Source organism: Rhodococcus gordoniae (assembly GCF_001646655.1).
Classification (GTDB): Bacteria; Actinomycetota; Actinomycetes; order Mycobacteriales; family Mycobacteriaceae; genus Rhodococcus; species Rhodococcus gordoniae.
The window spans coordinates 1-57,671 of the sequence record NZ_LPZN01000014.1 but is presented as its reverse complement, the minus strand read 5'-3'; the positions used below and the strand labels follow the sequence as shown (position 1 = coordinate 57,671).

Here is a 57,671-nt window from a genome sequence, read left to right as displayed (position 1 = left end):
GCTCGTGCGGTCGCGGGGGTCTTCGGGACGGCTCAGGACATACGACAGTGCCCGTCCCACGTAGTTGACGAAGGTGGCGCCGTAGCGGTGGATGTCGTCGGAGAACCGGCTTGCGGAGAACTTCCGGATGAGGCAGACGGTCGCGCCGGCCCGCATGGCCGTGCCGAGGTTGAGCATGACCGCGTTGCCGTGGAAGAGCGGCATGCACAGATAGGCGACCGAATCCTCGCGCATGCGCACACGCTCGGTGAGCGGCCCGAGAAGGCGGGCCAATCGTCCCTGCCCGACGATGACGGCCTTCGGCGCACCGGTGGACCCGGAACTGAACAGCAGCAGCGCGATGTCGTCGGCGGACGGGATCGCCTCCGGCAGGTCTGCACCGCGGAACGGCTCGAGGAACTGCCCGTACCGCGCGTCGTCGATGTCGTAGATCCTGTCGTCGGCGAGACCGTGATCGACGCCTTCGAGCAGGTGCGCGAGCCGGGATTCGGTGATCACCAGGTCGATATCCGCGTGCCGGATGTCCCGGGCGATCTCCGGGCCGCTACGGCTGGCGTTGATGCCCACGACTGCCGCCCCGGCCATCGCGCCGGCGCCGATCCAGAAGACGAAGTCGGGGACGTTCTCGAGCAGCACCCCGATGTGGCGCTGCCGATCTGCGGGAGCAGGCACGGTCGCGATGAGCGCGGCGGCACGATCCGAGCTCTCCTGCACCACCTCGTCCCAGGTCCACTGCCGGTCCTCGAAACGCAACCCCACCTTCGGGTCACCGTGACGAGCGCGCACTACTTCTGCGAACGTGTCCAAGTCTTTCCTCCAGACGGTTGTGGCAATCAAGCGAATACGGCGCGACCGCCGGACAGGACGGAACCGGTCTCCGTGACGACGTCGAACCGGGCGTCCGCGGCGTCACCCCAGGCGCGCACCTGCGCGGTGTCGCCGGGGAAGACGGGGGCCGCGAACCGGCCGAACAACGTCGTGAGGTCGGCGGGGTGGACCCCGAGCATGCGTGCGAGCGGCAACGTCGCGGCGGCCAGCGTGCACAGTCCGTGCAGGATGGGGCGGGGCTGCCCGATCCGCGCCGCGGCGTCGGGATCGATGTGGATGTGGTGCCGGTCACCGGTCAGCCGATAGAGAACGGCCTGATCCGGGCTGGTCACGAGGGTGCCGACGAGGTCGGCGTCACCCTCCGGCGCCGCCGGTGCCGACGGCCCGCGTTCGCCGCCGAAGCCGCCCGCTCCGGGCGCGAACAACGACCACGTCGCGACGAAGAAGTCGCTCTCCACGACGACCTCGAAGACGGCCGCCCGGCCCTTGTCCCAGACCTCCCCCACGCGCGCGGACATCGTGATCTGCCCTGATCGCGGCAACGGCGCGCGAACCTCGAGACTCTGGGAACCGTGGAGCGCGGTGCTCGTGTCGAATGCGCCGAGCGCACCGAGCGCATCCGGCGCCCACTGGGCGAGGGTCAGCGCGAAGGTCGGCAGTACCCGCAACCGGTCCTCGAACACGAGGTCGAGGTCGGTCGCGCCGGCCCCCACGGCAAGCGCGTACAGGATCGCGTCCCGTTCGTCGTAACCGATCGTGCGGGTGCCCAGATCGTGGCCGCCCCACTGCGCGGGCGACGACGCGGTCGTTGCGGTCATGCGGATGGAAGTCCTTTCTCACAGAGGGCGCCGGGCGGCGGCCCGACCGAGACAGGACCTCGCTTCCCACAGACGCCCAGGTCACAGGCTAAAGAGACAGGTGGTGCCCGTCACCGCCCGTCCCACTCACCGGTACATTCGAAGCCGGGGTGACCGGCCGTGAGATTCTGGCGGTACGCACTGGATGGAGGAGGGGACGTTCGTGAAGCGTGCAGGGGAACAGATGGGATTCGAGCGATGACCATCCCCTCCGATCCCTCCCACTACGTCGATCAGCTCGTGTCGCGACTGACCGGTCCGGGCGGCGAGTTCGAAATCGCGGTACAGGACGTCCTGGGTACCGAGATGCCCGTCATGCGCAAGCGCGATCTCGCCGTCGCGGATCTGCTCTCCCAGTCCCTCGTCTGGGACGACCGCGAGTACCTGGTCACGTCCGATCGGCGCATCACGTTCGCCGAGAATGCGCGCATGTCCTACGCCCTCGCGGCTGCACTGCACGAGCGATACGGGGTGCGGACGGGCGACCGCGTGGCGATCCTGTCGGCGAACCGGATCGAATGGATCACCGCGTTCTGGGCGACGCAGGCTCTCGGCGCGATCTCGGTGGGCCTGAACGCCTGGTGGGTGCAGCCGGAACTCGAGTTCGGTATCCACCACTCCCGGCCCCGGGTGCTCTTCGTCGACGGTCCCCGCGCTGCCGCCGTGGCCGGCATCGACCGCGCACGGACCGTGGTGCTGTCGATCGAGGAGGACCTGCCGCGCCTCATCGCCGAATTCGACGGCGCGCAACCGCCTCCCCCGCGGGTCGCCGAGGACGATCCGGCCGTCCTCCTGTACACCTCCGGCACGAGTGGTGATCCGAAGGGTGCGCTGCACTCCCAGCGCAATCTGCTGGCGGTGGTCGACTACCACCGGTACCTCGACGCGATCACGACGATCTGGACCGGCGGCACCTACACCCGGGCCACGCCGTCGGATGCCCGGTATCTGCTGACATCCTCGCTGTTCCACATCACGAGCCTGCACAACACGATCGTGCCCCGCCTGGCCACCGGCAGCACCGTGGTGATGAACCAGGGGTGGTTCGGAGTACGCCCCGTCCTCGAACTCATCGAGTCCGAGCAGGTCACCCACTGGATGGCCGTGCCGTCGATGGCGGCACGAATGCTCGAGGACGAGGACCTCGACGGATACGACCTCACCTCCCTCACGCGGTTCACCCTGTCGTCGGAGCCGCTGACCCCCGAGTTCAAACAGCAGCTGCGCGAACGGCTTCCGTTCGGCCGGCAAGCGATGGTCGACAGCTACACCATCACCGAATGCAGTACCTCGATCGCGGTGGCCTCCGCCGCGGAACTCGAGCAGTATCCGGGCACGGTGGGCGCACCGATCATCACCGTGAGCCTCGAGATCCGGGATCAGACGGGCGCGTGGCTGCCCGACGGGCATGTGGGCGAGGTGTGTGTCCGCAGCCCCTTCGTGATGTTGGGCTACTGGGACGACGAAGCAGCGACGGCGGAGGCCATCACCCCCGACCGCTGGTTGCGCACAGGGGATTTCGGTTTCGTGGAGGACGGCCGGTTGCGCCTGGTGGGCCGCCGTGCGGATCTGATCCATCAGAACGGCGAAAACGTCTACCCCTCGGAGGTCGAACGCGTGCTGGCCCAGCACCCGGCCGTCCGCGAGTGCCTGGTGACCGGCGTGCCCCATCCCGAATGGGGGCAGGAGGTCGCCGCGGTGGTGGCGCTCGTCGAGGGCTCCTCGGTCACCTCCGAGGAACTGACGACCTTCGCTTCCGAGCATCTCGCCTACTTCAAGGTCCCGACGCAGTGGACACTGACCCGCAGTCTGCTGCCGCGCAACGCCACCGGAAAGATCATCCGCAAGCGCTGGCGGGACACCCACGGACCCTGGTGACCCTCTACGAATCCTGACTGCCGCTGCGGGTGGGCCGAGACCGGACCCGGCCCACCCGCGAGGCGTTTCCGTCAGCTCAGGCGCTCGAGCACCATCGCCATGCCCTGACCGCCGCCGACACACATCGTCTCGACACCGAACTGCTTGTCGTGAGTGCGCAGATTGTTGATGAGCGTCGTGGTGATGCGGGCACCGGTCATACCGAAGGGATGACCCAGTGCGATCGCCCCACCGGCGACATTGAGCTTGTCCTCGTCGATACCCAGCTCACGCGCCGAACCGAGCACCTGCACGGCGAAGGCCTCGTTGATCTCGAACAGGTCGATGTCGCCGATGCCCATGTTCGCATTCGCGAGGGCCTTGCGGGTGGCGTCGATCGGCCCGAGACCCATGATCTCCGGCGACAGGCCCGAGACACCCGTGGAGACGATCCGGGCGAGCGGGGTCAGCCCGAGTTCCTTCGCCTTGACGTCGGACATGATCACCAGGGCGGCCGCACCGTCGTTGAGCGGGCACGCGTTGCCGGCGGTCACGGTGCCGTCCGGGCGGAAGACCGGCTTGAGCTGGCTGACCGCCTCGTAGGTGGTGCCCGGACGCGGGCCGTCGTCGGTGGACACGACCGTGCCGTCGGCGAGGGTCACCGGGGTGATCTCCCGCTCGAAGAAGCCGCTCGCGATCGCTTCCTCGGCACGGTTGTGCGAGCGCACGCCCCAGCGGTCCTGGTCCTCACGGGAGATCCCGGTGAACGACGCGACGTTCTCCGCGGTCTGCCCCATGCCGAGGTAGACATCCGGCAAAAGTCCCTCACTGCGCGGGTCGGTCCACTTCACGCCGCCTTCGGCGAGCGTCGCGCTGCGTGCCTGTGCATCGTCGAACAACGGGTTCTTCGTGTTCGGCAGACCGTCGGCGTTGCCGGTGACGAAGCTCGACACCGACTCGACGCCGGCCGAGACGAACACGTCGCCCTCGCCGGCCTTGATGGCGTGCAGCGCCATGCGGGTGGTCTGCAGTGACGACGAACAGTAGCGGTTGACCGTGACACCGGGCAGGAAGTCGTAGCCGAGCTGGACGGCGACGACGCGGGCGATGTTGAAGCCGGACTGGCCTGCGGGCTGACCGCAGCCGAGCATGAGGTCGTCGATCTCGGCGGGGTCGAGGTCGGGAACCTTCGCCAGCGCCGCCGCGACCATCTGCGTCGCCAGGTCGTCCGGACGGATCGACGCAAGCGAGCCCTTGCGTGCTCGTCCGATCGGCGACCGTACTGCGGACACGATTACTGCTTCGGGCATGTTCTCTCCTCGGTGTTCCGGTCGTACTGCGACCTTACGACCCTCTGGGTCAAGCGGCTATCCTGTGCTAACTTACCAAGCAATCGCTTGGTTCGGTACAGACGTTAGGAACATGCCATGGGCATCACCTCGACCTCCGACAGCGCCGGTATCACCACGGTCACCGTCGACTTCCCGCCCGTGAACGCTCTCCCCTCACAGGCCTGGTTCGACCTGGCCGAGGCCGTCACCACGGCCGGGCGCAGTCTCGACACCCATGTGGTGATCCTCCGTGCCGAGGGCAGGGGCTTCAACGCAGGTGTGGACATCAAGGAAATGCAGGCCACCGAAGGGTTCGACGCCCTGATCGCCGCCAACCACGGATGTGCTGCCGCATTCGCCGCCGTCTACGACTGCGAAGTACCGGTGATCGTCGCCGTCAACGGATTCTGCGTCGGAGGCGGCATCGGCCTCGTCGGCAACGCGGACGTCATCGTCGCCTCCGACGATGCGATCTTCGGTCTGCCCGAAGTCGACCGTGGTGCGCTCGGAGCCGCGACGCATCTCGCGCGCCTCGTCCCCCAGCACATGATGCGAACCCTGTACTACACGGCACAGAACGTGACCGCGCAGCAACTCGAGCACTTCGGCTCGGTGTACAAGGTCGTGCCGCGCAGCGAACTCGACGCTGCCGCACGCGAGGTCGCCGAGATGATCGCCGCGAAGGACACCCGCGTCATCCGCCGCGCGAAGGAAGCCATCAACCGCATCGACCCCGTCGACGTCAAGACGAGCTACCGCCTCGAGCAGGGTTTCACCTTCGAGCTGAATCTCGCCGGCGTCGCCGACGAGCACCGCGACGAGTTCGTCGCAACCGGAAAGCCGCGCAGCAACAGCTGACGCCCATACCACCAGGAGTTCGGAACACCATGCGTGACAAGAGAATGTCGCTCGACGACGTGGTCGGCGAGCTGCGCAGCGGAATGACCATCGGCCTCGGCGGCTGGGGATCGCGCCGCAAGCCCATGGCCCTCGTCCGGGCCATCCTCCGTTCGGACGTGAAGGATCTGACCGTCGTCACCTACGGCGGTCCCGATCTGGGTCTGCTGTGTTCGGCGGGCAAGGTGAAGAAGGCGTACTACGGATTCGTGTCGCTCGACTCGGCACCGTTCTACGACCCGTGGTTCTCCAAGGCCCGCACGGGCGGCGAGATCATCGCCCGTGAGATGGACGAGGGCATGGTCAAGTGCGGCCTGGAAGCCGCCGCCGCGCGCCTGCCGTTCCTGCCCCTCCGCGCAGGCCTGGGTTCGGCCGTGGTCGACTTCTGGGAGGGCGAACTGAAGACCGTCACCTCGCCGTATCCCGGACCGGACGGCACCGAGACCCTCATCGCCATGCCGGCGCTGAACCTCGACGCGTCGTTCGTGCACCTCAACATCGGCGACAAGCACGGCAACGCCGGTTACCAGGGCGTGGACCCCTACTTCGACGACCTCTACTGCATGGCCGCAGAACGTCGCTACGTCTCCGTCGAGAAGATCGTCGAGACCGAGCAGCTCGTGAAAGAGGTTCCGCTGCAGCAGCTCCTGCTCAACCGCATGATGGTCGACGGGATCGTCGAAGCACCGAACGGGGCGCACTTCACCCTCGCCGGCGACAGCTACGGTCGCGACGAGAAGTTCCAGCGCCACTACGCCGAGTCCGCCAAGGACCCCGAGTCGTGGAAGGCATTCGTCGACCGCTTCCTTTCGGGCAGCGAGGACGACTATCAGGCCGCAGTTCAGAAGTTCGCACAGGAGCAGTCATGACCACCACCGAGACCGTGACCCGCGCCGAGTACTGCGCGATCGCCTGCGCCGACATCTTCTCCGGTGCCGGCGAGATCATGGCGAGCCCGATGGCGACGCTGCCCCAGATCGGGGCGCGGCTGGCCAAGCTCACCACCGAGCCCGACCTGCTCATCACCGACGGTGAAGCACTCATCCTCGCCGACGTCCCGGCTCTCGGAGCGAAGGCACCGGTCGAAGGATGGATGCCGTTCCGCAAGGTGTTCGACGTCGTCGCGTCGGGTCGCCGTCACGTGGTGATGGGCGCCAACCAGATCGACCGCTACGGCAACCAGAATCTGTCGGCCTTCGGCCCGCTCCAGCAGCCGACGCGTCAGATGTTCGGTGTGCGTGGTGCTCCCGGCAACACCATCAACCACGCGACCAGCTACTGGGTCGGCAAGCACTCCTCGCGCGTGTTCGTCGACACCGTCGACATCGTGTCCGGTGTCGGATACGACAAGGTCGATCCCGAGAACCCGGCGTTCCGCTTCCTGGACATCCCGCGGGTCGTCACCAACCTCGGTGTCTTCGACTTCGGCGGCCCCGGCCACACCTTCCGGGCATTGACCCTGCACCCGGGTGTCGAGGCCGCGACCGTCGCCGAGAACACCTCCTTCGAGGTCGCCGGTCTCGACGAGGCCGGTGTGACCCGTGAACCCACCGCCGAGGAACTGCGCATCATCCGAGAGGTGATCGACCCCAAGGGATTCCGCGATCGTGAGGTCGCGCTGTGAGCACCCTGCGCACAGCCCTGACGGAGCTCGTGGGCATCGAGCATCCCATCGTCCAGACGGGCATGGGCTGGGTGTCCGGCCCGCGCCTGACCGCCGCGACCTCGAACGCCGGTGGTCTCGGCATCCTCGCGTCGGCGACGATGACCTATCCCGAACTCGAAGCGGCGGTCGCGAAGACCAAGTCGCTCACCGACAAGCCGTTCGGCGTCAACATGCGCGCCGACGCTTCGGACGCCGGCGAGCGCATCGACCTGCTGATCCGCGAGAAGGTCAAGGTCGCGTCGTTCGCGCTCGCCCCGAAGAAGGAGCTGATCGCCAAGCTCAAGGACCACGGCATCGTCGTGGTGCCGTCGATCGGTGCGGCGAAGCACGCCGTGAAGGTCGCATCCTGGGGCGCGGATGCTGTGATCGTGCAGGGCGGCGAGGGTGGTGGTCACACCGGACCGGTCGCGACGACGCTGCTGCTGCCGAGCGTGCTCGACGCCGTCGACATCCCGGTGATCGCCGCCGGTGGTTTCTTCGACGGTCGGGGACTCGCAGCTGCGCTGTCGTACGGTGCCGCGGGCGTCGCGATGGGCACGCGCTTCCTGCTCACGAGCGACAGCGCGGTGCCCGATTCGGTGAAGCAGCAGTACCTCGCGCGGGGTCTGCAGGACACCACCGTCTCGCTCAAGGTCGACGGCATGCCGCACCGCGTGCTCAACACCGAACTGGTGAACAGCCTCGAGAAGTCGAGCTACGCCAAGGGACTGGTCGCAGCCGCACGGAACGCGACGAAGTTCAAGGCCATGACGGGTATGAAGTGGTCGACCCTCGTCAAGGACGGCCTCGCCATGAAGAAGGCGAGCGACCGCACCTGGCAGCAGATCATCATGGCCGCGAACACCCCGATGCTCCTCAAGGCCGGCCTGGTGGAAGGCAACACCGAAGCCGGTGTACTGGCTTCCGGTCAGGTCGTGGGCATGCTCGACGACCTGCCGAGCTGCCAGGAACTGATCGACCGCATCGTCGCCGAGGCCGTCGAGCGCATCGACGCCCTTGCCGGCCTGCGCGATCAGGGACGTCCCGTCGCCTGATTCCGATCCCGAGCACGTCGAGACCGGCGTCGTTGTCGAATAACAACGACGACGGTCTCGATCGACGCCAGCGTCCGCTACTCGGCGGCGAGCGCGCTCAGGTTGCCACGATCCCAGCCGCCGAGCTCGGCGGCAGCGTCGTAGGTGCTGCGCAGGAACTGCAACAGTTCCGCGTCGGGGTCGGCCGCGGTCCGCACCGCCTCGTAGGGCAGCACGAACTCCCCCAGTTCGGCAGCGTAGTGAGCGGCGTCGGGGCGCACCGGGTACTGGGCGAAGCCCTCCAGTGCAGGGTAGACGTACGAATAGAACGCGCCTTCGTCCCCACCGCCGGGCCAGAATCCACAGCTGCTGAGCTCGTGGGAGTAGGCCTCCCTCATCACTGCGTCGGGACAGTTCGGGATTCCCCCGGGATGGGGCGGAGCAGGGCGCCCGGAGAATCGGGTGCATGCGAGGTCCATCGCACCCCAGAAGAAGTGCACCGGACTGACCTTGCCGAGGAATTCTGCTCGGAACCGGAGCAGGACACGATGCGCCTGCACGAGTTGCCGCCAGAAGAGATGGGCCGCCTCGGCATCGTACGAATCGTGCTCACGGTCCTGGGTGAACGGGATCGCCGGGTCCACCTCGTTGGGCGTAGCCTGGATCCGGGTCGCGATACCCAGCTCGTCCAGAGCCGTGAAGGTGCGGCTGTAGAAGTCCGCGACCGGTTGCGCGACCAGAGGGACGGAACGACTGCGGCCGTCGCTCGCCCGGATGTGCAGGCGGTGTTCGAAGAAATCGAACTCCATGTCGAAGACGGAGTGCTCGTACGGAATCGACGAGGTGCCCAGCCCTCGTGGCGTGACGTACAGCGTCGTCTGCCACCAGTGGTTGACCATCGGTGAATGGGCCATGCGGATCTTGCCGACGATCTGCAACCACATGTGAAGCGTGTCCCGGGTGTCGGTCCATTCCGCCGTGCGCAGGCTCGGCCACGCCTCGCCGGAAACAGGTGCTGGGTCGTTCACGATGCCTCCCGCGGTCCGGGAATCGACCCTACTCCGCCGAAGCCCGGCCCAGGGCCCGGTCAGGAGGATTCCCGAGACCGCGTCACAGTAGTTCCCCACGGATTCAGGGAACTGTGTTCGGAAGCGGACCGGATCTGCCGCACCGATCATGCCTGTCACGACGACAGCGAGAAACGAAACGGTGGTGATGGAGATCGCCAGTGGGAACGGACTGTGACGCAATCGCTTCCAGCCCGATGGCAGTCAGGTTTCCCGGTCCGGATCCGAGTACTAGCACGATCGCGCTCCGACCGAGTGCATCCCGGAGCAGGTAACGAGCGAAAGCCCCGACAGCGCCGAGGTCGTCGAGGTGAATCGGCCTTCGGCGCAACGGAGATCTCGGGGACCGAGGAACATGCATCCAGCGTCGCCGAAGGGGTATCCCGGGCGCCGCGCATGGGTCGAGTGCGCTCATCCATCGAAAGTCGGAGACCCAGGATCGGTACGGCACGGTGGCGGACGGCGGGACTAGAGTGGCGAGATGCGGAGTTCCGATGTGTCCCACGCGGGCGGGGCCCTGCCGGTGCTGCGCGCCATGCAGCTCGGCGCCCATCTCCTGTTCTTCCTGCTTCTCGCGGTGGGTGTCGTACGCACGGTTGCCGACAGTGCTCATCCCGTTCCGATCATCGTGCTCGCTGTCGTGGTGGCGGGATGGTACGTCTTCGGAATCTTGTTCGCGCGACGTAAGGGCTTCGAGAACGGGGAGCCGGTACAGCGCCGATGGGGACAGATCTGGTTCGCGGCGCTTGCACTGGGATGGCTGGCACTCGTGGTGGCGGAGGTCAACTTCGTCTGGCTGGCGTTCGCGTTGTTCTTCTTGTGCTTCCCCTTGTTCTCCACTCCGGTCGCGTTGACGGTGACGAGCGTACTGACCGCGGCGGCGATCGCGGCGACCCTGTGGCACGGCACCACGAACACGGTTGCCTCGATTCTCGGTCCGGTGTTCGGAGCGGCAGCCGCTGCCGGCATGGCCGTCGTCTATCAGCAGCTGGTGCGGCAGTCCGCGCAGCGACAACAGTTGGTGGACGAGCTCACCGAGGCGCACCGCGAACTGCTCGGCGCGCAGGACGAATTGGTGGCGCTGCAACGGGAAGCGGGCGCACTGACCGAACGTTCCCGCCTCGCGCGCGACATCCACGACACACTGGCGCAGGGATTCTCGTCCATCCTGCTGCTCTCTCGTGCCGGGCAGCGCGCGTCCGACGACCCCGCCGCGATCTTCGTGCAGATAGCGGACACCGCGCAGCAGAATCTGGTCGAGGCCCGCCGAGTGGTCGACGCGCTCGCACCGGTTGCACTCGAGTCCGCGCCGCTCGAATCCGCACTGCGGCGCCTGCTCGAGCAACTCGAGCAGCAGACCGGGATCAGCGGTGAGCTGCTCACCGACGGCGAGCCGGTCTCGCTCGTGATGGACTTCGACGTCGCCTTGCTGCGTGTCGCCCAGAGCGCCCTCGCGAACGTGCGGCTGCATTCGCGGGCCCGTCGGGTGCGGGTGACATTGAGCTACGCCACCGACGAAGTGCGGCTCGATATCGTCGACGACGGTATCGGATTCGATCAACGTCAGGATGGTGGATTCGGCTTGCGGTCGATGCGGGAACGACTGGCCGAACTGGGCGGCACACTCGTCGTGGAATCGGCGCCCGGAGACGGAACTGCGGTTGCCGCAACCCTTCCGGTCGGTCGGGTCGCATGAGCGCGGTGCGTGTACTGCTCGTCGACGATCACCCGGTGGTGCGGGCGGGACTGCGCGCGTTGCTGGCGTCGCACGACGACGTCGTGGTGGTGGCGGAGGCATCGTCGGGTGAGGAGGCCGTGGCGTCGGCGGCTGCCGCGAAACCGGATGTGGTGTTGATGGATCTGCGTCTGGGATCGGGGATCGACGGGGCGCAGGCGACCGCCCGGATCGTGGCGGCGGCCGATCCGCCGAGGGTCGTCGTGCTCACCACCTACGACACCGACGCGGATATTCTGCGTGCGGTGGAGGCCGGTGCGGCAGGTTATCTCCTCAAGGACACCGACCCGAAAGTGCTGATCGAATCGGTGTTCGCGGCGGCCCGTGGGGAGACGGTCCTGGATCCGGACGTGGCCCGGCGCCTCTACCGCCGCATGCAGCAGCCCCGCGCCGACCTCAGCGCCCGTGAGATCGAGGTGCTCTCGCTCGTGGCCGAAGGGTTGTCGAATCGCGCAATCGCGAAACAGCTCTTCGTCAGCGAGGCGACCGTGAAATCTCATCTGGTGCATGCCTTCACCAAACTGGATGTGGACAACCGCACCGCCGCGGTGGTGGCCGCACGCGAACGGGGCCTGATCGCCTGATCCGTGGCCGGGACCGGATCAGGAGAACGAACCGTGGCGGCCCTCGCCGGAGGCGAACCGCGCGGCCCCAGCGACGGTGTCGCTTCCGACGGACTCCATCCCGATGGCGAATTCGAATCCGAGCGCCTCGGATTCGGAGCGGCCGAACTGTTCGTGGACCGACCGACGGTCGTTGCGCATGCAGGTCTGCGGGAATCCGGCGATCTCCCGCGCCAGGTGTTCGCCGGCGTCGCGTGTGGTTCCGGGTTCGACCACACGGTTGGCCAGACCGAATTCGCGCGCTTCCGCCGCACCGACGGGTCGACCCGTCAGGATCATGTCCATGGCCCGGCTCGTGCCGATCAGGCGGGGCAGCCGAACGGTGCCGCCGTCGATCAACGGCACTCCCCACCGGCGGCAGAAGACACCGAACACCGCGTCGGCGGAGACGACGCGCAGATCGCACCAGATCGCCAGTTCGAGTCCACCGGCAACCGCGTAGCCTTCCACCGCCGCGATCACCGGCTTGGAGAGCACCAGACGCGTCGGTCCCATCGGACCGTCGCCGTCCGCGCCGAGAACGTTCTGCCGGTCGGTACCGATCGCTTCGAGATCCGCTCCTGCACAGAAGTTTCCGCCGTCCCCGTAGAGGACCGCCACATCGGCGGCAGCGTCTGCGTCGAATGTCCTGAACGCGTGGGCCAGCTCGGCGGCCATCGGACCGTCGACCGCGTTCCGGCGCTCGGGGCGGTCCATGATCACGGTCGTCACCCGATCGCGCGTCTCGACGCCGATCGATTCGTACGGCGTCATACCCGTCCTCCCCCGCTCAACAGCATCGACTTGCCGGGTTCGCATCCGCTGCGGCATGCCGCTCACGCCAGTAGTCGCGTTCGCTCGGCGGCGGCCGATCGGGATGCAGGCGGCGGTGCAGTTCGACGTACCTCGCGTAGTCGTGGTCGCCCATGACCGCCCCGACCCACCACCACGCGCGACGCAGTGCCGTGATCACGACCCACCTCCGTCCCCGTCGCGATGCCGCGAGGCGTGGGTGTGTGCGGCGCCCGGGGCGCGGACCCTGCCGGATGCGATCAGCTCGTCCCACTCCTTCTGCAGTTCCCGCTCGGCCGCGGTCGGCACGAAACCCGCGGGCGCGAATATCTTCGACGGTACGTCGGGTGTCTCGGTGGTGGGCATACCTCCGGCCCGCACCGATCTGATGCACACCACCACACCGGCTGTGACGACGATCAGTACGAGACCCGCGAACACGATCGACAGGGTGCCCTGGATGAACGTGTTGCGGATGACGGCGTCGATCTCGTCGGCCGTCTTCGCCGAACCGAAAGTGGTCGCGCCGGAGTTCTTTGCGTCGACGAAGGCCCGGTGCTGCGCCCAGTAACCGACCGCGCGGTCGCCGGAGAAGATCTTCTGCCACGACGCCGTCATGGTCACGATCAGATCCCACACCAGCGGCACACCGGGGATCCACGCCCACTTCACCAGCCCCCTCTTCACGACGATGGTGAGCACGACCGTCAGGGCGATGGCGGCGAGCAACTGGTTGGCGATGCCGAACAGCGGGAACAGAGTGTTGATACCGCCCAGGGGGTCGGTGACGCCCATCAGCAGGATCGCACCCCACAGGCCGACGACCACCGCGGAGCACAGCCACGCACCGGGGCGCCAGGACGGATCCTTGAAGCGGCGGGCCGGACCGCCGAAGTTGCCGAGCGAGTCCGACAGCATGAACCGCGCGACACGCGTTCCCGCGTCGACGGTGGTGAGGATGAACAGCGCCTCGAACATGATCGCGAAGTGGTACCAGAACGATTTGAGGCTGTCGCCTCCGAACAGGTCGCTGAGCACCTGCGACATGCCGAAGGCGAGCGTCGGTGCGCCGCCGGTGCGGGAGATGATCGATTCCTCGCCGACCGATTCGGCAGCGGCGGAGATCTGTTCGGGCGTGATGTCGGGCGCACCCAGCCCGAGACCGTTGACGTAGGCCGCTGCGGTTTCGGGGGTGCCGCCGGTCAGGGCCGCAGGGGCGTTGAGCGTGAAGTACAGGTGCTGGTCGATGATGCAGGCGGTGACCAGTGCCATGATCGCGACGAACGACTCGGTGAGCATGCCGCCGTAGCCGATGAGCCGGATCTGCTTCTCCTTCTCGATCAGCTTCGGTGTGGTGCCCGACGAGATCAGGGCGTGGAAGCCCGAGAGTGCACCGCAGGCGATGGTGATGAACAGGAACGGGAACAACGATCCCGCGAACGCCGGACCATCACCGTCGATCGCGAACGACGTGACGTCGGGCATCTCCAGGTTCGGTCGTGCGACGAGGATCCCGATCGCGAGCAGGACGATCGTGCCCACCTTCATGAAGGTCGAGAGGTAGTCGCGCGGGGCGAGCAGCAGCCAGACCGGCAACACCGACGCCGCGAATCCGTAGGCGATCATCAACCACGAGATCGTCACCGGGGACAGGGTGAACCAGTTCGTCCCCCAGTCGGTCTCGGCGACCCAGCCGCCCGCGATGATCGCGACGAGCAACAGGACGACGCCGATCAGCGACACTTCCGCGACCTTGCCGGGTCGCAGGTACCGGAGATAGACCCCCATGAACAACGCGATGGGGATGGTCATCGCGATCGAGAACAGTCCCCACGGGCTGTCGGCGAGCGCATTCACGACCACCAGCGCGAGCACCGCGATGAGGATGATCATGATGACGAAGACCGCGATCAGGGCCGCGACGCCACCGATCGGTCCGAGTTCCTCGCGGGCCATCTGACCGAGGCTGCGGCCGCGGCGGCGCGACGAGATCCACAGGACGAGGAAGTCCTGGACCGCACCGGCGAAGACGACACCGACGATGATCCAGATCGTGCCGGGCAGATAGCCCATCTGGGCGGCGAGAACCGGGCCGACGAGCGGGCCGGCGCCGGCGATGGCGGCGAAGTGGTGGCCGAACAACACCCGACGGTCCGTCGGCATGTAGTCCTTGCCGTTCTCCAGTTCTTCTGCGGGTGTCGCACGATCGTCGCGTGGCTGCACGATCCTGCGTTCGATGAACTTCGCGTAGAAGCGGTAGGCGACGAGATAGGTGCACACGGCGGCGATGACGAACCAGACCGCGTTGATCTCCTCACCGCGCACCAGCGCGATGATCGACCACGCGACCGCACCGAGAATCGCGAGCACGAGGAAGACGATGCGCGCGGTGGGCGAGATCGGTGTCCGGTCGACGACACCGACCGGTGGAAGATCGGGATCGGTCCGGAGGTACTCGACTTCGCTCGTTCTCGACGCCGGATCGACGGCCATATCGGCTCCTCACCAGGACCGTCGCGACTCCGTATACCGCCCGTTACGGTCCTCGACAACGTGCACGCTGCTGACCAACGTGACGCTACCCGACCCGGCCGGTTCGCCGACGGGACTTGCATGTCTCGATACGCCGTCTCCGAGCGCAGCACATGCGCCGGTCGCGGGTATGCGAGGTGATCACCGCCGAGCGGGCCGACGTTCGAGTTCCGTACCGTTCCGGACCGGCGCCACCCGCTGTACCACGACTCGACGACCCGGTCGCGGGTCAGCCGCGTGCGGCGATCCTCGCGCGTACCTCGGGTCGCCGAAGCGGCGGAACCGTCGGCGGCGGTTGCCGCCGCGCGGGAAGCGCCCCGAGCAGCCGAGTGGTCGTCGCGGTGACCTCGGCGACGGCCTGTTCGAAGGGTTCACGCGTGGCATCGGAGAGTGTGGTGATTCCGCTGACCTTACGGACGTACTGCCGTGCGGCCGCTTCGATCTCCTCGGCGGTCGCAGCCGGCTCGAGCCCGCGCAGCCCCGTGATGTTCCGGCACATGCTTCGAGGGTAGACGCCACCCGAGTGCCGGACCATACATCCGCGCGCCCGCTGTCCATCCGCTACAGCAATCGCTGTAGCGGATGACGAACGGGCGCGCGGAGGTGAAGGAGCAGATCAGACGCGTTCGATGATGGTCACATTGGCGGTGCCGCCACCCTCGCAGATGGTGAGCAGGCCGTAGCGGCCACCGGTGCGCTCGAGTTCGTTGAGCAGCGTCCCCATGAGCTTGGTGCCGGTCGCGCCGAGCGGGTGGCCGAGGGCGATCGCACCACCGTTGACGTTGACCTTCGACGGGTCGGCGCCGATCTCCTTGATCCACGCCAGGACGACGGGCGCGAAGGCCTCGTTGATCTCGATCAGATCGATGTCGTCGATCGTCAGACCCGTCTTCTCGAGCGCGTACTGCGTCGCCGGGATCGGAGCGGTGAGCATGAAGATCGGGTCGTCGCCGCGGGCGCTGAGATGGTGGATGCGGGCGCGCGGCTTCAGGCCGTACTTCTTCACGGCCTCGTCCGAGGCGAGCAGCACCGCGGACGCACCGTCGGAGATCTGGCTCGCGACCGCCGCGGTCAGACGGCCCCCTTCGACGAGGGTCTGCAGCGAGGCCATCTTCTCGAGGCTGGTCTCGCGCGGTCCTTCGTCGACGGCGGCGTCGCCGAGCGGCACGATCTCGTTCTCGAAGCGACCCTCGGCGATGGCCGCCTTGGCGCGCTCGTGGCTCTGCAACGCCCACTTCTCGAGTTCCTCACGGCTGAGGTCCCACTTCTCGGCGATCATCTCGGCGCCCTTGAACTGGGAGACCTCGTCGCTGCCGTAACGCTCGGTCCAGCCGGTCGACCCGCCGAAGGGGGTGTCGAAACCGTACTGCTGGCCGACGATCATGGCCGCGGAGATCGGGATCTGCGACATGTTCTGCACGCCGCCGGCGATGATGAGGTCGGCGGTGTTGCTGAGGATCGCCTGGGCTCCGAAGTGCAGCGCCTGCTGGCTCGACCCGCACTGACGGTCGACGGTCACGCCCGGCACGTGCTGCGGGTAACCGGCGGCGAGCCACGAGGTACGGGCGATATTGCCGGCCTGCCCACCGATGGCGTCGACGCAGCCGAAGACCACGTCGTCGACGTCGGCCGGGTCGATACCCGTGCGCTCGACGACGGCCTTGATGACGTGCGCGCCGAGATCGGCCGGATGCACGCCGGACAGACCGCCGTTCTTCTTGCCGATCGGGGTGCGTACCGCGTCGACGATGTAGACCTCGGTCATTGCTGCTCCTTAACTGGAATTCTGGTTCGACAGTCCGTCGAGAACGATGGAGAGATACTGCTGGGCAACCTGTTCGATACTGAGCGGCCCCCCCGGCCGGTACCAGCGGACCGCGACCCAGACCGTGTCGCGCAGGAACCGGAAGACGAGTTCGACGTCGACGTCCGGCCGGAACGAGCCGTCTGCGACACCGCGTTCGATCACCCCCACCCACAGCTCTCGGAACTCGATGTGGAGTTCGGCGATGTACGCGAAACGCTCCCCTTCGAGATGCTTGGCCTCGCCCTGATAGATGGCCACTGCCGGATGCGACTTGTCGATCGCGTCGTAGGAGGTCGTCACGAGTGCCGCGAGGGTGTCGCGGGAAGAAAGACCGGACGCGACGATCTTGCGGTACCGGTCGAACAGGTCGTCGAGGAACGCGCGCAGGATCTCGTCCACCATGGACTCCTTGGAGTCGAAGTGGTGGTAGAGGCTGCCGGAGAGGATTCCCGCCGCGTCGGCGATGTCGCGCACGGTGGTTGCTCTGACACCGCGGGAGGCGAACAGATCGGCGGCGATGTCGAGCAGTTCGGCACGGCGTCCGGACTTGCCGTTGGTGTCGTCGCGGGATGGAGTCATGGAGACATCCTTTCAAGCTGCCGTGCGCGGTTCCCGAGCGCAGGCGTGACGGGAACCGCGCACGGACGCGGTCACGCGCGCTGCGAGGAGATCGACACGACCTCGCCGGTCAGATAGGTCGTGTAGTCGCTGGCGAGCATCGCGATCGTCGCCGCGACCTCCCAGACCTCCGCAGCCCGTCCGAACGCCTCACCGGCGGCCAGATTGTCGAGCAGTTCCTCGCTGGTGACCTTCGCGAGGAAGGGATGCCGGGCGATGGACGGGGCGACGGCGTTGATGCGCACACCGTATTCGGCGGCCTCGATCGCGGAGCACCTGGTGAGTGCCATGACGCCGGCCTTCGCCGCCGCGTAGTGCGCCTGCGAGTGCTGCGCGCGCCAGCCGAGCACCGACGCGTTGTTGACCAGCACACCGCCGTGATCGACCGAGCGGAAGTACCGCAGTGCCGCGCGGGTCGCGCGGAAGGTGCTGGTGAGGGTGATGTCGAGGACGCGATCCCATTGCTCGTCGGTCATGTCCACGACCGGGGTCTCACCGCCGAGACCGGCATTGTTGATCAGCACATCGATACGCCCGAGAGTCTCGGCCGCACCGCTGATCAGGGCGTCGACCTGTTCGGTGGACGAGACGTCGCACACGATCGACGCGACCTGCTGTTCCGGGAATTCCGCGGCCAGCTTGTCCGCGGCCTCCCCGAGACGACGCTCGTGGAAGTCGGAGATCAGCACATCGGCACCCTCGAGCAGCGCCCGCCGTGCGGACGAGAATCCGATCCCGGTGCCGGCCGCGGCGGTGACGACGACCTTCTTACCGGCGAGGAGGCCGTGACCGGGGGTCTCGGCGGGCGGGGTCGCGAGGGGCGAGGTGGTGTGGGGTGAAACGGTCACGGACGTGCCTCCCGGGGAAGGCCGAGCACACGCTCGGCGATGATGTTGCGCTGGACCTCGTTGGATCCGCCGTAGATGGTGTCGGCGCGGGTGAACAGGAACAGGCGCTGCCACTCCGCGAGTTCGAGATGCTCGGGATCGGTGAGGTCGGAAGGAGTCCCGGCATGGTCGTGGTCCGGTCCGACGAGCGACGACGCGCCCTGCACGTCCATCGCCAGCTCCCCGAGGTCACGGTGCCAGCCGGCCCACAGCAACTTCGCGACCGAGGCTTGTCCGGGGTCGGCGTCGCCGAGTGTACGTAGCGCGTGAGCGCGCATGACACGCAACCCGATTCGCGCGCGTGCGATCCGTTCGCGGATGTGCGGATCGTCGAACGCCCCGTTACCGCGGGCGATCTCGACGACGCCGTCGAGCTCGCGGGCGAAGCCGATCTGCTGACCGAGCGTCGAGACGCCGCGTTCGAAGGTCAGCAGACCCATCGCGACCTTCCACCCGTCGCCGGGGGCACCGACGACGAGGTCGGCGTCGGTGACGGCGTCGTCGAAGAAGACCTCGTTGAACTCGGAGGTACCGGTGAGCTGCTGGATGGGCCGCACCGTCACGCCGGGCTGATCGAGCGGGACGAGCAGGAAGCTCAGACCGTGGTGGCGGGTCGAGCCGGGTTCGGTCCGGGCGACGACGAACGCCCATTGCGCGACGTGGGCGAGCGACGTCCAGACCTTCTGGCCGTTGATCACCCACTTGTCGCCTTCGAGGCGCGCGGTGGTGGAGACGTTGGCGAGGTCGGAGCCGGCGCCCGGCTCGGAGTATCCCTGCGCCCACAGTTCGGTGACGTTGCGGATCCCGGGCAGGAAGCGCTTCTTCTGCTCCTCGGTCCCGAAGGCGATGAGGGTGGGGCCGAGCAGTTCCTCACCGAGGTGGTTGACGCGTGCGGGCGCGTTCGCCTTCGCGTACTCCTCGTGGAAGATCACCCGTTGATCCATGCTCGCACCGCGACCGCCGTACTCGGTGGGCCACCCGATGCAGGTCCATCCGGCGGCCGCCAGGTGGCGGTCCCACGCGAGTCGCTGATCGAAGAATTCGTGTTCGCTTCCGGGCCCACCCTTCCCCCTGAGCTCGGCGAACTCGCCGGTCAGGTTGTCTTCGAGCCACTGTCGTACGGTGGCTGCGAACTCCGCATTGTCCTGGCTCTCGCTCTCGTGCACGTCTGTACGATAACCTACCAAGCAATTGCTAGGTAGGGAGCTACGTGAACACAACACCCGGAACCACGCCGGCCGCCCTCAACCGTGCCGTCCGCGACCACGCCGACCGGTGCGCCCTCGTCGACGGCGACATCCGATTGAGTTTCGCTCGACTGCACGAACACGTCCGGGCTTTCGCTGCCGCGCTCGTGGCACGGGGTCTGCAACCCGGTGAGCGCGTCGCGATCTGGTCCCCGAACACCTTCCACTGGGAGGTCGCCGCACTGGGCGTGCACTGGGCGGGTGGGGTCGTCGTCCCCGTCAACACCCGGTACACCGGCAGCGAGGCAGCCGACATCGTCGAACGCGTGCGGGCCGCCGCCCTCGTCGTCGCGGGCGACTTCCTCGGCTCCGACCGATTCGCTGCCCTGTGTGAGGCCGCGCCCGACCTCACCGTTCCCACGGTGATACGAATCCCACTGGGTGGCAACGACACCCCGCGCGGCGATGTCTTCGAGTGGGAGGACTTCCTCGGTCTTGCCACGGAGCGATTGCTCGAGCAGGCGGACGAGCGCGCGCGATCGGTACGGCCCGACGACGTGTGCGACATCCTCTTCACATCCGGCACGACAGGCCGCAGCAAAGGCGTCCTGAGCGCACACCGTCAGTTGATCGGTGTCGCACAGGCCTGGGCCGAATGCGCCGCGCTGACCCCCGACGACAACTACCTGATCATCAACCCGTTCTTCCACAGCTTCGGCTACAAGGCGGGTTTCGTCGCCGCGCTGCTCGCCGGCTCCACCGTCGTGCCGATGGCGGTCTTCGACACCGAGAAGGTCATGGCCATCGTCGCGCAGGAGAACATCAGTGTGCTGCCCGGCGCACCGACGATCTACCAGAGCATCCTCGACCACCCGCGTCGCGACGACTACGACCTGAGCAACCTGCGCATCGCCGTCACCGGCGCCGCACCCGTGCCCGTCTCCCTCGTCGAACGTATGCAGACCGAGCTGAGCTTCGACGCGGTGCTCACCGCCTACGGGCAGACCGAAGCCGTGGTGGCCACGATGTGCCGTATCGACGACGATCCCGTGACCGTGTCGACCTCGTCGGGTCGCGCCACCGCCGACTTCGAGGTACGCATCGGCGACAAGGGCGAGATCCTCCTGCGCGGCCCCAATGTGATGTTGGGCTATCTCGACGACCCCGAAGCCACCGCGAAGACGATCGACGAGGACGGCTGGCTCCACACCGGTGATGTGGGTGTCCTCGACGACCGCGGTTATCTCGACATCACCGACCGGCTCAAGGACATGTACATCAGCGGCGGATTCAACGTGTATCCCGCCGAGGTCGAGGCGGCCCTCCTGCGCCTGCCGGGTGTACACGAGGTCGCCGTGATCGGTGTTCCCGACGGGCGCATGGGCGAGGTGGGACGCGCCTTCGTCGTCCCGCTGGACGGGCATCCCCTCACCGAGGACGACGTGATCGCGTATGCCAGAGAGAAACTCGCCAACTTCAAGGCACCGCGCTCGGTACGGTTCGTCGATGCGCTGCCCCGAAACCCGTCCGGCAAGGTATTGAAGAACGTTCTGCGTGAGGAGAAGTCATGACCGTCCCGTACGAACCCGATGTCGTCACCTACGAGGTGCGCGACGGCATCGCGATCGTCACTCTCAACCGACCCGACTATCGCAACGCCCAGAACTCGGTCATGACCTACGCCCTCGACGCGGCCTTCGAGAAGGCCGTCGAGGACGACGAGGTGAAGGTGATCGTGCTGGCCGGCAACGGCAAGCACTTCTCCGCCGGTCACGATCTGGGCACCCCGGGCCGCGACCATCACGTCCACTACGAGAACAAGGCCGTCATGTGGTGGGACCACGTCGACAAGGAGGGCGGCGACCAGCGCTACGCGCGTGAGATGGAGGTGTACCTGGGGATGTGCCGCCGCTGGCGTGAGATCCCCAAGCCCACCATCGCCTCGGTGCAGGGTGCGTGCATCGCCGGCGGCCTGATGCTGGCCTGGGTGTGCGATCTCATCGTCGCGTCCGACGACGCCTTCTTCTCCGACCCGGTCGTGCGCATGGGTATCCCGGGTGTCGAGTACTTCGCCCACCCGTGGGTCCTCGGGACGCGTTTCGCGAAGGAGATCCTCTACACCGGCGATCGTTTCTCGGCGCAGCGCGCGTACGAGGTCGGCATGGTCAACCGTGTCGTCCCGCGTGAGCAGCTCGAGTCCGAGACCCTCGCCCTCGCCGCCCGCATCGCGGAGATGCCCCGTTTCGGTCTCGCGCTCACCAAGCGTGCCGTCAACCAGTGCGAGGACCAGATGGGCATGCGCAACGGCATGGACTCGGTCTTCGGGCTGCACCACTTCGCCCATTCGTACAACGCCGAGGTCGGCACCGACTCTCTCGGCGGCATGAACGCCAAGTCGATGGCCGCGAGCGCGCGCCCGGTCCAGGAAGGGTCCAAGTAGTGAATCTCGAACTCGACGATGCCACCGTCGCGTTCCGCGACGAGGTGCGCGCCTTCCTCGAGGCGAACGTTCCCAGCACACCGCTGAAGTCGATGGACACCGCGGAAGGCTTCGAACAGCACCGTGAGTGGGAACGACAGCTCGCCGACGCACGGCTGGCGGTCGTCTCGTGGCCCGAGGAACTCGGTGGCCGCGATGCGACGCTCGAACAGTGGGTGGTCTTCGAGGAGGAGTACTACCGTTCGGGCGCACCCGGACGTGTGAGCCAGAACGGCATCTTCCTGCTCGCCCCCACTCTGTTCGAGCACGCGCACCCCGAGCAGCTCGCACGCATCATGCCCCGCATGGCCCGCGCCGACGACATCTGGGCGCAGGCCTGGTCGGAGCCGGAATCGGGTTCGGACCTCGCGTCGCTGCGTTCGACGGCCACGAAGGTCGACGGCGGCTGGCTGCTCAACGGCCAGAAGACGTGGAGCTCGCGCGCCTCCTACGCCGACATGGGCTTCGGCCTGTTCCGGTCCGATCCGGAAGCTCAGCGCCACAAGGGAATCACCTACTTCATGTTCGACCTTCGGGCCGAAGGGGTCACGGTCCGGCCCATCCCGCAGCTCGACGGCGAACCCGGTTTCGCGGAGATCTTCCTCGAGGACGTCTTCGTGCCCGACGACCCCGAGAAGCCCGGTGAGTCCGGCGTCATCGGTGGGGTGAACGAGGGCTGGCGTGTCGCGATGAGCACGGCGTCCAACGAACGCGGGCTGTCGCTGCGTTCGCCGGGTCGCTTCCTCGCCGCCACCGACCGGTTGCTGCGCTCCTACCGCGACTCCGCCCTGCACGGCGATCCCGCCCTCCGTAACCGCGTCGCCGACGCCTGGATCGGCGCTCGTGCCTACGAGCTGTCGACCTGGGCCACCGTGACCCGGCTGCAGGCCGGTGGGCAGCTCGGCGCCGAATCGTCGATCAACAAGGTGTTCTGGTCCGACTGGGACATCGCCACTCACGAGACCGCGCTCGACCTGCAGGGTCCCGACGCGGAACTTGCCGATGGCTGGACCGACGGTTACCTGTTCTCCCTGTCGGGACCGATCTACGCCGGCACCAACGAAATCCAGAAGAACGTCATCGCCGAGCGACTGCTCGGCCTCCCGAGGGGTGACCGATGAGATTCGCACTCGACGAGTCCCATGAGGACTTCGCGTCCAGTATCGATGCCCTGCTCACCAAATCGGACATGCCCGCCGTGATCCGCGCCTGGAACGACGGCGACACGGCTCCCGGTCTGCAGGTGTGGCAGCGACTCGCCGAGACGGGCATCAACGGCCTGCTCGTGGCCGAGGAACACGACGGACTCGGCGCCGACGCGGTCGATCTCGTCGTCGCCGTCGAACAACTCGGCCGCCACGCCGTGCCGGGCCCGGTGGTGGAGACCGTCGCGGTGGCCCCGGCCCTGCTCGCATCCGTGGCACCGGAACGGCTCGCGCTGCTCGCGGCGGGTTCCCTCGCCACGGTCGCGATGCTCCCGCACGTTCCCTATGCGGTGGACGCGCACGTCACCGATCTCGCGCTGCACGTCGCCGACGGCACCGTCTCGGTGGGCACCGCCGGAGAATCACGCAGGTCGGTCGACCGGTCCCGGACGCTCGCCTCGCTCACCCCGACCGAGTCCCTCGGATCCTGCGACACCGCCGCAGCCTTCGACATCGGTGTGCTCGCCGCGGCCGCCCAATTGCAGGGCCTCGGCCGGACGCTGCTCGACACCACGGTCGAATACGCTCAGCAGCGCAAGCAGTTCGGGCGGGCCATCGGTTCCTTCCAGGCGGTCAAGCACCACCTCGCCGAGGTGGCGGTCGCACTCGAGATGGCGCGTCCGTTGCTGCACGGCGCCGCGCTCGCCGTCCGCGACGGTCTGCCCACCGCGGCCCGCGACGTCTCGGCCGCCAAGGTCGCGTGCGGCGACGCCGCGTACCTCGCGGCGCGCACGGCCCTGCAGGTGCACGGCGCCATCGGTTACACCCAGGAATACGATCTGTCGCTGTGGATCACGAAGGTCCGCGCGCTCGTCACCGCGTGGGGCACCCCCGACGAGCACCGGGCACGCGTGGTCGCGGCACTCGAGAGCGAGGCGTCGTGACGTTCGAAACGGAAGAGCGTGCCGCACTGAGGGAATCGGTGCGTACCCTGCTCTCCAAGCATTCCGATTCGGCTGCCGTCCGGCGCGCGATCACCACCGCCGACGGTTACGACGGCGACCTGTGGACGATGCTCGTCGAGCAGATCGGTGTCGCAGCCCTCGCCGTCCCGGAGGAATACGACGGTGTGGGTGCGTCGTGGGTCGAAACCCACGTGGTGCTCGAGGAACTCGGCCGCACGCTCACGCCCTCCCCCTTCCTGGGTTCGGCGGTCCTCGCGGCGCAGGCCGTGCTGTCGTCCGGTGATACCGACGCGGCGGCGCGCCTGCTTCCCGGCATCGCGGCCGGCGAGGTCGTGGCGGTGTGCTGGGCGTCGGCCGCCGGATGGCAGTGTCCCGGAGTGAGCACCGACGGGGACGTGCTGACCGGTACCGCGCACTACGTGCTCGGAGGTGACACCGCGTCCGTCCTGCTCGTTCTCGCGGCCGACGGCGACTCGGTAGCCCTCTTCGAGGTCGATCCGGATGCCGACGGGGTGATGCGACGCCGCGTGCCCACGATGGATCCCACGCGTGCCCTCGCGGAGGTGTCGTTCTCCGCGGTGACCGGTCGTCGCCTGTCGTCGTCCGACGATCTCGTCGACCGGCTGCGGGTGGCCGCCGCGATCGCCCTGTCCGCCGAGCAGGTCGGCGCCGCGCAGGCGGTACTCGACCTGACCGTCGAGTATACGAAGAACCGCAAGCAGTTCGGACGCGTCATCGGCTCCTTCCAGGCGCTCAAGCACCGCATGGCCGACATGTACGCACTGGTGGAGACCGCACGTTCGATGTCCTACGCGGCGGCACTGTCGCAGGATCCGCAGGACGCGTACGCCGCGAAGATCTACTGCTCGGAAGCTCTCCAGCAGGTCGCCGCCGAGGCCGTGCAGCTTCACGGCGGGATCGCGATCACCTGGGAGCACGACGCACAGTTGTTCTTCAAACGGGCGCACGGCAGCGCCCAGCTGTTCGGGCAACCTCGCGAATACCTGGGCGCAATCTCGGCCTGAGCAATATCGTCGGCGGCGATCCCTGCGGAAGGAGATACATGAGAGTCCGATACGCGAGTGCCGCCGCCGTCCTGTCCGCCGCTGCGATCACCCTGGCCACGCCGGGCGTGGCCGGGGCCGCAGCGACCGCGGAGGTCGTCCCGGGACGCACCCGGATCATGGTGACCGTGCACGGTGTGCCGGTCCATCCGGAGAGTTGCCGGGTCGACCCCGACGCGAACGGGAACACCCGGAGCCTGCCGGTGGAACCGTCGGGGACGATGATCGCGCACTTCGTCGACCCCGGTCCCCGGCGGGTCCTGGTGTGGTGTCCCGACGGAGGCATCGTCTACGACCGCATCGTCGACGTCCGGCCCGCCGATCCGCTCGCCGATGCCGCCGACACGGTCTTCCGCACCGCCGGGAGCGGCGACCGCGTCACCGACCCGACCCTTCGGTGACGAGCCTCCTCGATTCCCCGGTATCCGCGGTCCGGAACCCCTGATCATCCGGGATTGCTCGCGCCCGCCGCGGTGGCTCGCTAACGTCGGAGAGATGACACCTCCCACGATCACGCTGAATTCCGGAACGACGATCCCGCAGCTGGGCCTGGGTGTCTGGCAGGCCACAAACGACGAGACCGAACGCGCGGTCCGATACGCGATCGACGAGGCCGGCTACCGGCACATCGATACGGCCGCGGCCTACGGCAACGAGGAGGGCGTCGGTCGCGCGCTCGCCGCATCGCCGGTGCCGCGCGAGGACATCTTCGTCACCACGAAGCTGTGGAATTCGGATCAGGGTTACGAACCGGCGCTGAAGGCCTTCGACACGAGCCTGAAGAAGCTGGGCACCGAGTACGTCGACCTGTACCTCATCCATTGGCCGCTGCAGGACCGTGAGCGGATCCTGCGTACCTGGGACGCGCTCGAGAAGATCGCCGAGTCGGGTCGCGCGAAGGCGGTCGGGGTGTGCAATTTCGAACCGCACCATCTGCAGGTGCTGGTCGATCGCGGCGGACTGTTGCCGGCGGTGGATCAGGTGGAGTTGCATCCGCATCTGCCGCAGCAGGGGATCCGCAGGTTCGCGTCCGAACACGGCATCGCCGTGGAGTCGTGGAGCCCGCTCGGGGGCACGAGCAACTCGGGGTGGGGTCCGAACTCGAAGCCGAACACCTTGCTCGTCGATCCGATCGTCACCCGTATCGCCGATCGTCACAGCAAGTCGGCCGCGCAGGTGCTCATCCGCTGGCACCTGCAGAACGGTCTGATCGTCATCCCGAAGTCGGTACACGAGCAGCGCATCTCCCAGAACATCGACGTCTTCGACTTCGAACTCGACGAACTCGACCTCAGCGAACTCGACACCCTCGACGACGGCACCCGGGTGGGCGCGCATCCCGACGAGATGAACATCGGCGCACCGGCCTGATCCCTTCCCTCCATAATTGGAACGTGTTCTCATTACTGGAGTGCGCACGTCCGACTTCCGGAAGGCAGCGATGAGCGAGACGACGACGCATCTCGTGTTGGGCAGACCGGTCACGATGCCCGTGCAAGTCCGGACCGCCACGGCGTTCATGGGGATGTTCTCCGTTCCCGTGCACCCCGCGCAGGAACTCGTCGCCCACACCGGGCTCGAGATCCTGCAGTACCGGCCGGGTCACGGGATCTGCACTCTCGTCTTCGTGGACTACGTCGACGGGGATCTCGGTCCGTACAACGAGTTCGGGGTGTGCTTCCTCGTCCGCGATCATCCCGACCGCGGAGACGGCATCATCGGAGACTGGCGGAGCCTCCTCGGCGGGCGCGCCGGTGCACTCATCCACCACCTGCCCGTCGACGGGGACTTCACCCTCGCGGCCGGACGCGGCATCTGGGGCTTCCCCAAGACCCTCGCCGACTTCGACGTCGACCACGACAGCAGTACCGGACGCGGTTCGGTCTCCGCGGACGGAGCGCTGATCGCCGAATTGACGGTAGTGCCAGGAATTCCCGTCCCCGGCAAAGGTCTCGCCGCGTCGCTCGCCGCGTATTCGCACATCGACGGCATCACCCGGCGCACGGTCTGGGAGATGAACCCGAGCGGGGTGCGCACCCGGTTCGGCGGCGCGACCCTGCGGTTGGGTACTCATCCGATCGCCGACGAACTGCGTTCGCTGGGCCTGCCCCGCCGCGCACTCGCCTCGTCGTCGATACCCGACCTGCGGATGACCTTCGGCGACGCGACCGTCGTCCGACGACGACCACCGCGCTCAGGAGAGCGCGCCCGTCACGGCGAGAACGATCACCGCGACACCCAGGAGGGTGTCGAGTACGCCGCAGAACTCCGCCAGCGAGCGAGCGACCACGGTGTTCCGCCGGAAGTGAAGACAGTCCCACGCAGCGTGGCCGAGCAGTCCGAGTCCGACGACCACTCCGGCCGGGACGGGAGCGAGCATCAGCGCAGCCACCGCGACGGCCCCGAATCCGAGCATGGCCACGGCCGACGGCCCGACGAGCATCGTCCGGCCGGCCGGGGTGCGCGCGAGCCCGTAGACGGCGCCGGCGGCACCGAGAGCGACCATCACCCCGGTGACCGGCACCGGTATGCCGAAGGCGACGACGGCGACCTTGCCGATCCCGATCAGCACGACGGCGCCGAGGAACAACGGCCAGGCCGTACTGCGGCGGCCCAGTACGGCCGCACCGAGATAGACGAGCGCCGCGCCGGTCAGGATCGCCGGGAAGTCGGTTCCCCCGTCCGCGAGGACGAAGGCGGCGAGGGCGACCGCGACGAGGCTCGGCCACCGACGCAACACCCCTCGTAGCAGCACCTTCGGGCCGGCGCCCGCCGCAGGTCGATCCACGGGGACGGTGGTGATGCCGGAACTCGTCATGGCGATCCGCCTAAGTTGAACAGTGATGTTCGATTTGTCGTCCAGCGTAACCTGAACACCGGTGTTCGACAAGAGGAGGATCCGTGACCACCGGTAAGACATCCCCCCGATCCGAAGCCGTCCGACCGGGCTCCCCCCGCGTCAGGAAACGCGCGGACGCCGAACGGAACATCGAATCGATTCTCGAGGCCGCACGGATCTCTCTGAGCCGCAACCCCGACGCGAGCATCGGGGAGATCGCCGAGACCGCCGGCGTCGGTCGCGTCACGCTCTACGGCCACTTCCCCACTCGCGCAGAACTCGTCACGGCGGTGGTGCACCGCGCGCTCGCCGAGGCGGAGGAGACCGTGGACCGGATCGACCTCGCCGGCGACCCACGCGACGCCCTGCGCCGCCTGATCACCGGTTCGTGGTCGCTGACCGCGGACGCAGGGGCACTGCTCGCCGCCGCCGGACAAGCGCTGCCCGCCGAGGAGGTCCGTGCCGCCCACGACGGCCTGCTCGCCCGCGCGACCGCCCTCATCGATCGCGGTCGAGCCGAGGGGGTCTTCCGCACCGACCTGCCGTCACTCTGGCTGGCATCCGTTCTGCACAGCCTGGTCCATTGCGCCGCAGTCGAAGTCGCCGCCGGACGACTGTCGACGAAGGACGCCGCGGACTACATCGCCGCGACGGCCCTGTCGTCGTTCACCCCACCCGACTGACCGGCATCAGCTCGAGGCGATCACGCCGTCGACGTCCTGACGCTCGCGGAGCCGGGTGACCGTGTCGTGCAGGTGCTCGTCGAGCAGTCGCCGCACATCGTCCCGGTCGGCGGTACGGATCGCCTCCCGGAGCACGACGTGCTCGTCCACCTGCACGTGCAGGTCGGGATAGGTGGTCTGCAACGCGCCGAGGCACATTCGTGTCTCGACGAGCAGGGTACGGGCAGCCCGCACGAGCCGCGGACTCTCCGCGCTCGACACGAGGATCTCGTGGAAACGACGGTCGCCGTCCGAGACACCGGTGGCGTCCTCGCGCTCGGCGGCGGTGCGCATCTCGTCGATCGCGAGTTCGAGAGCCTTCCACGTCTGCTCGCGACGGCCGTTCAGCACCAGGTCGAGGGCGCCACCCTCGATGACCCGGCGGCTGCGGTAGATGTCGACGACGTCGTCGAAGGTGAGCTGGGTGACGAAGATCCCGCGATTGCGGATGCTGTAGAGCAGTCCTTCGGACAGCAACCGCTGCATGGCTTCCCGCAGCGGCCCACGGGAGACCTGGAAGTGCGCCGCGAGTTCGGCTTCGCCCAGCTGCGCGCCGGGGGCGAGCACGCCCCGGACGATGGCCGACCTGATCTGCTCGGCGATGAGCTCGGCCGTGGACGGACGGGTGACAGGACGTAGATCTCCCAGATCACCGAGCACCATGATCGGCATCCTCCTCGAACAGCGAGCCCAGCTCCGGGCATCCCACTGTATATCCGGCGAGTTCCAGGCCGTGCCATACGGTGACCTGGTTGGCGGTGAGGACCGGTTTGCCGGTCTCCTTCTCGAGCTCCCGCACGATCCGCAGCGTGTGCATCGCGGTGTCGGGCACCAGCACCGCCTGGGCGTCGGGGTGATCGTTGGTTCGCACGAAGTCGAGCACCGCCTCCCCGGTCAGGGCGCCGACCTCGGCGGCGGTGTCGATGCCGGCATCCGCGAGCGACACGATGTCGATGCCGACGTCCGCGAGGAAGGCGACGAACAGGTCGGCGACATCGCGCGGATAACTCGCCGCCACGGCCGTCCGGGTGATCCCGAGCGACCGGATCGCGGCGACGAACGCGATGCCGGTGCTCGTCGTGGGCACACCCCCGGCAGCCCGGGAGAGCCGCTCGATCTGAGTGCGTGCCCCCTCGGGCCCGTAGACGAAGCTGCCCGACGTGCACGCCCACACGAGGGCGTCGAGGCGCTCACCCGCGAACTGTGCCGCCCCTCCGGCGAGCCTGGCGGGGCTCCCCAGGTCGAGGAGTTCGGGAACGGCATGCAGGTCGGTGCCGTAGATGTGGGCGACGGGCAGGTTCACCCCCAGGAGTTCTGCGGCGAACGGATAGTCGTCCTCGGCGGCATGATCCGGGTAGACGATCCCGACGGTCGGGCGGGCACGATGCATTCAGAAGACTCCTCTCAACCATTTCCCGGGCCCGGTCATGGGCAGTTTCATCCGGCCGAGGCACGCCCAGATGGTGAGCTGGTTGGCCGTGAGGACCGGCTTGCCGAGTTCCCGTTCGAGCGGTGCGATCAGGTCGTAGGTCGGCAGGTTGGTGCAACTGACGAAGATCGCCTGCGCATCGGGTGTGTCGGCCCCGATGATGTGTTCGGCGATGGTGCGGTAGTTGACCTTCCAGATGCCGCCGCCCAGGCCGAGATGCGACGATCGGACGACCTCGGTCCCGGCTTCGTCCAGGAAGTCGCGCAGCAGGTCGGTGAGTTCCCGGTCGTAGGGAGTGATCACCGAGATGCGGGTGAGGTCGAGCTTCCGGAGCGCTTCGAGGAGCGCGCCGGAGGTCGTCACCGCGCACGAGGCGCCCGCCTCGCAGATCGCGTCGCACAGGGCCTTCTCGTAGGTCACCCCGTTGACGAAACTTCCCGAGGTACACAGATACGCAACGACTTCCGGTTCCACCGACAGGACGTCGCGGGTCGCGACCATCAGGTGCCGGCGGTCGGAGACCAGTTCGGCCATGGCACGACTCACCGGCACCGGTTCGTAGGGGGTCCGAGCGAGGTGCAGGCTGACCTCGAGCGGCGCCCATCGCCACAATTCTCGTTCCAGAGCGAGATCGAAGGGTGCGATCACACCGATGCCCCGCTGAGCCAGAGGACCTTCGAATTCGGGAATGTTCAGTTCCATACGGTCCCTCGGCTTCGTCGAGAGTTCCCTCAGCCTCGAGGATTGTTGACAATAATACGAGGCGCTCCTACGGTGTCAACGTGGATGCCGAGCCGGTCGTTGCAGTGCTTCATGCCGAAGCCGTGCCGGACCGCGCGCGGATGACCCCGGTGGCCGAACATGCCGCGGTGCGCTGTACCGACGCCGCCGGTCTGGCCGATGCGCTCGACGGTGCCGACATCCTGTTCGCGTACGACTTCCTCACCGATGCCCTGCCTGCGGCCTGGCATGCCGCGACGTCCCTGCGATGGATCCACGTCGCCGCGGCCGGGGTCGACGCCCTCATGTTCCCCGAGCTGCGCGACAGCGACGTGGTCGTCACCAACTCCCGCGGAGTCTTCGACGGGGCGATCGCCGAATACGTGCTCGCCCAGATACTCTCCTTCGCCAAGGACATCCCCGAATCGCTGCGGCTCCAGCACGGGCACATCTGGAAGCACCGCGAATCCGAACGCATCGCCGGGCGCTCCGTGCTCGTCGTCGGCACCGGTCCGATCGGTCGCGCGATCGCGCGGCTGCTCTCCGCCGTGGGGATGACGGTCCGCGGCTCCGGCCGACGGCCTCGCCACGACGACCCCGATTTCGGCAGCGTCACCGCGACCGCCGATCTTCCGGCCGCCCTGGCCGACGCCGATTTCGTCGTCGTGGCCGCGCCGCTCACGGAGCAGACCCGGCACCTGTTCGACGCCCGGATGTTCGCCGCGATGAAGCCGCAGGCCCGGTTCGTCAACGTCGGGCGGGGCGAACTCGTGCGCACCGGCGACCTGGTCGAGGCACTGCGGGCCGGCACGATCTCCGGCGCCGCACTCGACGTGCTCGACGTCGAACCGCTCCCCGACGACCATCCGCTCTGGGACATGCCGAATGTCTCGATCACCCCGCACAATTCGGGAGACTTCGTCGGCTGGCGCGACGCGCTGGTGGACGTCTTCGTCGACAACTTCCACCGTCACCGCAGTGGCGAACCTCTTCGGAACGTGGTGGACAAGAAGCTGGGTTACGTGCCCGGCGCGTGAGAGTCGGCATCGTCCGACGAGAAGGAGGCACGATGGAGCCCACAGAGATGACCGCCGTCGAACTCGTGTCGGCCTTCTCCTCGGGCAAGTTGTCTCCCGTCGAGGTGACGCGAGCCGTGCTCGATCGGATCGCATCCCACGACCGCGAGATCAACTCGTTCTGCCTCGTCGACGAGGAGAAGGCACTCGACCAGGCCCGTAGGTCCGAGGAGCGGTGGCGGACCGGTTATTCGAAGGGTCTGCTCGACGGGGTCCCCATCTCGATCAAAGACGTCTTCCTCACCGACGGATGGCCGACCCTGCGAGGTTCGCAGGCCGTCGACGAGAACCAGGACTGGAACGTCGACAGCCCGGTCGCGGCCCGGCTGCGGGAGGACGGGATGGTGTTGGTGGGCAAGACCACCACTCCGGAGATCGCATGGAAGGCGGTGACCGATTCGGCACTCTACGGGGTGACCACGAATCCCGCCGACACGACGAAGACCGCCGGTGGCTCGTCCGGGGGCAGCGCGGCGGCGGTCGCGGCCGGATTCGGTCCGTGCTCCGTCGGCACCGACGGTGGGGGCAGCATCCGCATCCCCGCGTCGTTCTGCGGCGTCGTCGGATTCAAGCCCACCCACGGGCGGATCCCGATCTTCCCCGCCAGCCCGTTCGGGCCGCTCGCGCATGCCGGGCCGATCACCCGGACGGTCGAGGACGCGGCGCTGCTCACCGACATTCTCTCCCTGCCCGATCCCCGGGATCCGACAGCGCTGGCACCGCCCCTCACGACCTTCCGCGGTGGCCTCCATCGTGAGGTGGTGGGGATGGACGTCGCCTACTCGAAGACCCTCGGATACGTCCACGTCGATCCAGAGGTGGGTGAGATCGTCGACCGGGCGGTCCGCGTGCTCGACGAGGCAGGACTACGGGTGACCGCCGCCGATCCCGGTTTCACCGACCCGCTCGAGGCTTTCGAGAACCTCTGGGCGGCAGGCGCAGCCACGATGCTGAAGACCTTCCCCGAGGGCACGCGGGACAAGGTGGACCCCGGACTCGGACGCGTATGGTCGCACGGCGAACAACTCGGTGCCGTGGACTATCTCGAAGCCCGCGCGGTCGCGGCGGCGGTCGGCATCACGATGGGGATGTTCCACCAGAAGTTCAACGTTCTGCTCACCCCGACGATGCCGATCCCCGCATTCGAGGCCGGCCACGACGTGCCGCCGGGGTCGTCGCTGACCTCGTGGCCGCAGTGGACCCCGTTCACCTATCCCTTCAATCTCACGCAGCAGCCCGCCATCAGCCTGCCCGTCGGGACGACCTCGGCGGGCCTGCCCGTGGGTCTGCAGATCGTCGGGCCGCGGCACTCGGACGACCTGCTGCTCGCGGTGGCGAGATTCGCCGAGCACGCACTGAGCTGACCCACCGAACGGCACCGCACATCGCGCGGTACCGTTCGGTTCGGCGCCCGTCTACGCGCGGGCGAAGCTCAGCGTCTCCCCTACGACACCCCCGATCCACAGGTCGTTGCACGCGACGGCGAGTTCGGGCAGGCCGTCCTCGATGCTCGCGAAGACATTGCCCGGCACCCAGCCCACGTCGCCGTTGAGCAGCAGATTGTTCCGTCCGTAGAACAACGCGAGATCGGTCGCCCCCTGCGAGGCATGGGCCTGCGAGCCGGGTTCGTAGCCATAGGCGGGATTGCCGATCTCCCACGGTTCGAAATCGAACAGGCACACGTCGCCGGGGATCGGCGTCACCGTCGGATTCTCCCGGTGCGGTGCCCCGGCGATCCTCGGCACCAGGGTGTACAACTCGTTGCGAGCGTACTTGGCATGGAAGGCGGCACCGCTCTGCGGCAACGCATCCCACACCGCCGCGCAGGTGAGCGGCGCTTCGTCGTCGAGAAGTCGTGCTCTGCACGTGATGTCGCGCTTGTCGAGAGCGATCGTGATGTATCGGGCCACGCGGACTCCCTCGTTCGACGGATTATCGGACCTCTGCGAGGACTTCGGACCAGATGCCGAGCGCATCATCGATCTGCTGCGCGGTGACGATCAGGGGTGGGATCATACGCACCACATTCATGTGGGCACCACAGGTCAACAGCAGCAATCCCTTTCGGGATGCGAGTTGTTGTGCGGCGGTTGCGCGGTCCCGATCGGGAGACCCCTCGGTGGTGAATTCGAGGCCCACCATGAGACCGAGCCCCCGCACGTCGCCGATATCGCCGGTCGCGCGCTCCCGCGCACCGGAGAGCAGTTCGCGTCCACGCGTGGCCGCGTTGTCGACGAGCCCTTCCTTCTCGATCACGTCGAGAGTGGCCACGGCCGCCGCGCACGAGACGGCATTCGCCCCGTACGTCCCGCCCTGCGATCCCGGGCGGGCGCGCTCCATGAGCTCCTCGGAGGCGGCGATACCCGACAACGGGAAACCGCTCGCGAGCCCCTTGGCGATGGTGATGACGTCGGGTCGCACTCCGAAGTGCTGGTGGCCGAAGAACTTTCCGGTGCGGCCGAAACCGGTCTGGATCTCGTCGAAGACGAGCAGGATGCCGTGCTCGTCGGCCCGTTGCCGCAATCCGCGGAAGAACCGCGTGTTCCCCGGTACGTAGCCGCCCTCGCCCAGGACCGGTTCGACGACGAAGGCCGCGATCTCGTCCGGTGCCACCAGGGTCGCGAACAGGTAGTCCAGTTCCTGCAGCGCGAAGTCGGTCGCCTCCTCCTCCGACCAGCCGTATCGATAGGCGGTGGGGAACGGAGCGACGTGTACACCACCCATGAGCGGTGAGAATCCAGCGGAGAAGCGGGTTCCCGAGGTCGTCATCGTCGCAGCGGCGACGGTCCGGCCGTGGAAACCGCCGTGGAAGACGACGATTCCGGGGCGTCCCGTCGCCTGCCGGGCCAGCCGCAACGCCGCTTCGACGGCCTCGCTACCCGAATTGGCGAAGAACAACGAGTCGAGCCCTCCGGGCAGTACCGTGCCCAGCCGTTCGGTGAGTTCGAGCAGGGGCCGGTGCATCACGGTCGTGTACTGCCCGTGGATGAGCGAGCCGATCTGCCGGCGCGCGGCTTCGACGACGTGCGGATGACAATGCCCGGTGCTCGTCACGCCGATACCGGCGGTGAAGTCGAGGTAGCGGCGTCCGTCGGTGCCGTGGACGTAACACCCCTCGGCATGGTCGACGGTGACGGACGTCGCCTGTAGCAGGCGGGGTGACAGTCGGGTCATGACGATCCCTCCGAACAGCCGAGGGAGCGAACCCTCATGCTTGTTGTCGGATTGTTGACAATATGGATAACACGCGGAGAGGGGTCGCGCAACGGCGAGCGGTGTGACAACGGCGTTTCGTCACTCTCACCGGAGGGCATCCGCACTGCAGTAAGCCGCATCGCCCACGGATGAGGACATCATGATCAGCAACGACGACATCGACACCCTCGCTCGCGCCACCGCGTACGGGCCCGACGGTGACAAGCTCGGACGCGTCGGAGAGGTGTACCTGGACAACGACACGGGCCGACCCGCATGGATCACCGTCGTCACGGGACTGTTCGGCACACGCCGGCACTTCGCCCCCATCGACGAAGCCGAACTCGACAGCAGCGGAGTGCGCCTGCCCTTCGACAAGGACACGATCACCGGCGCCCCGAACATCGACGAGAACGGTGAGCTGACGCCGCTCGAAGAGGACGAACTGTACCGCTACTACCGCCGGTTCGGGGACACCCATGCAGAGGGTGGATCCACCGGCGACCGGGGCGGATTCACGGACGAGCGGGCTGGGTCGACCGACGACCGGACCGGGTTCACCGACGACCGGAGGGGCCTCGACGACCGGAACACGGCCGGTGGTGGCGGTCTCGTCGGTGGTGCAGCCGGCGGACCGGGCAGTACCGGAGCGCCGCACACCGGCGAGTCGTACGGCACCGCAGCGCCGGCGGGAACAGGACAGTCGCCCACTGCGGGGACCGCACAGTCACCCACTGCGGGGACCGGGCATGCGCCCACCGCGAGCACCGGGCATTCGCCGACGCCGCCCGATGTCGCTCGTGAGGAGATCGCCGGCAACTACCGGCCGAGCGAGGGCCAGAGGGACGAATCGCTCGAGCACTCGATGCCCGGGCATACCGCGTCGACACCGGCCGCCCCGTCCGGCACCGCGCACCCGTCCGGCACCGCACACTCGGCGGCGGACACCGCCCGCCACGCGGCGCCCGGCGGCACCGGCGGTGAGCAGGAGATCGTCGGTCCGGGGCCGACGGGGCCGGCGCACTTCACGCCGCCGCAGCCGGCCGGCACCGACACGGGCACGACCGACGCGAAGACGGACACGGCCGCGACAGGCAGCGCGGACGACGATCGACCGCGCAAGCCGCGCCTGGTGCGCCGCGTCGTGACCACGGAGTACTACGAGGAATCGCCGGACGACGCGACCGACACCGACCGTTCCTGATCCACATACGAAGCCGGGACGGCCACATCGCATGTGGCCGTCCCGGCTTCGTCGTGCGGTCTACAACCAGGTGTCCTCCGTGACCGAGGTGAGGAACGCTTCGAGGTCGTCGCGCCAGGGCGCCGGAGTGGTCTTCTCCGGTTCGATCCCGGTGTACTGCCCCCGGTAGAAGAGCAGCGGGCGCTCCTTGTCGTCGCGCACTTCGCTCAGCGACGACACACGCCCGAACACCACCCAGTGGTCTCCCCCGTCGTGCACCGTCTCGACCGTGCAGTCGATGTGCGCGAGCGATCCGGTGAGGACGGGTGAGCCCAGCGGTGAGGACGTCCAATCGAGGCCGGCGAACTTGTCGGGTTCGCGGGAGCCGAACCGCGCGCAGGTCTGCTGCTGCTCCTCGGCGAGAACGTTGACGCAGAACCGGCCGGCTCGTTCGATCGCCGCCCACGACCGCGACTGCTTCGTGGGACAGAACAGCACCAACGGCGGGTCGAGCGACAACGCGGCGAACGACTGGCACGCGAATCCCACCGGCGTCCCGTCGTCCTCGGTGGTGGTGATGACGGTGACGCCGGTGCAGAATTGCCCGAGCACGGTGCGGAACGCCCGCGGGTCGATCGCACCGTCCCGTCCGGCCTCCGGCGCGGTCATCACTGCATTCCCACCGAGAAGTCATGCCCCCACAGGCTCACGGCCGTGGATTCACGGGCGATCCAGTCGGCGTCCTCGACCTGCAGCCCCTCGCAACCGAATTCCACGTCGAATCCCCCCGGGGTCTTCATGTAGAAGGACAGCATCTTGTCGTTCACGTGGCGCCCCAGCGTCGCGGACATCCTGACCTTCTTCCGCAGCGCGCGGTCGAGGGCGAGACCGACGTCGTCGGAGTTCTCCACCTCGATCATGAGGTGCACGATGCCCGACGGGGTGGGCATGGGCAGGAAGGCCAGACTGTGGTGGCGCGGGTTGCATCCGAAGAACCTCAGCCAGGCGGGTTTTCCGTCGGCGGGCCGGCCGACCATCTGCGGGGGCATCCGCATGGAGTCGCGCAGACGGAAACCGAGCACGTCGCGGTAGAAGCGCAGCGATTCCTCGTCGTCGCGGGTCGAGAGCACCACGTGTCCGAGACCCTGTTCACCGGTGACGAACTTGTGCCCGTACGGGCTGACCACGCGGCGATGTTCGAGCGCGGCACCGTGGAACGCCTCGAGCGTGTTGCCCGACGGATCCTGGAAGACGATCAGTTCGTCGACGCGACGATCGGCGAGCTGCTCGGCGGTGCCTTCCTTGAACGGCACGCCCGCCGCCGAGAGGCTGTCGCGAACGGACTGGAGATCGGCGGCGTTCGCGGTCTCCCACCCCGAGACGAGCAGCGTGTCGGACTCGTGCGGCTCGATCACGAGGCGGGCCGGGAAGTCGTCCATCCGCAGGTACAGCGCATCGGAGTGGACGCCCTTGCCCTCGATCATGCCGAGGACCTTCAGACCGTACTCGCGCCAGGCCGGTACGTCGGTAGCGCCGATCCGCAGATATGCCAGCGACCGGATACTCATCTATTCGACTCCATCCGTGAGGAAATCCACTGTCAGGCGGTTGAATTCGTCGAACTTCTCGAGCTGTGCCCAGTGGCCGCATCCACCGAACACATGCAGTTGGGCACGGGGGATCATCTTGAGGGCGACGAGAGCACCGTCGAGCGGGTTCACGCGGTCCTCGCGGCCCCAGATCAGCAGGACCCGCTGGCGGAGCTTGTAGGCGTCGCGCCAGAGCATGCCCTTCTCGAATTCGGCGCTGGAGAACGACTTTCCCATCGCCTTCGCCGCGGCGAGCGACTCGGGGGTGCTCGCCGACGCGAACCGTTCCTCGACGAGCTCGGGAGTGATCAGCGACTGGTCGAAGACCATGATCCGCAGGAACGCCTCGAGATTCTCGCGGGTGGGCTCGTACGAGAACCGGCCGAGATTCTTGACGCCCTCGGTGGGATCGGGCGCGAACAGGTTGACGCTCAGCCCACCCGGGCCCATCAGGACGAGCCGTCCGGCGCGCTCGGGGTGGTCGAGGGCGAACCGCACAGCCGCGCCACCGCCCAGCGAGTTGCCGAGGAGGTGGACGCGATCGGTGATGCCGAGGGTGTCGAGCAGATCCTTCAGCGCCGACGAACTGTGGACGAAGTACTGCGGGTGCTCGGTGGGCTTGTCGGATCTGCCGTAACCCGGCTGATCGACGGCGAGCACGTGGAACCGTTGTGCCAGCACCGGGATGTTCCTGGCGAAGTTCGACCACGACGACGCGCCCGGCCCACCGCCGTGGAGCAGCACGATCGTGGTGTCGTTGCCGACGCCGGCCTCGTGGTAGTGCAGGCGGAGGTCGTCGCGGACCTGCGCGAAACGGGAGGTCGATTCGTAGGTGATCTCGTCGAGTGCGGTCACATCCACCCCTAGACCATCGTGTCGGTGATCGGCAGGCCGAACTCGGCGGCACCGAACATCACGTAGGCGCGTTCGGCATCGTTGGCGGCGTGCACGCGACCGGCGTGTGCGTCGCGCCAGAAACGCTGGATCGGTGTGCCGTCCGCGAGTGCGGTGGCACCCGAGTTCTCGAAGAGACGGTCGATCGACGCGATGGCACGGCCGGTCGCGCGGACCTGGTCGCGACGTGCCCGCAGACGCAGTTCCATCGGAACCTCCCGTCCGGCGACCAGATGGGCGTATTCGTCGGCGACGTTGCCCGACAGCTGGCGCCATGCGGCGTCGATGTCGCTGGACGCCTCGGCGATGCGGATCTTGGCGAACGGATCGTCCTTGGCCTTCTCGCCGGCGTAGGCGGCGCGGACCCGTTTGCCCTGATGCTCGACGTGCGCCGCGTACGCGCCGTAGGCCATACCGACGATGGGTGTCGAGATGGTCGTGGGATGGATGGTGCCCCACGGCATCTTGTAGACGGGTGCGGTGTTGCGCTCGAGCCCGGGCGAGGTGAGATCGTTCATGCTCTTGAAGCTGAGGAACCGGTGGGTGGGGACGAAGACGTCCTTCACCTTCACCGTGTTGGATCCGGTGCCCCGCAGGCCGACCACGTGCCACACGTCGTCGATCTCGTATTCGGAACGCGGGATCAGGAAGCTGCCGAAGTCCACGGGCCGGCCGTCCTTGATGACGGGGCCACCGACGACGACCCAGCTCGCGTGGTCGCATCCCGACGACCAGGCCCAGGCACCGTTGACCTTGTATCCGCCGTCGACGACCTCACCGGCGCCCATCGGCGCGTAGGACGAGGAGATCCGCACGTCGGTGTCGTCGCCCCAGACCTCTTCCTGCGCCTGCTGCCCGAAGAGCGCGAGATGCCAGTTGTGGACGCCGATGATGCCGGAGACCCATCCGGTCGATCCGCACGCGCTCGCGATATCGCGTACCGCGGTGTAGAAGGTGACGGGATCGGCCTCGTATCCGCCCCACTGCGCCGGTTGCAGAAGTTTGAAGAAACCGGCTTCCTGGAGTTCCTTGATCGAGTCGTCGGGTACCCGGCGCAGATTCTCGGCCTCCTGCGCCCGTTCGCGCAGCGTGGGCAGCAGAGCGTCGATCCGCTGCAGTACCTCGTGGCTGTCGTGGTCGCCCACTGGACGCTCCCGTCTGTTCAGGAAATGATCGCTTGTACCGAGACTAGAACATGTTCTTATTCGTGTCGAGGTGCAGGCGCACCGCAGGTAGGTGATCCCTATAGAGGGACCAAAGTCCCCGAACCCTTCCCCTCCGCACGCGAGTTCTATAACGTGTTCTAGAGATGATTTCCGGAAGGAAGTGAGCGGACATGGCACAGATTCGCGAGATCGACGTCGGAGAGGTCCGGACGCGTTTCGCGCGAGGCTGGCACTGCCTCGGCCTCGGTCGCACGTTCAGGGACGGCAAGCCCCACGCCGTCGAGGCCTTCGGCACGAAACTCGTGGTGTGGGCCGACAGCAACGGCGATCTGAAGGTGCTCGACGCGTACTGCCGCCACATGGGCGGCGACCTGTCGCAAGGGGAGATCAAGGGCGACTCGGTCGCCTGCCCGTTCCACGACTGGCGGTGGGGCGGCAACGGCAAGTGCACCGACATCCCCTATGCGCGTCGCGTCCCACCGCTCGCGCGGACCCGGGCGTGGACGACGATGGAGCGCCACGGACAGCTGTTCGTCTGGAACGACCCCGAGGGCAACGAGCCGCCGGCGGACGTCACGATCCCCGAGATCGAGCAGTACGGCAGCGACGAATGGACGGACTGGACCTGGAACCAGATCCTCATCGAAGGTTCCAACTGCCGGGAGATCATCGACAACGTCGTCGACATGGCGCACTTCTTCTACATCCACTACGCCTTCCCCACGTTCTTCAAGAACGTCTTCGAGGGGCATATCGCCGAGCAGTACCTCAACACCCGGGGGCGGCCGGACAAGGGCATGGCGACGCAGTACGGCATGGAGTCGACACTCCGGTCGTATGCGGCCTATTACGGCCCGTCCTACATGATCAATCCGCTCGAGAACAACTACGGCGGGTACCGGACCGAATCCGTGTTGATCAACTGCCATTACCCGATCACGCACGATTCGTTCATGCTCCAGTACGGCGTCATCGTCAAGAAGCCCACGGGCATGTCGGCGGAGCAGTCGGATGCACTGGCCGCCAAGCTCACCGAAGGTGTCGGTGAGGGCTTCCTGCAGGACGTCGAGATCTGGAAGAACAAGACCAAGATCGAGAATCCGCTGCTGTGCGACGAGGACGGTCCGGTCTACCAGCTCCGGCGCTGGTACGAGCAGTTCTACGTCGACGTCGCCGACGTGACGGAGAAGATGACGGGCCGCTTCGAGTTCGAAGTCGACACCGCCAAGGCGAACGAGGCCTGGGAGAAGGAAGTCGCCGAGAACCTCGAACGCACGAAGCGCGAGGAAGAACAGGGCCAGCAGGAAGCGGAGGTCTGACGATGAGCGCCTCGGCCCGACAGAGCAGGTGGGCGAAGTCCCCGGACTTCTCCGAGTGGCCCGGCCGGGCCGAGGCCGTCGCCGCTCAGACCGCCATCGACAAGATCAACTACCTGGAGTCCGGCCAGCACGAGGTACGGTGCCGCGAGTGCGGCACGTGCGTCCTCGTCCGCAAGAGCAGCCTCTCGCACACGAGCGTGCAGTGGCAGGAGGATCCGGACACCGTGTGCCCGACCTTCCGAGGAAGCACCTCGACGCGAGGTTCGTCCATCACGCCGCGCGAAGGGTGTCCGCAACTCGGGGCGAGCATCGACCGGGCCGTGCTCGACGGCACCCTTCCCGTGCCCGACGGATCCCCCACCTGACCGACCCGGTCACCGACCCGCCACGCGACAGCACCGTCCCACCGACGGTGCTGTCGCGTTCCCTTTCCTCGGTGGTATCCGGTTCCACTGCCGACATCACGCCGTCTTCGGTTCACGCCCAGGACTCTTCGTTTTCGGGGATGGACTCGGCACCACCATTTCTATAACGTGTTCTACATGACGAAGCAGGAATACGACATCGTTGTCGTCGGCAGCGGTGCCGGCGGGATGACCGCCGCCGTCACCGCCGCCCGCAAGGGTGCCGACGTGGTCCTGATCGAGAAGGCGCCGCGCTACGGCGGGTCGAGCGCCCGATCGGGTGGCGGTGTGTGGATCCCGAACAACGAGGCACTGAAGGCCGCCGGAGTGGACGACACCCCCGAGGAAGCCCGGAAGTACCTCCACAGCATCATCGGCGACGACGTGCCCGCCGAGAAGATCGACACCTATATCGATCGCGGACCGGAGATGCTCTCCTTCGTCCTGAAGAACAGCGCGCTCGAACTGCAGTGGGTACCGGGCTATTCCGACTACTACCCCGAGGCGCCCGGCGGACGTCCGGGGGGCCGTTCGGTGGAACCGGCACCTTTCGACGGGCGCCGCCTCGGCGAGGATCTCGCACTCCTCGAACCCGATTACGCCCGCGCTCCCAAGAATTTCGTCATCACCCAGGCCGACTACAAGTGGTTGAACCTGCTCATGCGCAACCCGCGCGGACCGGCGCGCGCCATGCGGGTCGGGGCGCGTTTCGTCTGGGCGAATCTCACCAGGAAGCACCTGCTCGTCCGGGGCCAGGCGCTCATGGCCGGTCTGCGAATCGGCCTGCGCGACGCCGGCGTCCCCCTCCTCCTGGAGACCGCGCTCACCGACCTCGTCGTCGAGGACGGCACCGTGCGCGGTGTCGAGGTCGTCGCGAACGGTGAGAAGCGCATCATCCGCGCCCGCAAGGGCGTCATCCTCGCCAGCGGCGGTTTCGAGCACAACGCCGAGATGCGGGCGCAGTACCAGCGTCAGCCGATCGGCACCGAGTGGACCGTGGGGGCGAAGGCCAACACCGGCGACGGCATCCTCGCCGGACAGAAGCTCGGCGCCGCAGTCGACTTCATGGACGACGCCTGGTGGGGGCCGTCCTTCACGCTCACCGGCGGCCCGTGGTTCGCACTGTCGGAACGCAGTCTCCCCGGTTGCCTCATGGTCAATACAGCGGGCAAGCGCTTCGTCAACGAGTCGGCGCCCTACGTCGAGGCGACCCATGCGATGTACGGCGGCAAGCACGGACGCGGCGACGGTCCGGGAGAGAACACCCCCAGCTGGCTGATCCTCGATCAGCGTTACCGCGACCGCTACACCTTCGCCGGCATCACACCCCGCACCCCCTTCCCCCGCCGGTGGTTCGAGGCCGGCGTACTCGTCAAGGCCGGTTCCATCGCCGAACTCGCCGAGAGGATCGGGGTGCCGGCCGACGCCCTCACCGAGACCGTGCAGCGGTTCAACGGGTTCGCACGCGCCGGGAAGGACGAGGACTTCGGCCGCGGCGAATCCCACTACGACCACTACTACGGGGACCCGCGCAACAAGCCGAACCCGAGCCTCGGCGTGGTCGACAAGGCCCCGTTCTACGCGTTCGCGGTGGTCCCCGGTGATCTCGGCACCAAGGGTGGCCTCGTCACCGACGTCCACGGCCGGGTCCTGCGCGAGGACGGCACCGTGATCGACGGCCTCTACGCGACCGGCAACGTCAGCTCGCCGGTCATGGGCCACACCTATGCCGGCCCCGGCGCCACCATCGGACCGGCGATGACCTTCGGCTACCTCGCGGCACTCGACATCCTCGACCGCACACGTGACGACCACACCGGAGAAATGCGAGCATCCGCCGACACCGTGTGACCCGACCGACCCGAGTTCGAGCCGTAGAAAGGAAGCGCCTGTGCCCATCGATCCCTCGGTTGCCGTCGGAGCCGAACTGCCCGCCCAGGAATTCGAGTGGAACAGTACCGATGTCCAGCTCTACAACCTCGGCATCGGTGCCGGTTCCCGCCCGACCGACGCAGGCGAACTCCGATACCTCCACGACAAGGAGCCCCAGGTGCTCCCCACCTTCGCGACCGTCGCCGCGACCTTCCACCAGGTCGAGCCGCCGAAGGTATCGTTCCCCGGAATCGAGATCGATCTCGCCCGAGTCGTCCACGGCAGTCAGGAGGTGACCGTGCACGCACCCGTCCCGGCTTCGGGCAAGGGACGCACGATCACCCGCATCGCCGAGGTATGGGACAAGGGCAAGGCCGCTGTCGTCGTCCAGGAATCGAGGACCGAGGATCTCGACGGCACCCCCCTGTGGACCGCACGGTCGTCGATCTTCGCTCGCGGCGAGGGCGGTTTCGGCGGTGAACGTGGACCGTCGGAGTCGGTGGAGTACCCCGATCGCGCGCCGGATGCCGAGTTCGACGTGCCCACCCTGCCTCAGCAAGCGTTGTTGTACCGGCTGTGCGGCGACCGCAACCCGCTCCATTCCGATCCGGAGTTCGCTTCCGCGGCAGGATTTCCCGCACCCATCCTGCACGGGCTGTGCACCTACGGCATCGTGTGCAGGGCCGTGACCGACAACCTGCTGGATGCGGACGCGTCCCGCGTGAAAGGATTCCGTGCCCGTTTCGCCGGCGTGGTCTTCCCCGGCGAGACACTCCGGGTGCGCGTCTGGAACGACGGCGAACGCAAGCTCGTCACCGCATCCGTGGTCGAACGCGACCTCGCCCCCGCCCTGACCGACGTGGTACTCACCGTGGCCTGAGCGCCACGCCCCCCGAAAGAGCGACATACGAAATGACACTTCGTGATTCGTCGCCGCGCCTGTCGCGGCGCGGCTTCCTTGCGGCCGGTGCAGGCGCGCTGGCCGTCACCGCGATCGGCGGCTGGACTCCGGTCCACGCGGTTCCTTCCGGATCGGCAGGGGCGACACTCCCTACCCCACCGGGTTTCCCCGAGGGCATCGAGCTCTATCAGCAGGCATACCAGAACTGGTCGAAAGAGATCATGCTGGACGCGATCCAGACCTGTGCGCCGCGCACTCCCGACGACATCGTGCGTCTCGTGAACTGGGCACACCGGAGCGGATACACCATCCGTCCGCGCGGAGCGATGCACGGCTGGACACCGCTGACGATCGTCAACGGTGCGCCCGTCGACCGGGTGATCCTCGCCGACACCATGCTCCATCTCAACCGGGTGCGGGTGAACCCCGGCGGCTCACCCGCGACCGTCACGGCCGATCCCGGCGCGACACTCGACGCGATCACCGCGGCACTGCAGGACCACGGTCTCGGACTCGCGAATCTGCCTGCGCCCGGGGTGTTGTCGATCGCAGGGGCACTCGCCGTCAACGCCCACGGCGCCGCCCTGCCCGCGGACGGTGAATCCACCCTTCCCGGACACACTTTCGGGTCGATGAGCAACCTCGTCACCGAGCTGACTGCCGTCGAATGGGACGGCAGCGCCTACGCGCTGCGCACGTTCACCCGCGCCGACCCCGAGATCACTCCCCTGCTCACCCACCTCGGCCGCACGTTCATCACGTCCGTCACCCTGCAGGCCGGACCGAACTACCGGATGCGGTGCCGGTCCTTCACCGACGTCTCCTGGCAGGAACTGTTCGCGCCGGCCGGAGCGTCGGGTCGGACCTTCGAATCGTTCGTCGCCTCTGCGGGTCGCGCCGAGGCGATCTGGTATCCGTTCACGGACAAACCGTGGATGAAGGTGTGGTCGCTTGCGCCGGAGAAGCCGGCCACCTCGCGGGAAGTGACCGGACCGTACAACTATCCGTTCTCCGACAACGTGCCCGAACCGATCACCGACCTGCTGGGTCAGATCACAGCCGGGAACACGTCGATCGCACCGGCTTTCGGGCAGACCTACTACGGCGTGACGGTGGCCGGTCTCGCGGCGACGGGATCGTCCGACATCTGGGGCTGGTCGAAGGATCTGCAGTTCTACATCAAGGCGACCACTCTGCGTCTCACCGAGGGCGGCGGCGTGGTGCTCACGAACCGGGCCAACATCGCCAACGTGATCCACGACTTCACCCACTGGTTCGCCGAACGCATCGAGCACTATCGCGGCCTGGGGCAGTTCCCCCTCAACGGCCCGGTCGAAATCCGTTGTTGCGGACTGGATCGTCCTGAGGACGTCCTCGTCCCGTCTGCAGGCCCTCCGACGATCGCCTCGACCCGTCCGCGGCCCGACCACCCGGAATGGGACACGGCCATCTGGCTCAACGTCCTCGGCGTTCCGGGCACTCCTGGGATGTTCGCCTTTTACCGGGAGATGGAGCAGTGGATGCGACAGCGGTACAACGGAAGCGACTCGACCTTCCGGCCCGAATGGTCGAAGGGCTGGGCGTTCGGTCCCGACCTGCCGTACACGGACGAGCAGATCCTGACGCAGGGCCTACCCGAGACCTATCGGGAAGGCGTACCGTCCGACGAGAACTGGGATTCGGCTCGTGCGGTGTACAACCGCCTCGATCCGCATCGGGTGTTCAGCAACACTTTCATCGACACCCTCCTCCCCTGAACTGCGCACGGGCACAGCTCGCTCGGCACGGGCACAGCGCGGTCCTTTGCTAGGGTTCGCCCCATGCGGAACGTGCGAAGGTGGATCGGTGCTGCTGCTGTGCCCGTGCTGGTTCTCGCGGGAGGTGTGACACTCGCCGGAACGGCCGCGGCTCTTCCCGATACGGGTTCGGTCACCGTGTCGACCGGCAGCGACAGCCCGGTGACCTTCGAGGCCGCCGGCACCACCTTCCACGGCAGTCTGCGCAGTCCGGACGGTGCGACGGTCGCCGCCGCGCTGCTGCTTCCGGGCAGCGGTCCCACCGATCGCAACGGCAATCAGCCCGGCGCTGCGGCCGACACCCTGGTGCGCTCCGCGGACGCACTCGCCGCCCACGGCATCGCGAGCCTGCGGTTCGACAAGATCGGGGCCGGCCGGACAGGTCTCGGGACCTACACCCCCGAGACCGTCGGCGAGTACGGCTTCACCGAGCAGGTCGATCATGCCGAGGCCGCCGTGCGGTTGCTCAGCGAACGCACCGGCGTCGCCGCCGAGGACATCCTCGTCCTCGGACACAGCGAGGGCGGCCTGACCGCACTCGCACTGGCCGATCGCGGCATCGGGAGCGGCTTCGCGCTGTTGGCGCCGCTACCGATGCGCTATCTGGATCTGTTGTCCGCCCAGCTCACCGCGCTCGCCGATTCCGGGCAGCTCGGCGCCGACGCCGACGCCGTGCGAGCCGAGCTGCCGCGCACCGTCGCATCGTTGCGGTCGACCGGCACCGTGCCGGCCGACCAGCACCCGGTCGTCGCGCAGCTCGGCCTGAATGCCGCGAACGCCAAGTTCCTCGCCGAGGCCGACGAGCTCGATCCGGTCGAACTCGCCGCCCGGTTGGCGGCCGACACCCCTGTGCTGCTCACCTGCTCCGACAAGGATCTGAACATCAGCTGTGCGCAGGTCGAACCGCTGCGGGCTGCACTCGCACACACCGACCTGCAGTTCGAGCATTTCGCCACCGCGAATCACGGACTCGAGGAACTCGGCCCCCTGCAGCCGGGGCCGGCGGATCTGATCGCGCTTCTGCCCGTGTCGTCGGAATTCTCGGCGGCCGTCGACCGTTGGGCCGAACGAGCACGCTGAGCGTGCGACGCACGATCGGGGACACGGGATTGTCGTCCCGGTGTGCGGGTATCCACGGCACATGACAGCACTTCACGCCGTGGCACTGAATTGCACCCTCAAGCCGTCTCCCGCCGAGTCCAGCACCGACAAGATGGTGGCGCACGTGTTCGACGCACTGTCGAAGCACGACGTCAGCGTCGAAACGGTCCGGGTCGTCGATTTCGACGTCGCGCCGGGCGTGGAAGCCGACATGGGCGACGGGGATCAGTGGCCGGAGATCGTCGAGCGCATCGGCTCGGCCGACATCCTGCTCATCGCCACACCGACCTGGGTGGGACACATGTCGAGTGTCGCTCAGCGTGTCCTCGAGCGGCTCGATGCCGAACTGTCGAACACCGACGACGAGAACCGGCCACGCATGGTGGGCAAGGTCGGGATCGCCGCAGTAGTCGGCAACGAGGACGGTGCGCACAAGATCGTCGCCGACCTGTTCCAGAGCCTCAACGACATCGGATTCTCCATTCCCGCCCAGGGGTCGACCTACTGGAACGGCGAAGCGATGTCGGGCACCGACTTCAAGGATCTCGACGAGATCCCCGAAGCGGTGCGCTCGACCACCGAATCCGTCGCCCGGAACGCCGTGCACCTGGCCACGTTGTTGCGTCAGCGGCAGTACTCGCCCTACCCCGAGTGAGTCCCACCGGTCCCACGGGGAGGTGAGTTCGGCCGTCAGCGACTGACGGCCTTCTGGTACCTCCGAATCGCGAACGGCACGAACACGATCAGCATCAGAGCCGTCCACATCAGCGATGCGAGGATCGGATTCTGCAGGGGCCACACGTCCGGTGGCGGCACCATGGGATTGGTGTTGCCGAACAACTCGCGCACCGCCTGCGTCAGCGCCGAGATGGGATTCCACTCGGCGATGGTCCGCAGCACCGGTGGCATCGTCGACGGATCGACGAACGTGTTGGCGATGAACGACAGCGGGAAGATCACCATGAAGCTGGCGTTGTTGAAGACCTCGGGTGTGCGGATCCACATGCCGATCACGGCCATCACCCACGACAGGGCGTAGGCGAACAACAGCAGCAACAGGTAGCCGGCGAGGGCCTCTCCCAGCGAGGTGTTGATCCGCCAGCCTACGAGGAGGCCGGTCAACGACATCACGACAAGGCTGAGCACATTGATCAGCACGTCGGTGGTGGTGCGTCCGATGAGCACCGCGGACGGCGCCATCGGCAGCGACCGGAACCGGTCGATGATGCCCTTCTGGAGATCCTCGACCATCCCGAGGCCCGTCCACGTGGATCCGAAGATCACCGTCTGGGTGAAGATGCCTGCGATGAGGAACTCCCGGTACGACATGCCGGGCACCTCGATCGCGCTGCCGAAGACATAGGCGAACAGCAACACGAACATGATCGGGGAGAGCGTGGTGAACACCAGGAGATCCGGTACACGCTTGATCTTGATCATGTTGCGCTTGGCGATGGTCAGGCCGTCGGTGGCGATCGTTTCGAGCGTGTTCACGACACCGCCTCCTCGATCTTGTCGTCCGTCCCGTGCCCGGTGAGCGTGAGGAACACGTCGTCGAGCGTGGGTTTGCGGAGCGCGACGTCGGAGACCCGGATACCTGCGGCCGACAGTTTCCCCAGTGCGGTCACGAGACCGTCGGTTCCGCCACCGGAATCCGCGCTCACCGGAACGGTGATACGGCCGGTGCTGCGCTCGACCCTGATCTCGCCGGACGCGACCGATTCGAGTTCGCGGACCGCGCGCTCACGCTGCTCGACCTCGGCCACGCCGAGTTCGATGCGCTCGCCACCGACGCGGCTCTTGAGTTCGTCGGCGGTGCCACGAGCGATGACCTTCCCGCGATCGATCACGGCGATGTCGTCGGCGAGGCGTTCGGCTTCGTCCATGTATTGAGTGGTCAGCAGCAACGTGGTGCCGCGTTGCACCAGCGTGTCGATGACCTCCCACAACCCGAGACGGGCACGCGGATCGAGCCCGGTGGTCGGTTCGTCGAGGAAGAGCACCGGAGGATCGGCGACGAGAGCACCGGCGAGGTCGAGGCGACGCCGCATACCGCCCGAATAACCCTTGACCGGGCGATCGCCCGCCTCCTCGAGGTCGAACTGCTCGAGCAGTTCTCGTGCCCGGAGCCGACTTCGTTTGGTGCCGAGGTGGTAGAGACGACCGACCATCTCGAGGTTCTCGAAGCCCGTGAGATATTCGTCGACCGCGGCGTACTGCCCCGACGCGCCGATCCGGGACCGGAGTGCGCGCCCCTCGGTGAAGACGTCGAATCCTGCTACCTCGGCGCGACCGGCATCGGGAACGAGCAGTGTCGTCAGGACGCGCACCGTGGTGGTCTTACCGGCCCCGTTGGGGCCGAGCAGCGCGGTGACCGTTCCTTCCGGCACCCGCAGATCCACACCGTCGAGCGCTCTGACCTGTCCGTATGTCTTGATCAGTCCTTCTGCAACTATGGCGTCGGCCATGAGTGTCTCCCTGACTGTGGTGGCTAGCACAGTGTGCACGAAGAGACCGACACGATTCGACAGGTTTTCTCATCGCATCGACAGATGCTCAGCCGGTCACCCGCGCGGCATTGCCCGCGTCGATCGGCAGCACGGTACCGGAGATGTGTGCGGACGCCTCGTCGGCGAAGAAGAGAACTGCGCGGGTGATCTCGGCAGGTTCGAGCCACGGGACCGGTTGCGCGTGCAGCGAGGTGAACACCGGTGCGACATCGTCGGCGGTCGGGTGCTCGAGGTCGGGCCGCAGCATCCCGTAGAGCGTGTCGTTGTGGATCATCGGCGTGGAGATGTTGCCCGGAGCGACCGCGTTGACGGTGATGCCGTTCTGCGCGAGGTCCAGGGCCGCGCTCTTCGTCAGGCCGATCACGCCCCACTTCGACGCCGCATAGGCGACCATGTTGGTATTGCCGGCCCGGCCGAGCATGGACGACACCGTCACGATGCGTCCGTAATTGCGCTCGATCATCCCGGGTGCCACCGCGGCGACGGTGTTGAACACCCCGGTGAGATTCGACGAGATCGCTTCGTCCCACATCGCCTGCGGCATGCGGTGCACCGGTGCCGCCACCGACACCCCGGCGTTGGCGACCGCGATGTCGATCCGCCCCAATTCGTCGTGGGCGCGGGCTACCAGCGCATCCATCGCCGGACGATCGGCGGTGTCGAGTGTCGCCGAGACGACCCGGCGGCCGGTGGCTTCGACGAGGCGCACCGTCTCGGCCAGATCCCCCTCCGTCGCCAGTGGGTAGCCCACCATCGGTGAATCGGTGCACCGATCGCAGATCACCAGATCCGCTCCGGCCTCGGCGAATGCGACGGCATGCGAGCGACCCTGTCCTCGCGCTGCTCCCGTGACGAATGCGACCCTGCCCTCGAAACCCATCATGACGTCCTTCCGTCGGCGCGTGGTTGCGTCACTTGTACCCTGCCGATCGCCGAGGACGAACTCGCGGTCCCGGACACCGGAAGGGTCCGGGACCGTCGAGGCGAAGACGGGGATCAGAGTCCGGACCGGGCCTTCACCCGGCCCTGGTCCACTGCGTCGTGCAGTGCCTGCAGGTCGCGCTCGGTCCGGTCCGCATAGGCCACCGCGAAGGACGCGAGCGCCTCGTCGAACTGCTCGTCCGTGCCGAGATAGGCCGCCAGCGCGATCCGGTCGCCCGCCCGGGCGTGGGCGTAGGCGAGGACCCGCGCGCACAACCGCCCGTAGAGCTTCAGGCCCTTGGGCACCATCTCCTCGATCACCGCCGAGCCCTTACCGTCGCGGAGCTGACGGATGTAGAAGTCCCGGTCCACCCCGTCGGCGCCCGTACCCCGCTGCCAGCCGAGGAAGATGTCGCTCGCGGACTGCATCAGGCGCTGACCGTTCACGACGCGTTCGCCCTCGTTGCGGAAGGACGGCCCGTCCACGTAGTACGACAACACCGAACGCTGGGCTTCCTTCGCCTGCAGGAACAGCGGATCGTCGTCGTCCACACCCCGCAACAGGAGGATCCACGCCCGCGTGCCGACGCTTCCCACTCCGACGACCTTCCGCGCCGCCTGGACCAGTTCGAACTGTTCGAGAAGGACCCGGCGGTCCCACTGCAGCGTCGCCCGGTACGACCGGACGCGGCCGTACAACTCGTCGTAGATCGCCTCGGCATCGAGATCGGCGAAGACCTCTTCGACGGGCACGATGAGCGGCGGATCGCTGATGATCCGCCGGTGACCGTCGATGATGGCGGTCAGCTTCTCCAGTGCCTGGAGGCTGTCGCGCCGCGAGGCCTTGTCGAGCGCTTTCCGGGTGCGTTTCTCCATCTTCGCATCCAGCAGACCACCCGACTCCGCTATCTCGACCGTGGGATCGAGGTGGGAATACCGCACCGCCAGATTTCCGAGTTGCGCCTGTCTGCACATGGTCTCGCGATACTCGGCCGCACACGCCCGGGTGATCTTCCGGCATTCCTTCGTGGTGAACCCGTTGTCGCGGCCCGCGATCTCGAGGCTTGCGACCAGGCGCTTGACGTCCCATTCGAACGGCCCCGGATACGTTTCGTCGAAGTCGTTGACGTCGAAGGCCGTCTTCCGTTCCGGAGTCGCGAACAGGCCGAAATTGCTCGCGTGGGCGTCGCCGCACAACTGTGTGTGCAGACCGCTGTCGGGCGTGCGCGACAGATCGTCGGCCATCACCAGCGCGGCACCGCGGAAGAACGCGAACGCCGATGTCGCCATGCGGCCGTATCGCACCGGGACGAGCTGGGGGACGCGGGACTGCGCCTGGCTCTCGAGCAGCGCGATCGGATCCCGGGACGACTCCCCGAGATCGGCCAGCGACTCGACGGGAGTGACCCTCCGAGCGGCGAGGCCGTTCCGGACCCGCTGTTCGCGGGTCGGATGCACGACATGTCCGTCCGTGACCGACACGGGTCCTCCCACAGGGATCTCGCCGGAGCGTGGGCCTTCATCGTAGGCAGGCCCGCGTCCCCGTGGGAGCGAAACGGCGTCAGGACCGCGACAGCACCAGTCCCGAGGTCGGAACTCCCGTTCCTGCCGTGACCAGGACGTGGCCGACGTCGTCGACCTGGTTGACCGCCGTGCCGCGGATCTGCCGGACGCCCTCGGCGATGCCGTTCATACCGTGGATGTAGGCCTCACCCAGCTGACCGCCGTGAGTGTTGATCGGCAGCCGCCCGCCGACCTGGATGCCGTCGGCGACGAAGTCCTTGGCCTCACCGCGTCCGCAGAATCCGAGTTCTTCGAGCTGCATGAGCACGTACGGGGTGAAATGGTCGTAGAGGACGGCCGTCGCGACGTCCTGCGGTCCGATGCCGGCCTGTTTCCACAACTGGTCGCCGACGATGCCCATCTCGGGCAGTCCTGCGAGCCCGTCCCGGTAGTAACTGGTCATGATGTACTGGTCGGGACCGCTTCCCTGTGCCGCGGCGGCGATCACCGCGGGAGTCTGCTTCAGGTCCTTCGCCCGCTCGGCGCTCGTCACGACGAGCGCCACGCCGCCGTCGGACTCCTGGCAGCAGTCGAGCAGGTGCAGCGGCTCGGCGATCCACCGCGAGTTCTGGTGGTCCTCGAGCGTGATCGGTTTCCCGTGGAAGAACGCCTCGGGATTGGTTGCCGCATGAGCGCGGTCCGCAACGGCCACGGCACCGAAGTCGGCACTCGTCGCACCGGAGACGTGCATGTAGCGTTGCGCGACCATCGCGACGAACGAGGCCGGGGTGCTCAGCCCGTGCGGGTAGGAGAACGCGTTGTCGGTGCCCGACGAATTCACCTGCGCGGCAAGTGCGGTATTGACCTGACCGTAACGCGCCCCGGATCGTTCGTTGAATGCCCGGTAGGCGACCACCACGTCGGCCACGCCGGTCGCGACGGCCATCGCCGCCTGCTGCACCGTCGCGCACGCCGCACCGCCGCCGTAGTGGATGCGGGAGAAGAACTTCAGGTGAGGGATACCCACCGAACGGGCCACGGCCACTTCGGTGTTGGTGTCCATCGTGAACGAGACCAGGCCGTCGACGTCGTCCGGGGTGAGTCCCGCGTCGTCGAGGGCGGCGCGTACCGCTTCGGCGGCGAGGCGGAGTTCGCTGCGACCGGAGTCCTTCGAGAAGTCGGTGGCACCGATGCCGACGATCGCCGCTGCACTCGACAGGCCGCTCATGCGGTGCCTCCGATCACGAAAGTGGCTGTGGCCGTGATGTGTTTTCCCAGACTGTTGGTGCCGGTGACGTCGACGGTGACCAGTCCGCCCTCGACGGAGGCAACGGTGCCGGAAAGGGTCAGGGTGTCGTAGGCGTACCAGGGCACACCCAGCCTCAGCGAGATCGACCTGATCACCGCTCGGGGTCCTGCCCACTCGGTGACGTAGCGCTGCACGAGCCCGGTGTCGGTGAGGATGTTGACGAAGATGTCCTTCGATCCGCGTTGCTGTGCCTTGTCGCGGTCGTGGTGCACGTCCTGGAAATCGCGGGTGGCCAGGGCCGTCGACACGACGAAGGTCGGATCCGCGTGGATCGTCGAAGTGGGCAGGTTCTCGCCGATCGTGACGGTCGGGGCGCTCACACGTCCTCCTCGAGAGGCTTCCAGGCGTACAGCGTCCACGCTTCTCCCCCGGTCTCGTCATCGCCGGGGAAATCGAGATAGGTGGCTTCCACCGGCATTCCGATCCGCACCTGCCCGGGATCGGCGCCGCGGAGTTCACCGAGCATCCGCACCCCTTCGTCGAGTTCGACGAGTGCGACGACGAAGGGCAGCTGCCGTCCCGGCACCTTCGGGGCGTGGTGGACGACGAAGCTGAACACCGTTCCGCGTCCGGAGGACACGACGTAGTCGGTGGTCTCGGACTTGTCGAGCCAGAGCGCCGGGACGGGTGGGTGCTGCAGCGTGCCGTCGGGGCGTCGCTGGATGCGCAGTTCGTGGGCCGAGACGCCCTCCCAGAAGAACTGCGTGTCGCGGGAGACGGACGGGCGGAGCAACCGTGCGGGGTCGAGATCGTCGGGAACCGACGGTGCCCGGCCGTCGGAGGACGACGCCTCCTCCACCTTGGCCGGCGGGGCGAACTTCAGTATGCGGAACAGCATTTCGGCGACGACCTCGTCGCCGACCCTCCACAGGTTGCGGGTGGTGAAGAACCAGCCCTCCCCCAGGCCGGTCTTCTTCGGGCCGACGACGTCCTCGAGGGTGGACTCGATCGTCACCTGTTCGCCGTGACGCAGGTAGCGGTGGTAGATCTGGTCGCAGTTGGTGGCGACCACCGACGTGTATCCGGCGTCGTCGAGGATCTGCGTCATCCGGCCGAGCGGATCGTCCTTCTCCCGTTCGGCGCCGAGACCGCGCATCGTCCACACCTGCGCCATGGCGGGCGGGGCCACGAGACCGCCGTGACCGGCGGCGATCGCCGCGGATTCGTCGGTGTAGATCGGATTGCCGTCGCCGATCGCCTCGAGCCAGTTACGGATCATCGGCAGATTCACCGGATCGCGGCCGGGCCGGGGTGCGGACGAGCCGTCGCTCCGCACCTGTTCGGCCGCCCGCAGGATCTCCTCCGGGGTGCTTCCCGGAACGTCACGTGTCACCGAATTCTCCTGCGTCACCGCGGCACCCGCGGCATGCCCAGTCCGGCCGTCGCGATCAGTTCGCGCATGACCTCGTTGACGCCGCCACCGAAGGTGATGACCACGTTGCGTTTGGCCATCATGTCGAGCCAGCGGAGCAGCTCGGCGGTGTCGTCGTCGGCGGGGTCGCCGAAGGCACCGACGATCTCCTCGGCCAGACGCCCGACCCGCTGGATCCGCTCGGTGGCGAACACCTTGGTGGCCGAGGCGTCGGCGATGTCGACGGCGTCGTTGCTGCTCGCCGCGACCTGCCAGTTGAGCAGTTCGTTGAGCCGCCAGGTCGCGTGGATCTCCCCGAGTGCGCGTCGCACCTCGGGACGGTCCTGGAGTTCGTGCGCGCGGACCCACTCGACGAGCCGGTCGTAGATGCCCGCCACACGACCGGCCGGTCCGAGCATGACGCGTTCGTGGTTGAGCTGGGTGGTGATGAGCTTCCAGCCCTTGTTCTCCTCGCCGACGAGCATCTCGGCCGGAACACGCACGTCGCTGTAGTAGGTGGCGTTGACGTGATGGGCGCCGTCGCAGGTGATGATCGGCGTCCAGCTGAAGCCCGGGTCCTTCGTGTCGACGATGAGCACGGAGATGCCCCGGTGACGCGAGTCGGCGGGGCCGGTACGGACCGCGAGCCAGATGTAGTCGGCGTCGTGCCCACCGGTGGTGAAGATCTTCTGTCCGTTGACGATGTAGTGGTCGCCGTCGCGCACCGCGGTGGTGCGCAGTGCGGCGAGGTCGGTGCCGGCCTCCGGCTCGGAGTACCCGATCGCGAAGTGCACCTCGCCGGCGAGGATGGCGGGCAGGAACTTCCGCTTCTGCTCGTCGGTGCCGTAGACCTGCAGCGTCGGGCCGACGGTCTGCAGCGTGACGCTCGGCAACGGGACGTCGGCCCGGACGGCCTCGTTGGCGAAGATCTGCTGTTCGACGTCGCCGAAACCGTGGCCGCCGAACTCCACCGGCCAGCCGACGCCGAGCCATCCGTCCTTGCCCATTCGACGGACGACCTCGCGGTAGGTGGGCCCGTGCCGTTCGGTACGCATGATCGCAGCCTCCTCCGGGGAGACCAGATTGCCGAAATAGCGGCACAGCTCGGCCTGCAGCGCGCGCTGCTCGTCTGTCAGATCGATGAACACCGGGCCCCCACGAGGTCGAGTCGGTACGAGGCGCCGCCGAGCAACCGGGCGAGGTCCTTGGCGGCCGACGAATACTTGTGCAGTGGATAGGTCTCGTCGACACCCACCCCGCCGTGCAGATGGTGCAGCACACGCACGGCCGGAGGCAGTTCGGCCGCGATCCAGTACGCGGTGACATCGAGATCGTCTGCCGCGTCGAGACCTTCGGACAGGCGCCACACCGACGACAACGCCGCGACGTGCAGGGTGCGCGCGGTGACGTAGACATCGGCGATCTGCTGCGCGACGGCCTGGAAGGTCGCGAGCGGTTTGCCGAACTGGTGCCGTTCGCTGACGTGCTTCGCGGTGAGCTCGGTCGCCCCGGAGAGCAGTCCGTCCGCGAAGGCCGCCACAGCGGCGAGCGCGATCCGGTGGAGGGTCGCCACGGCGTCGGCACCGGACTCCGCGAGCAGGACACCGACGGCGCCGTCGGCGCGCAGCGAGAACTCCGGGGAGCCGGTCGAGGTGGGGCTCGGACGCAGGGTCACGCCGGTGGCGTCGGGAGCCACCGCGACCACACCGGCATCGGTGGGCAGGAGCACCAGGCGCGCCCGATCGGCGTAGGGCACGGCGACGAACGACCCGGTGACCGCGTGACCCCCGTCGGTTCGGACGGCGGTGGCGGCCGGCTGTTCCGGGAAGGCGCGGCCGGGTTCACCGAGTGCGGCCGTCAGGACGGCTCCCTCCGCGACGCCGGCGAGCAGTTCGTCCTGCTGCTGCTCGGAGGCGAGCGCGAGGATCGGCAGGACGCCCAGGCCGAGGGTGGCCAGGGCCGGCGTCTGCGCCGCTCCGCGTCCGACCTCGGTGAGGACGGTGGCCACTTCACCGAGCCCGAGCCCCGATCCGCCGAGCCGTTCGGGCAGGGCGAGCGACAGCAGGTCGGCGTCGGCCAGCGCGGCCCACAGCGCTTCGTCGGCGAGGCCGCGTTTCAGGAGACCGGCCGCCACACCGGCGATCTCCTCCTGTGTCTCGTCACGTGCGAAGTCCACCGTCACCCACCTTCGATATAGAACGTGTTCCAGTTGTAGCATTCCCGGGCGTCCGGCGGAAGGACTCCTCAGTCGCGCGGCAGCCCCAGGAGCCGCTCGGCCGCCACGGTCAGCAGAATCTGCTCGGTTCCACCGGCGATCGTCAGGCACCGGGTGTTGAGGAACTCCCGGGTGAGCGGTCCTTCCACCCACCCGGCCTCGCCCGCGAGATCCATGGCGAGTTCGGCGGTGTCCTGCCGCTGCCGCACGCCGATGAGTTTACGGACGCTCGACGCGGCGCCGGGATCCTGTCCCTCGAGTTGCGCGAGGGTGGCACGCAGATCCAGGAGCGAACCGACCGTCGCCTCACCGATCTGCGTCGCGATG

The 57,671-nt window shown here is 67.5% G+C and carries 56 protein-coding genes and 1 pseudogene (1 of these 57 running past the window's edge); 26 read left to right on the top strand and 31 right to left on the bottom strand.

Annotated features, from left to right (window positions below; all coding sequences use genetic code 11):
- Together A8G18_RS08060 and A8G18_RS08055 are read right to left on the bottom strand one after the other, a co-directional pair.
- Positions 1-807 carry the start of an AMP-binding protein gene (locus A8G18_RS08060; RefSeq protein WP_064063450.1) on the bottom strand. 873 nt of this gene lie to the left of the window's left edge, so the window shows 807 of its 1,680 coding nt (coding positions 1-807); the start codon lies at positions 805-807; its stop codon lies beyond the left edge, outside the window.
- Positions 808-833: 26 nt separating this feature from the next.
- Positions 834-1,646, bottom strand: a complete 813-nt coding sequence (locus A8G18_RS08055; protein WP_064063449.1) for a MaoC/PaaZ C-terminal domain-containing protein — start codon at positions 1,644-1,646, stop codon at positions 834-836.
- A gap of 237 nt (positions 1,647-1,883) precedes the next feature.
- On the opposite strand from A8G18_RS08055, the gene casG reads away from it, so the two are divergent.
- The gene (casG, locus tag A8G18_RS08050) at positions 1,884-3,563 is read left to right on the top strand and encodes a steroid-24-oyl-CoA synthetase (RefSeq protein ID WP_064063448.1); all 1,680 of its coding nucleotides are present in this window, start codon (positions 1,884-1,886) and stop codon (positions 3,561-3,563) included.
- Between the two features lie 71 nt (positions 3,564-3,634).
- Here the strand turns inward: casG and A8G18_RS08045 are convergent, their stop codons facing one another.
- Positions 3,635-4,852 carry an acetyl-CoA C-acetyltransferase gene (locus A8G18_RS08045; RefSeq protein ID WP_064063447.1) on the bottom strand — a complete coding sequence of 406 codons (1,218 nt, stop codon included), beginning with the start codon at positions 4,850-4,852 and terminating at the stop codon, positions 3,635-3,637.
- 117 nt (positions 4,853-4,969) lie between these two features.
- Here A8G18_RS08045 and echA20 point away from each other — a divergent pair, with 117 nt between their 5' ends.
- The 4 genes from echA20 to ipdC are packed head-to-tail and all read left to right on the top strand — an operon-like array spanning position 4,970 to position 8,470.
- A complete protein-coding gene (gene echA20 / locus A8G18_RS08040) occupies positions 4,970-5,731 on the top strand; it encodes a (7aS)-7a-methyl-1,5-dioxo-2,3,5,6,7,7a-hexahydro-1H-indene-carboxyl-CoA hydrolase (protein ID WP_016931754.1) in 762 nt (253 codons plus the stop codon).
- Between the two features lie 29 nt (positions 5,732-5,760).
- The gene (locus A8G18_RS08035) at positions 5,761-6,639 is read left to right on the top strand and encodes a CoA transferase subunit A (RefSeq protein ID WP_198420222.1); all 879 of its coding nucleotides are present in this window, start codon (positions 5,761-5,763) and stop codon (positions 6,637-6,639) included.
- Entirely contained in the window at positions 6,636-7,394 is a 759-nt protein-coding gene (ipdB, locus tag A8G18_RS08030; RefSeq protein ID WP_064063446.1) for a cholesterol ring-cleaving hydrolase subunit IpdB, read from the top strand. Before A8G18_RS08035 ends, ipdB begins: the two co-directional genes overlap by 4 nt.
- A complete protein-coding gene (ipdC, locus tag A8G18_RS08025; RefSeq protein ID WP_016931751.1) occupies positions 7,391-8,470 on the top strand; it encodes a (3aS,4S,5R,7aS)-5-hydroxy-7a-methyl-1-oxo-octahydro-1H-indene-4-carboxyl-CoA dehydrogenase in 1,080 nt (359 codons plus the stop codon). Before ipdB ends, ipdC begins: the two co-directional genes overlap by 4 nt.
- A gap of 77 nt (positions 8,471-8,547) precedes the next feature.
- On the opposite strand, the gene A8G18_RS08020 is transcribed toward ipdC, so the two are convergent.
- Entirely contained in the window at positions 8,548-9,480 is a 933-nt protein-coding gene (locus A8G18_RS08020; protein ID WP_064063494.1) for a DUF5996 family protein, read from the bottom strand.
- A 517-nt stretch (positions 9,481-9,997) separates the two neighbouring features.
- Between A8G18_RS08020 and A8G18_RS08015 the strand changes: the two genes are divergently transcribed.
- Positions 9,998-11,212: a sensor histidine kinase gene (locus A8G18_RS08015; protein ID WP_064063445.1), complete on the top strand. Its 1,215-nt coding sequence runs from the start codon at positions 9,998-10,000 to the stop codon at positions 11,210-11,212.
- On the top strand, positions 11,209-11,835 hold the full coding sequence (locus A8G18_RS08010) for a response regulator (protein WP_064063444.1): 627 nt from the start codon (positions 11,209-11,211) through the stop codon (positions 11,833-11,835). The genes A8G18_RS08015 and A8G18_RS08010 overlap by 4 nt, the downstream gene beginning before the upstream one ends.
- An 18-nt stretch (positions 11,836-11,853) precedes the next feature.
- Here the strand turns inward: A8G18_RS08010 and A8G18_RS08005 are convergent, their stop codons facing one another.
- From A8G18_RS08005 to A8G18_RS07970, 8 genes are all read right to left on the bottom strand, one after another.
- The gene (locus A8G18_RS08005; protein WP_064063443.1) at positions 11,854-12,627 is read right to left on the bottom strand and encodes a crotonase/enoyl-CoA hydratase family protein; all 774 of its coding nucleotides are present in this window, start codon (positions 12,625-12,627) and stop codon (positions 11,854-11,856) included.
- 16 nt (positions 12,628-12,643) lie between these two features.
- Positions 12,644-12,826, bottom strand: coding sequence for a YbdD/YjiX family protein (locus A8G18_RS08000; RefSeq protein WP_172506079.1), 183 nt, complete (start codon positions 12,824-12,826; stop codon positions 12,644-12,646).
- Positions 12,823-15,138, bottom strand: coding sequence for a carbon starvation CstA family protein (locus tag A8G18_RS07995; RefSeq protein WP_064063442.1), 2,316 nt, complete (start codon positions 15,136-15,138; stop codon positions 12,823-12,825). Before A8G18_RS07995 ends, A8G18_RS08000 begins: the two co-directional genes overlap by 4 nt.
- A gap of 268 nt (positions 15,139-15,406) precedes the next feature.
- Complete coding sequence (locus A8G18_RS07990) at positions 15,407-15,676, bottom strand: DUF2277 domain-containing protein (RefSeq protein ID WP_064063441.1); 270 nt, start codon at positions 15,674-15,676, stop codon at positions 15,407-15,409.
- 117 nt (positions 15,677-15,793) lie between these two features.
- Entirely contained in the window at positions 15,794-16,942 is a 1,149-nt protein-coding gene (locus A8G18_RS07985; protein ID WP_016931743.1) for an acetyl-CoA C-acetyltransferase, read from the bottom strand.
- A gap of 9 nt (positions 16,943-16,951) precedes the next feature.
- A complete protein-coding gene (locus A8G18_RS07980; RefSeq protein WP_016931742.1) occupies positions 16,952-17,563 on the bottom strand; it encodes a TetR/AcrR family transcriptional regulator in 612 nt (203 codons plus the stop codon).
- A gap of 71 nt (positions 17,564-17,634) precedes the next feature.
- Entirely contained in the window at positions 17,635-18,450 is an 816-nt protein-coding gene (locus tag A8G18_RS07975; protein ID WP_064063440.1) for an SDR family oxidoreductase, read from the bottom strand.
- Positions 18,447-19,655: an acyl-CoA dehydrogenase family protein gene (locus tag A8G18_RS07970; protein ID WP_064063439.1), complete on the bottom strand. Its 1,209-nt coding sequence runs from the start codon at positions 19,653-19,655 to the stop codon at positions 18,447-18,449. Before A8G18_RS07970 ends, A8G18_RS07975 begins: the two co-directional genes overlap by 4 nt.
- Before the next feature lie 44 nt (positions 19,656-19,699).
- Between A8G18_RS07970 and A8G18_RS07965 the strand changes: the two genes are divergently transcribed.
- The 9 genes and pseudogenes from A8G18_RS07965 (at position 19,700) to A8G18_RS07925 (ending at position 28,851) form a co-directional block, all read left to right on the top strand.
- Complete coding sequence (locus tag A8G18_RS07965; RefSeq protein ID WP_064063438.1) at positions 19,700-21,247, top strand: FadD3 family acyl-CoA ligase; 1,548 nt, start codon at positions 19,700-19,702, stop codon at positions 21,245-21,247.
- On the top strand, positions 21,244-22,116 hold the full coding sequence (locus A8G18_RS07960; RefSeq protein WP_016934834.1) for an enoyl-CoA hydratase: 873 nt from the start codon (positions 21,244-21,246) through the stop codon (positions 22,114-22,116). The genes A8G18_RS07965 and A8G18_RS07960 overlap by 4 nt, the downstream gene beginning before the upstream one ends.
- Complete coding sequence (locus A8G18_RS07955; RefSeq protein ID WP_064063437.1) at positions 22,116-23,276, top strand: acyl-CoA dehydrogenase family protein; 1,161 nt, start codon at positions 22,116-22,118, stop codon at positions 23,274-23,276. Before A8G18_RS07960 ends, A8G18_RS07955 begins: the two co-directional genes overlap by 1 nt.
- The gene (locus tag A8G18_RS07950) at positions 23,273-24,244 is read left to right on the top strand and encodes an acyl-CoA dehydrogenase family protein (RefSeq protein WP_064063436.1); all 972 of its coding nucleotides are present in this window, start codon (positions 23,273-23,275) and stop codon (positions 24,242-24,244) included. Before A8G18_RS07955 ends, A8G18_RS07950 begins: the two co-directional genes overlap by 4 nt.
- On the top strand, positions 24,241-25,290 hold the full coding sequence (locus tag A8G18_RS07945; protein ID WP_064063435.1) for an acyl-CoA dehydrogenase family protein: 1,050 nt from the start codon (positions 24,241-24,243) through the stop codon (positions 25,288-25,290). The genes A8G18_RS07950 and A8G18_RS07945 overlap by 4 nt, the downstream gene beginning before the upstream one ends.
- 38 nt (positions 25,291-25,328) lie before the next feature.
- On the top strand, positions 25,329-25,730 hold the full coding sequence (locus tag A8G18_RS07940) for a hypothetical protein (protein ID WP_064063434.1): 402 nt from the start codon (positions 25,329-25,331) through the stop codon (positions 25,728-25,730).
- Between the two features lie 94 nt (positions 25,731-25,824).
- Positions 25,825-26,700 carry an aldo/keto reductase gene (locus A8G18_RS07935; protein WP_064063433.1) on the top strand — a complete coding sequence of 292 codons (876 nt, stop codon included), beginning with the start codon at positions 25,825-25,827 and terminating at the stop codon, positions 26,698-26,700.
- A gap of 70 nt (positions 26,701-26,770) precedes the next feature.
- Positions 26,771-27,505 (top strand): annotated as a pseudogene (locus A8G18_RS07930) (acetoacetate decarboxylase family protein); the annotation flags it as partial.
- Positions 27,506-28,230: 725 nt separating this feature from the next.
- A complete protein-coding gene (locus A8G18_RS07925) occupies positions 28,231-28,851 on the top strand; it encodes a TetR/AcrR family transcriptional regulator (protein ID WP_064063432.1) in 621 nt (206 codons plus the stop codon).
- 6 nt (positions 28,852-28,857) lie between these two features.
- Here the strand turns inward: A8G18_RS07925 and A8G18_RS07920 are convergent, their stop codons facing one another.
- From A8G18_RS07920 to A8G18_RS07910, 3 genes are read right to left on the bottom strand one after another with little or no spacing between them, the layout of a single operon-like run.
- A complete protein-coding gene (locus A8G18_RS07920) occupies positions 28,858-29,553 on the bottom strand; it encodes a GntR family transcriptional regulator (protein WP_064063431.1) in 696 nt (231 codons plus the stop codon).
- Positions 29,540-30,280: a maleate cis-trans isomerase family protein gene (locus A8G18_RS07915; protein WP_064063430.1), complete on the bottom strand. Its 741-nt coding sequence runs from the start codon at positions 30,278-30,280 to the stop codon at positions 29,540-29,542. Before A8G18_RS07915 ends, A8G18_RS07920 begins: the two co-directional genes overlap by 14 nt.
- Entirely contained in the window at positions 30,281-31,021 is a 741-nt protein-coding gene (locus A8G18_RS07910; protein ID WP_064063429.1) for a maleate cis-trans isomerase family protein, read from the bottom strand. It lies immediately after the preceding gene.
- A 140-nt stretch (positions 31,022-31,161) separates the two neighbouring features.
- On the opposite strand from A8G18_RS07910, the gene A8G18_RS07905 reads away from it, so the two are divergent.
- On the top strand, positions 31,162-32,076 hold the full coding sequence (locus tag A8G18_RS07905) for a D-2-hydroxyacid dehydrogenase (RefSeq protein ID WP_064063492.1): 915 nt from the start codon (positions 31,162-31,164) through the stop codon (positions 32,074-32,076).
- A 32-nt stretch (positions 32,077-32,108) separates the two neighbouring features.
- Complete coding sequence (locus A8G18_RS07900; protein ID WP_064063428.1) at positions 32,109-33,479, top strand: amidase; 1,371 nt, start codon at positions 32,109-32,111, stop codon at positions 33,477-33,479.
- A 51-nt stretch (positions 33,480-33,530) separates the two neighbouring features.
- Here the strand turns inward: A8G18_RS07900 and A8G18_RS07895 are convergent, their stop codons facing one another.
- Together A8G18_RS07895 and A8G18_RS07890 are read right to left on the bottom strand one after the other, a co-directional pair.
- The gene (locus A8G18_RS07895) at positions 33,531-34,025 is read right to left on the bottom strand and encodes a DUF3830 family protein (protein ID WP_064063427.1); all 495 of its coding nucleotides are present in this window, start codon (positions 34,023-34,025) and stop codon (positions 33,531-33,533) included.
- Positions 34,026-34,047: 22 nt separating this feature from the next.
- Positions 34,048-35,289, bottom strand: coding sequence for an aspartate aminotransferase family protein (locus A8G18_RS07890; RefSeq protein WP_064063426.1), 1,242 nt, complete (start codon positions 35,287-35,289; stop codon positions 34,048-34,050).
- 181 nt (positions 35,290-35,470) lie between these two features.
- Between A8G18_RS07890 and A8G18_RS22345 the strand changes: the two genes are divergently transcribed.
- Positions 35,471-36,514: a PRC-barrel domain-containing protein gene (locus A8G18_RS22345; protein ID WP_084421593.1), complete on the top strand. Its 1,044-nt coding sequence runs from the start codon at positions 35,471-35,473 to the stop codon at positions 36,512-36,514.
- A 60-nt stretch (positions 36,515-36,574) separates the two neighbouring features.
- On the opposite strand, the gene hsaB is transcribed toward A8G18_RS22345, so the two are convergent.
- From hsaB to hsaA, 4 genes are read right to left on the bottom strand one after another with little or no spacing between them, the layout of a single operon-like run.
- Positions 36,575-37,162 (bottom strand): 3-hydroxy-9,10-secoandrosta-1,3,5(10)-triene-9,17-dione monooxygenase reductase subunit, encoded by a 588-nt coding sequence (gene hsaB, locus A8G18_RS07880; protein WP_064063425.1) that lies wholly within the window; start codon positions 37,160-37,162, stop codon positions 36,575-36,577.
- Positions 37,162-38,061, bottom strand: coding sequence for an iron-dependent extradiol dioxygenase HsaC (gene hsaC, locus A8G18_RS07875; RefSeq protein WP_064063424.1), 900 nt, complete (start codon positions 38,059-38,061; stop codon positions 37,162-37,164). Before hsaC ends, hsaB begins: the two co-directional genes overlap by 1 nt.
- Entirely contained in the window at positions 38,062-38,937 is an 876-nt protein-coding gene (gene hsaD / locus A8G18_RS07870; protein ID WP_016933445.1) for a 4,5:9,10-diseco-3-hydroxy-5,9,17-trioxoandrosta-1(10),2-diene-4-oate hydrolase, read from the bottom strand.
- Positions 38,938-38,945: 8 nt separating this feature from the next.
- On the bottom strand, positions 38,946-40,121 hold the full coding sequence (gene hsaA / locus A8G18_RS07865) for a 3-hydroxy-9,10-secoandrosta-1,3,5(10)-triene-9,17-dione monooxygenase oxygenase subunit (RefSeq protein ID WP_016933446.1): 1,176 nt from the start codon (positions 40,119-40,121) through the stop codon (positions 38,946-38,948).
- A gap of 191 nt (positions 40,122-40,312) precedes the next feature.
- Between hsaA and A8G18_RS07860 the strand changes: the two genes are divergently transcribed.
- The 7 genes from A8G18_RS07860 (at position 40,313) to A8G18_RS07830 (ending at position 48,190) form a co-directional block, all read left to right on the top strand.
- A complete protein-coding gene (locus A8G18_RS07860; protein WP_016933447.1) occupies positions 40,313-41,461 on the top strand; it encodes a 3-ketosteroid-9-alpha-monooxygenase, oxygenase component in 1,149 nt (382 codons plus the stop codon).
- A gap of 2 nt (positions 41,462-41,463) precedes the next feature.
- Positions 41,464-41,826 carry a hypothetical protein gene (locus tag A8G18_RS07855; protein ID WP_064063423.1) on the top strand — a complete coding sequence of 121 codons (363 nt, stop codon included), beginning with the start codon at positions 41,464-41,466 and terminating at the stop codon, positions 41,824-41,826.
- Between the two features lie 177 nt (positions 41,827-42,003).
- On the top strand, positions 42,004-43,716 hold the full coding sequence (gene kstD / locus A8G18_RS07850; RefSeq protein ID WP_172506078.1) for a 3-oxosteroid 1-dehydrogenase: 1,713 nt from the start codon (positions 42,004-42,006) through the stop codon (positions 43,714-43,716).
- A gap of 40 nt (positions 43,717-43,756) precedes the next feature.
- Positions 43,757-44,617 (top strand): MaoC/PaaZ C-terminal domain-containing protein, encoded by an 861-nt coding sequence (locus tag A8G18_RS07845; protein ID WP_064063421.1) that lies wholly within the window; start codon positions 43,757-43,759, stop codon positions 44,615-44,617.
- A gap of 32 nt (positions 44,618-44,649) precedes the next feature.
- Positions 44,650-46,395 (top strand): cholesterol oxidase substrate-binding domain-containing protein, encoded by a 1,746-nt coding sequence (locus tag A8G18_RS07840; protein WP_064063420.1) that lies wholly within the window; start codon positions 44,650-44,652, stop codon positions 46,393-46,395.
- A 63-nt stretch (positions 46,396-46,458) separates the two neighbouring features.
- Positions 46,459-47,514, top strand: a complete 1,056-nt coding sequence (locus tag A8G18_RS07835) for an alpha/beta hydrolase family protein (protein WP_245207800.1) — start codon at positions 46,459-46,461, stop codon at positions 47,512-47,514.
- Positions 47,515-47,575: 61 nt separating this feature from the next.
- Positions 47,576-48,190, top strand: a complete 615-nt coding sequence (locus A8G18_RS07830) for a flavodoxin family protein (protein ID WP_064063418.1) — start codon at positions 47,576-47,578, stop codon at positions 48,188-48,190.
- 35 nt (positions 48,191-48,225) lie between these two features.
- On the opposite strand, the gene A8G18_RS07825 is transcribed toward A8G18_RS07830, so the two are convergent.
- The 10 genes from A8G18_RS07825 to A8G18_RS07780 form a co-directional block, all read right to left on the bottom strand.
- A complete protein-coding gene (locus tag A8G18_RS07825) occupies positions 48,226-48,975 on the bottom strand; it encodes an ABC transporter permease (RefSeq protein ID WP_202400316.1) in 750 nt (249 codons plus the stop codon).
- A 50-nt stretch (positions 48,976-49,025) separates the two neighbouring features.
- Complete coding sequence (locus A8G18_RS07820) at positions 49,026-50,003, bottom strand: ATP-binding cassette domain-containing protein (RefSeq protein ID WP_064063491.1); 978 nt, start codon at positions 50,001-50,003, stop codon at positions 49,026-49,028.
- Positions 50,004-50,091: 88 nt separating this feature from the next.
- Entirely contained in the window at positions 50,092-50,928 is an 837-nt protein-coding gene (locus A8G18_RS07815; protein WP_172506077.1) for a mycofactocin-coupled SDR family oxidoreductase, read from the bottom strand.
- Between the two features lie 113 nt (positions 50,929-51,041).
- Positions 51,042-52,448, bottom strand: a complete 1,407-nt coding sequence (locus A8G18_RS07810; protein ID WP_064063489.1) for a DUF2252 domain-containing protein — start codon at positions 52,446-52,448, stop codon at positions 51,042-51,044.
- A gap of 79 nt (positions 52,449-52,527) precedes the next feature.
- A complete protein-coding gene (locus A8G18_RS07805; RefSeq protein WP_064063416.1) occupies positions 52,528-53,697 on the bottom strand; it encodes a lipid-transfer protein in 1,170 nt (389 codons plus the stop codon).
- Positions 53,694-54,098, bottom strand: a complete 405-nt coding sequence (locus tag A8G18_RS07800) for a MaoC family dehydratase (protein WP_064063415.1) — start codon at positions 54,096-54,098, stop codon at positions 53,694-53,696. The genes A8G18_RS07805 and A8G18_RS07800 overlap by 4 nt, the downstream gene beginning before the upstream one ends.
- Positions 54,095-55,111 carry a bifunctional MaoC family dehydratase N-terminal/OB-fold nucleic acid binding domain-containing protein gene (locus tag A8G18_RS07795; RefSeq protein WP_064063488.1) on the bottom strand — a complete coding sequence of 339 codons (1,017 nt, stop codon included), beginning with the start codon at positions 55,109-55,111 and terminating at the stop codon, positions 54,095-54,097. Before A8G18_RS07795 ends, A8G18_RS07800 begins: the two co-directional genes overlap by 4 nt.
- 14 nt (positions 55,112-55,125) lie before the next feature.
- Positions 55,126-56,277, bottom strand: coding sequence for an acyl-CoA dehydrogenase family protein (locus tag A8G18_RS07790; RefSeq protein ID WP_064063414.1), 1,152 nt, complete (start codon positions 56,275-56,277; stop codon positions 55,126-55,128).
- Positions 56,262-57,305, bottom strand: coding sequence for an acyl-CoA dehydrogenase family protein (locus tag A8G18_RS07785; RefSeq protein ID WP_064063413.1), 1,044 nt, complete (start codon positions 57,303-57,305; stop codon positions 56,262-56,264). The genes A8G18_RS07790 and A8G18_RS07785 overlap by 16 nt, the downstream gene beginning before the upstream one ends.
- 68 nt (positions 57,306-57,373) lie before the next feature.
- On the bottom strand, positions 57,374-57,671 hold a 298-nt coding region (locus tag A8G18_RS07780; protein ID WP_280746507.1), incomplete at its 5' end, for an acyl-CoA dehydrogenase family protein.

Coding starts and splice junctions, on each gene's coding strand:
- A8G18_RS07855 (WP_064063423.1), top strand. CDS start 41,464: ATGAGCGCCTCGGCCCGACAGAGCAGGTGGGCGAAGTCCCCGGACTTC.
- A8G18_RS07830 (WP_064063418.1), top strand. CDS start 47,576: ATGACAGCACTTCACGCCGTGGCACTGAATTGCACCCTCAAGCCGTCT.
- echA20 (WP_016931754.1), top strand. CDS start 4,970: ATGGGCATCACCTCGACCTCCGACAGCGCCGGTATCACCACGGTCACC.
- A8G18_RS07910 (WP_064063429.1), bottom strand. CDS start 31,021: ATGGAACTGAACATTCCCGAATTCGAAGGTCCTCTGGCTCAGCGGGGC.
- A8G18_RS07990 (WP_064063441.1), bottom strand. CDS start 15,676: ATGTGCCGGAACATCACGGGGCTGCGCGGGCTCGAGCCGGCTGCGACC.
- A8G18_RS07890 (WP_064063426.1), bottom strand. CDS start 35,289: ATGACCCGACTGTCACCCCGCCTGCTACAGGCGACGTCCGTCACCGTC.
- A8G18_RS07995 (WP_064063442.1), bottom strand. CDS start 15,138: ATGGCCGTCGATCCGGCGTCGAGAACGAGCGAAGTCGAGTACCTCCGG.
- A8G18_RS07900 (WP_064063428.1), top strand. CDS start 32,109: ATGGAGCCCACAGAGATGACCGCCGTCGAACTCGTGTCGGCCTTCTCC.
- A8G18_RS07940 (WP_064063434.1), top strand. CDS start 25,329: ATGAGAGTCCGATACGCGAGTGCCGCCGCCGTCCTGTCCGCCGCTGCG.
- casG (WP_064063448.1), top strand. CDS start 1,884: ATGACCATCCCCTCCGATCCCTCCCACTACGTCGATCAGCTCGTGTCG.
- A8G18_RS07980 (WP_016931742.1), bottom strand. CDS start 17,563: ATGACTCCATCCCGCGACGACACCAACGGCAAGTCCGGACGCCGTGCC.
- A8G18_RS07920 (WP_064063431.1), bottom strand. CDS start 29,553: ATGGTGCTCGGTGATCTGGGAGATCTACGTCCTGTCACCCGTCCGTCC.
- A8G18_RS07950 (WP_064063436.1), top strand. CDS start 23,273: ATGAGATTCGCACTCGACGAGTCCCATGAGGACTTCGCGTCCAGTATC.
- A8G18_RS07860 (WP_016933447.1), top strand. CDS start 40,313: ATGGCACAGATTCGCGAGATCGACGTCGGAGAGGTCCGGACGCGTTTC.
- A8G18_RS22345 (WP_084421593.1), top strand. CDS start 35,471: ATGATCAGCAACGACGACATCGACACCCTCGCTCGCGCCACCGCGTAC.
- kstD (WP_172506078.1), top strand. CDS start 42,004: ATGACGAAGCAGGAATACGACATCGTTGTCGTCGGCAGCGGTGCCGGC.
- A8G18_RS07805 (WP_064063416.1), bottom strand. CDS start 53,697: ATGAGCGGCCTGTCGAGTGCAGCGGCGATCGTCGGCATCGGTGCCACC.
- A8G18_RS08010 (WP_064063444.1), top strand. CDS start 11,209: ATGAGCGCGGTGCGTGTACTGCTCGTCGACGATCACCCGGTGGTGCGG.
- ipdB (WP_064063446.1), top strand. CDS start 6,636: ATGACCACCACCGAGACCGTGACCCGCGCCGAGTACTGCGCGATCGCC.
- A8G18_RS07905 (WP_064063492.1), top strand. CDS start 31,162: ATGACCCCGGTGGCCGAACATGCCGCGGTGCGCTGTACCGACGCCGCC.
- A8G18_RS08015 (WP_064063445.1), top strand. CDS start 9,998: ATGCGGAGTTCCGATGTGTCCCACGCGGGCGGGGCCCTGCCGGTGCTG.
- A8G18_RS08045 (WP_064063447.1), bottom strand. CDS start 4,852: ATGCCCGAAGCAGTAATCGTGTCCGCAGTACGGTCGCCGATCGGACGA.
- A8G18_RS07935 (WP_064063433.1), top strand. CDS start 25,825: ATGACACCTCCCACGATCACGCTGAATTCCGGAACGACGATCCCGCAG.
- A8G18_RS07915 (WP_064063430.1), bottom strand. CDS start 30,280: ATGCATCGTGCCCGCCCGACCGTCGGGATCGTCTACCCGGATCATGCC.
- A8G18_RS08005 (WP_064063443.1), bottom strand. CDS start 12,627: ATGACGCCGTACGAATCGATCGGCGTCGAGACGCGCGATCGGGTGACG.
- A8G18_RS07815 (WP_172506077.1), bottom strand. CDS start 50,928: ATGATGGGTTTCGAGGGCAGGGTCGCATTCGTCACGGGAGCAGCGCGA.
- A8G18_RS07835 (WP_245207800.1), top strand. CDS start 46,459: ATGCGGAACGTGCGAAGGTGGATCGGTGCTGCTGCTGTGCCCGTGCTG.
- A8G18_RS08035 (WP_198420222.1), top strand. CDS start 5,761: ATGCGTGACAAGAGAATGTCGCTCGACGACGTGGTCGGCGAGCTGCGC.
- A8G18_RS07985 (WP_016931743.1), bottom strand. CDS start 16,942: ATGACCGAGGTCTACATCGTCGACGCGGTACGCACCCCGATCGGCAAG.
- A8G18_RS07840 (WP_064063420.1), top strand. CDS start 44,650: ATGACACTTCGTGATTCGTCGCCGCGCCTGTCGCGGCGCGGCTTCCTT.
- A8G18_RS07825 (WP_202400316.1), bottom strand. CDS start 48,975: ATGATCAAGATCAAGCGTGTACCGGATCTCCTGGTGTTCACCACGCTC.
- hsaB (WP_064063425.1), bottom strand. CDS start 37,162: ATGACCGCGCCGGAGGCCGGACGGGACGGTGCGATCGACCCGCGGGCG.
- A8G18_RS07820 (WP_064063491.1), bottom strand. CDS start 50,003: ATGGCCGACGCCATAGTTGCAGAAGGACTGATCAAGACATACGGACAG.
- A8G18_RS08055 (WP_064063449.1), bottom strand. CDS start 1,646: ATGACCGCAACGACCGCGTCGTCGCCCGCGCAGTGGGGCGGCCACGAT.
- hsaC (WP_064063424.1), bottom strand. CDS start 38,061: ATGAGTATCCGGTCGCTGGCATATCTGCGGATCGGCGCTACCGACGTA.
- A8G18_RS07960 (WP_016934834.1), top strand. CDS start 21,244: ATGACCGTCCCGTACGAACCCGATGTCGTCACCTACGAGGTGCGCGAC.